Source organism: Thermoactinomyces sp. FSL K6-2592 (assembly GCF_038006465.1).
GTDB classification, from domain to species: Bacteria; Bacillota; Bacilli; order Thermoactinomycetales; family Thermoactinomycetaceae; genus Thermoactinomyces; species Thermoactinomyces vulgaris.
This window is the reverse complement of the sequence record NZ_JBBOVH010000002.1, coordinates 114,278-170,706: the sequence shown is the minus strand read 5'-3', so window position 1 is coordinate 170,706 and position 56,429 is coordinate 114,278. Positions and strand designations below refer to the sequence as shown.

The window sequence follows — 56,429 nt, the reverse complement described above, 5'->3', positions numbered from 1 at the left end:
CTCCTTCCCAATCATAACAAATCACATCCCCCAATAAAAGCTCCCCGGCCGACCCGACCATTCGGCATCTGCCCGTGGAACCCCCTTTTTTCAAAAACAGATACAAACTGTGGGCAACCGACCAGCTGAAACTCCATTGGTGGTTCCTGCTGTCTCTCCGGTACCACCATCCCTCTTTCCTGCTCCCGAAAACCATGGGCATTCCGCCTGCATACAGGCATTGGGAAACAAAATTGGTACAGTCATCTTCAAAAAGCAGATATCCGGGATGGTGGCTGTTCCAGTATCGATTGGCAAAAGCGACCGCCCGTTGCCGGTTGTAAACCATGCTCGTCATCCACAACGCTCCTTTTTCGGTTTTTACAAACATCCTATGAATCCGGCAACGGGATCATTCTCTATTTAAAGCGGCCCACCCAAACCTCCCCCACTTTGACACTGTAAATGGTCTCTTTCTTTCCTTCGCACAAGTGAAGCTCGGTCTGCTGATAAACTTTGCCCAAAATTTGCTTGATCTCTTGGGAAGCGAGGGAGCTTTTTTTCAAATCGCTTTTTGTAAACACATCACTTTCGATATGAAGATTCCAATCCAGTTGATCCAACCGCGCCTTCAACCGGGGAAACCAATTGCCGGGAAAAGGTTTCGGATCCGGATCGGGGTCAAACATCCCCCACGGCGGACGGGATTCACCTGTCGAGACAACAATTTGCGATTCCGTCATGTGCGGAAGAAAAAGCCACAGCTGCAGTTCACAATCTTTCCGGGCTTGCTGCAGTTTTTGCTGCCAGTATTCACTGACATCCAGCAATGCTTCCAATAACAATTGCTGATACCACAAAGGGGGCTTCCTTCTCTTTAAAACATGCAACGGGGGAACACGCTCGTATTCTTCCAATTCCCGAAGAGGTAACGCCATCGCCGCCTGTTTCCAGTGCTCGATTTTCCGGACTTGTCTTTTCCAACCCCGGATCTTTTTCTTTTTTTTCCTGTGATGTAAAATCATATGAATTCCCCCATTCAAAAAGAAAAACGGATGTTTCCATCCGCAGGATCCGTGTTTTGCTTTGTTTATGGTTTTAACCAACCTTCCAGTGTCAGCAGGTATTCTTTAATATGGAGGCCGCCTCCGTATCCGACCAGCGAACCGTTTGAACCGATGACCCGGTGACAAGGGATGACGATGGACAACGGATTTTTATTGTTGGCCCCGCCCACTGCCCGCACTGCTTTCGGCGACCCGATGGCGGACGCGATCTCTTTATACGTCCGGACTTCGCCGTAAGGAATGGTGGAAAGCTGCCGCCAAACCCTTTTTTGAAACGGGGTTCCGTACAGGTCAAACGGAATCTCAAATGTCTTCCGTGTTCCCTGAAAATACTCATCAATTTCGTCCATATACGGGAGCAATGCCTGCTCGTTCTTTTCCAGTGTGTAATGGCGAAACCAATGATTCAACCAGATCCCGGCTCCCAAAACGGGATCGTTTTGTTTGCAAAAGTCCAAGTAAATAAGCCCCCGCTGATTCGCCAACAGGGTGATCAAACCGACCGGACTTTCCATGTGACTCCAAACCATACGTTGCGTCCCTGAGGCCATGAAATAAACCTCCCATTCGGGATTTCGTCACTTGACAAAAAACATCTTCAGATTATAGACGAATCGATTTGCAATATGTTGCAAGAAATTCATATTCAAGGGGTGCTGCCGTCCTGATAAAGGAATACCAACCATCGCATCTTCCGGATGATTGAAACCGAAGATCCTTAAAAGTCTGTTTCACATGCATTATTCTCTAGTGTTTAGAATGAATTCTCTTTATCTGTAAAAACTCCTCTTGATCAACTTGGTTTCAATCGGATGAATCTTTCAGGAGACAACCGGGTCCCCGGCAAAGAATTCCAGGCCTTTGTCAATTTCCCGCAAGACGTCCGGATCGGTTTCTTTTTCTTTGGCTTCAAGCAATGCTTCTTTCGCTTCATCTCCTCCGATTTTGCCCAACGCCCATGCCGCCGTTCCCCGGATGACCGGGCGCGGGTCGTCCCGAAGCAGCCGGACAAGACCGGAAACGGCGGAGCGATCCCGGAAGTGGGCCAAAGCCAAAATCGCATTTCGTTGGATCGGTTTTTTCCCCCGCCATGAACCGGCCATCGATCCGTACGTTTCCTTAAACTCCCGGTTGCTGATGGAAAGCAGCGGCTTCAAAAGCGGCTTCACTTTTTCCGCATCCGGGCGAAATTCCGGTTGATGGTCAAAATCGATCTTCCGGTTTTTCGGGCAAACGATTTGGCAGGTATCGCACCCGTAAAGACGATTTCCGATTTTCCCCCTGTATTCATCCGGCAAAAAACCTTTCGTCTGGGTGAGATAAGCAATGCAGGATTGGGCATTCAATTGCCCCGGTTGCACCAGCGCCCCGGTCGGACAGGCATCGAGGCAAAGCGTGCAATCGCCGCATCCGTCCGTCACCGGTTCATCCGGAGGGAGATACACATCGGTGATCATTTCCCCCAAGTAAACCCAGGAACCAAATTCCTCCGTGATGATCGCCGTGTTTTTTCCGCTCCAGCCGATGCCTGCTCTTTCTGCCACGGCCCGATCCGACAATGCGCCGGTATCCACCATGATCATGGTCCGCGCTTCGGGCACCCACTCTTTTAATGCCGCTTCCAATTGGCGGAGCCGTTCTTTTAACACATCATGGTAGTCCTGCCCCCAAGAAGCCCGGCAAAAATACCCCCGATAAGCCCCTTCTTCCGAGCGCGGGGCATTTTTTAACCGGGAGGGATAACTCAGGGCAATGGCGATGATTGTTTTCGCTTGAGGAAGAGACAGACTGGGATCCACCCGTTTTTCGATGTCCGGCTCTTCAAAACCGGATGCATATCCTTTTTCCCGGCTCTCCTTCAGTCTCTCCTTGAGCTCAGTAAACGGATCCGCGCTGGCAAAACCGATTTTGTCGATTCCGATTTCCTTTGCTTTTTCCTTCAACCGTTGCTTCAATTCCTCTGCATTCACCTTTCTCACCCCCTTTTTAACCTGTTATTATATCACTGTTATCTATCCATTTGATCCATCAGTTTATTCCATCACTTAGGTACAGCCGCACGGGCCAGCTCATCGCAGCGATTGTTCCACGTCACATTGCTGTGTCCTTTGACTTTGACAAACTCCACGTCATGCTTTTCCATCAACGCAAGCAATTTTTTCCACAAATCTTGATTTTCCACCGGCTTTTTCCCGGAGGTCATCCAACCGTTTTTTGCCCATTTCTCATACCATTTTTGCTGCATGCAGTTGACAATGTATGCACTGTCTGAATGCACCTTGACACGGCAAGGTTCTTTCAGCCGGGATAACGCCTCGATGACTGCGGTCAGTTCCATCCGGTTATTGGTGGTCACTTCCTCGCCCCCGGAAATTTCCTTATGGTGTTCTTTATACATCAATACGGCCGCCCATCCCCCCGGGCCGGGATTGTGGGAACAGGCCCCATCGGTATAGACAATCACTTCTTTCAACGCCCATTCTCTCCTTTGACCGCCAGCGTCCGCATCCGGTTGACAGCCGCTGCGATTTCGTATTTGCGGGGAAGTGCCAAATCCCCGGGATGCCCGCGAAACGGGGAAATCCAGTCCAATCCTTTTTCCTTGATTTCCGATTCGATTTCCTCCAGCAATTGCCGCAATGATTTCCTGCCATCTGCGCGCTCTCCGAGCAAACGCAAAATTTGGGCGATGGCACGGGTTTGGCTGGGATCGACCAACTGTTCCAAGTAGGTCAGATCAATCGTGCCGGAACCCAAAAGGATGCTTTTCAATCCTTTGGCTTCCGCCTTTTCTTTCCGGCCCTTTCTCGCATCAAAACTTTTGGCAACCGGGTTGCGGCGGGAAACCTCTCCGAAGGACTCTCCGCCTTCCGGTGCTCTGCCCGATTGATGGACACCGGCAATTTCTTTGGCCTGACGGGTCACATCATAAGGCAGGTAATGGTCCATCATGATCACATGATCCGCCACATCGAAGTAATCCCCGGATCCGCCCAGGACCAAAATGGTGGACACCCGGTTTTCTTCATAAAGCTGGCGCACTTTGTCAATAAACGGGGTGATCGGTTCTTTTCCTTTGGCCACCAAAGACTGCATCCGTGCATCCCGGATCATAAAGTTGGTGGCACTGGTATCTTCATCCACCAAAAGGCAGGTGCTTCCCATTTCGAGGCTTTCCATGATGTTGGCCGCTTGGGAAGTGCTTCCGCTGGCATCTTCGGTGGAGAATTGATCCGTATCTTTGCCCAGAGGCAACCGGCTGATAAACGGGGAAATGTTCACCTTTTCCACCCGGCGTCCGTCTTCGGCCCGAATCTTGACGGCATCTTCCACGGTAATCACATATTCCCTGCCGTCTCCGGCAACATGGTTGTACACCCCGCGCTCAATGGCCTTGAGCAAGGTGCTTTTTCCGTGATAGCCCCCTCCCACGATGAGGGTGATGCCTTCGGGAATCGCCATGCCGGAAATCGGTTCGCCATGCGGCACCGGAATCACCGCTTGCAATGACTCCGGCGAGCGGAATGGAACCACTTTTCCGCTTTTTAAGGGGCGGTTGCTGATCCCGCTTTCACGCGGCAAAACCGCTCCGTCCGCCACAAACGCAACCCATCCGTTTTCTTTCAGCGCTTTGCGGATCGCCTGCTGGTTGTCTGTCAGTTTCATCCGGTCTTCAATCTTTTTTATGTCCTTCTCCGACAGCTTCATTTCTCTGACAATCCGGGGCAGGAAATCAAGCAGCATTTGTTCCGCCTGCCTGCCCAAAACCGTCCGTCCCCGGGCCGGCAATCCGATATGTATCCGGGCTTCCATATATTCCGGTTCCACCACCACGGCCGTTCTCTCCAAAATTTCCTGTCCCGGCCGGTCCATGGTCATCAATCCGCTTTTTCCCGTGCCGGAAGCTTTAAAGGAATACTTCTCCAACCGGTGCGACCATTTCCGGGCCAACCAGTCTTCCAATGCCACTTTTCTCTCCCGGGTTTGAATCCAGGACAGATCGACGGGAACCTCTTTCCGCTCCAATCGCACCCGCACTCTGGACGGAGTGGCAAAAGGATCTCCCTGAACATAATCGATGAATAATTGAAAATCCGGAAATTGATAGGTCCCCTGCAAGTCTTTGTAGGCTTTGTACCCTTTTCCGTCAATGCGTTTTAAAATTTGGCTTAACTGTTTCATTGCGGTTCACCATCCTCATGCTTGTCCTGTTTGGAAGCATTATTTAAAAGTTTTTTGTATACATCCCGGATCTGCTTGAAATCTTCCCAAGACTCCCTTTTGGCGCTTGGGTTCCGGAGCAGATAGGCCGGATGATAGGTTGGCATGAAAAGCACCCCTTTGCGCCGGATCCATTTTCCCCTGACGCGGGTGATCCGGGCAGACGGATCGATTAAAGCCCGGGTGGGTGCTGCACCTAACGTAACAATTATTTTGGGACGAATCAATACAAATTGCTGCCGTAAAATGGAAATACATGTATTCATTTCTTCATCCTTGGGCGTCCGGTTTCCCGGCGGACGACATTTGACAATATTCGTAATAAATATTTCTTGACGGGGAATTTCGGCAGCTTCTAAAATTTTATTCAACAGTTGTCCCGCTTTGCCGACGAAAGGGCGGCCTTGGCGATCCTCATCGGCACCCGGTCCTTCACCGACAATCATCAAAGGAGAACGGGGATTTCCTTCTCCCATCACCACTTGGGTTCTTCTTTGGTGTAACGGACACATGGTGCACTGCTCGTATCTTTTCGCCAATGTCTCAAGGTCCATTCTCTTCTCTCCCTTTTCTTCCGGTTTCTCCTCTGTCAAGAAATATGTTATACTCTTAGGAATTCCATTTCAAAAGCTTTAACAAAAACTCAACCTCCTGTTGATCTTTCTGCTTTATTCCGGAAATAGCAAAGGAGTTGAAAATCATTGGAACTGTTACCTTATCCTTTCTTTGTCTCAGATATTGACGGCACCCTGCTTGACGATAAAAGACAAATTTCCGAAGCCAATAAAAATGCCATCGCATCCTTCCGGAAATCAGGAGGCGTTTTCACCCTCGCCACCGGAAGAACGTATATGGAAGCCAAACGGTTTATTGGAGAATTGGAGATTCAGGTTCCTGTCATTTTGTGCAACGGCGCCGCCATGTACGATCCGGTTTCCAACAAACAAATTCCGGTCAAAACCTTTGAGCGCCAAATGATTCTCCAACTGGTGAAGGAATGGAAGAAAACCATTCCTCCCCAAGTGGACATTTTTGTCTACGGGTTGGACCGGGTTTACGGAACCAATATCGGGTATGTGACCCAAGCCAGCATCGACGAAGGATTTGAACCCGAAATCATCTCTTCTTTTGATAAATTGCCGGACATTCCTTATTTGAAGGTGGTGGCAATCGCCGAAAAGGAAGAGATGAAGGCCATGCTCGATTGGTCCAAGCAACGGTCGGACGCATTTCCGTTAGATTGCATCTTGTCTTCGGATGAATACTTTGAAATCCTGCCTTCCGGAATCTCAAAAGGAAATGCCGTGTTGCAACTGTTGGAAAGCATTCATCTTCAGGCCGGCCAAGCCGCGGCCATCGGAGACCACTTGAATGACTTGTCCATGCTGGAAATCGTCGGCTTGCCGGCCGCAGTGGCCAACGCCCATCCGCTCGTGTTGCAACAAGCCGCGGTGCATGTGCCGCCACATCACCAAGACGGGGTTAAACATTTCATCCAACACCATTTGCTTCCCCACAAAGCCAAAGCATCGTTATAGAAAAAAGGACGACAGGGACGGATCGGACTTCCTGTCGTCTTTCTTTTGAACATGATTTTTAACACGGAAACGGTTCGTTCCCAAACGGGACAATGCGGTATTCATCCAGAAAAGCCTGCATTTTGTCAACCTCTTGAGGGGTACCGGCCACAGCGATATAGCCGTCCGGCCTCACCAGAAAAACCGAGTTTTTCTGAATTCCTGATTTGCCCATGTCCGGCGTCCATTTCACTTCATGCAAAACCATCGCGTTTTTATCTGCAAACTTTCGCAGGGACGGGGTGGTTTCGCCATAAAGATGAAGTTGCCAATCCACCGATTGCAATGGTTTATAGTTTTCCCCGCCACCGGTTTGCACCCACGGCAAACGGTCGCCCCCTTGGATCGCTCCGGTTTTTCCGGCGCTGAGCAAACTGCCCCGATAATTGACTTGTGTTTGTGAGACAGTTTTAAAGAACTTTTCTTTTGCTCCCGGAAGTTTGACCAGTTTGGGAAGGAGACGAGGAATAAACACTTCTTTATAAAAGGAGGAAGACAGTCCTTTTCCTTCCATCACCCGAATCACTCCTTTAAAGAACCGGTCCGTGGTGGCGACCAATGTTTTGGCAAAGCTCAACCGCTCCTGTTCATATGAATCCAATATTCGTTCATCCGCTTTCTTTTGCAAAACCGCGGCAATCTTCCAACCCAGATTCATCGCATCCCCGATGCCGGTATTCATGCCTTGTCCCCCTGCCGGACTGTGAATATGCCCCGCATCGCCGGCTAAAAAAACCCGGCCGACGCGAAACTTTTCACTGACTCGGTGATGGACTTTGTACGAAGAGTACCAGTTGACTTCTTCAATTTTCACCGGAAAGATTTTTTCAATCAAGGGAATCAGCGGCGTCAAGTCCTCCGGAATGCCCCGGCTTAAAACTTCTTTCGGAATCAGCCCGATAAACCGGGCATGCTCCTTGTCGCGGAGATTGACAGCCAGGCAAAATTCTCTTTCTGAAAATCCGGCTCCCATCCCTTGCAAAGGATTTTTGGTTTTGACATCCGCCACAAAAAAGACTTGCTCATAGGTTCCGCCCGGAAAGCCGAGCCCCAACGCTTTTCGAACCGTGCTGTGCGCTCCGTCACACCCGCACACATAATCATAAGATGGTTCCTCTTTCATTCCCTGCCTTTGAATTATGACATGAACCCTGCCATCCGTTTCCTTTAAATCCAACAGTCCGGTTTCCCACTCGACCCCAACACCTTTGGCATTTAAATATTCGATTAATATGGCTTCATGCTCATCTTGGGCCAGACTTAACAGATAAGGATAAGGGCTGATGTTTTCCGCCATTTTTTCGCCCAATTCCACTTTGGATACCGATTCCGCATCTTTAAAAATTTGTAATTCGGCCACTTTGATGCCGGCCTCGATCAACCGGTCCGCCAAACCGAACTGGCTGTATAGCTCCAAGGTTCTGGCATGAACCGCCATGGCTCTGGAAAGTGTGCCGGGCCCCTGATTTTGATCAATGATCCGAAAAGGAATCCCTTGTTTTTGAAGCGAAATGGCCAGCGCCAAGCCGGTGGGGCCGGCACCGACAATGAGTACTTGGGGTTTCATTCCTTTCCCTTCTTTCCGCTTTAAAGTGAACCATACCATTTTTCACGCCGATTTTTACTTCCTGTATAATAAACAACAGGTTGTTCATTTTCATTATAATTTTTGGATTTCATCCGCAACAATGATCAAAACGGCGGAATCTGTCGGTTATGGAACACTTCCGGATGCAGTGTCGTCCAAAAAGGGAAGGAGGAGCCCGATGCGAAAAAATCAAACGGATCTGCGTGTCCTTCGAACGCGGAAAACGATTAAAGAAGCATTCGTGGAATTGATGGAGGAAAAAGGCTTTGACGCGATCACCGTAAAAGACATCACCACGAGAGCCGGGATCAACCGGGGAACCTTTTATGCGCACTATCAGGACAAGTTTGATCTCATGGACAAATATCAGGAAGAGATCCTGACGGAGATGGCAGAAATCGTCAAACGGAATCTGCCGAATGCCCTTTCTGAAATCAATGACTCGTCCCCCACTTTAAAACCGGTGAGCACGATTGTTTCCATATTGGGATATATCAATCAAAATCACCGGTTTATGAAAACATTGTTGGGCCCCAAAGGAGACTTGACTTTTCAAAACCGATTGAAAGAATTCATGTGGAATGCACTCATCAAAAACAATCCAAACTCCATATTGAAAGAAGAAAATTTGCTGGTTCCGGGACATTACCTGATTTCTTATATTGCTTCCGCCCATATCGGAGTGGTTCAGCAGTGGTTAAACAGCGGAAGAAAAGAATCCCCCGAGGAAATGGCGCGTATCCTATCCACCATCACTGTGAACGGACCATTCTTTGCCGCCGGTTTGAAAAAAGCTTGACCTTCCCTTTGCAAATAAATAAAAAGCGCAGGCCTTTTCTCAAGACCTGCGCACATACCATGAATCCGTCCAGATATCGTTGGTCGGGACGACAGGATTCGAACCTGCGACCCCCTGGTCCCAAACCAGGTGCTCTACCAAGCTGAGCCACGTCCCGCTAACTGGTCGGGATGACAGGATTCGAACCTGCGACCCCCTGGTCCCAAACCAGGTGCTCTGCCAAGCTGAGCCACATCCCGACAATTCGGTTATTTCAGGGCCTCAATTTTCAAACGACGAGTCTCATTTTAACATGCCATCCTTTCCAATGTCAATCATCAATTCTTTCTGCCTTGAAGCCGGAAAGGCTGTCTTCAAAATGCAAAAAGACGTTCACGGAAGCATCCGTGTGAACGTCTCAAAAAATCCTTTCCATTATGATTTGGAATCATCTTTGTACCATTTGCTTTCCGTGGTGGGATCATTAATAATCCCGAGCGCTACCAGAATGGCGATAATCAGATCCACAATCGCATTTCCCTCAGTGATCCCCAGGTCAAAACCGGCATACCGAAGACCTCCGGCAACAAATGCCAACAATGATAACCAGAAACCATAGTTGCGAAACCGAGTCATCCAATTCATCCCGATTCGCCCCCATTCCCTGAATGTAAGCCGGCTGAAAAGCCAGCTCCAGCATCATCATATGCAGGGAAAAGAAAAACATTTTCTGATCAATACCCATTCGGTAAAAAAAGACGTCCGTCCAAGATCCGCCGAAATTCCTCCGGGCCCATCCAATCTCCTTTCATCCCGGAGCATCAAACAATAAAAAAACGGTTTCCTTCATCAGGAAACCGTTTCGCTTTGGTGCCGAAGGTGGGAGTCGAACCCACACTCCATAAAGGAACACGATTTTGAGTCGTGCGCGTCTGCCAATTCCGCCACTTCGGCATGACAGGCGGTTAAAAAATTTCAATCTCGCTTGGAACGATTTTTATTATATACGCTTTATTCTCGAATGTCAAATAAAATTTTTAGAGATTGCCGGACATCAACCGAAGATCCTATACCCCCGAAAACCCCGGATAAAAAGCGGATTTCGGCCCACCCTTCCGATCCATTTCCAACCCGCACTCTTTATTTACGCAATATTAAAAATATATTTTTTGGCAAGATTGACCCATTACGTTCCATCCACCGGGTCAGACGCTTTATTCAACCTTTCCGCAAGGCGGTGCAAAGTTTCATAATCGCCGTATTGGACCGGATATGCTTGGCGATCGTTATTGTGGTAAGTGGCAACTTTTGACTGATCGTGATATGGATACCGTTCCCACAACCAGCCCATGTTTTCGACGATATCGCGTTTATGCCCTGCGCACCAAACACCGGCATGATACAAGCCGACCTTTTGCTCATAAAATTGTTCCCGATTCAGTTCTCCGCTTATCCTCTTTACGTAAAAATCAACAGCCCGCGGAGGAAACCCCAGCGCAAGACCCAACAGGCGATGAAACTCTGTGCTGTCGCGGGAAAGGTTTTCGACTGCTTTGGCAAACCCGTCACGCTCCGGCTCATCCCGAAAGAAAATGTCATAGCCGGGATAAACGGAAAAACGCGGGAACTTTTCGAGTTTTTTCAAAGCATCTGGTGGCAATTGGGCCAAGCATTCATAGCTAGACGGCTTGATTCCCGCAAGAAAACTTTCAGTCGGCATCCATTCCATGAGCGATCCCTCCGGTTAGTTTGATTTCTCTCGACTATCTCATCTTTGCGCAGCATTTGATAGTCGCAACATTTAAAATGCAGTGCGTGTTTTAGTTATATTTTTTATGTATGAATTCATGAAAGAAAATTACTCACGTGATCATACACTTCTTTGGCTGTTTCCAGCAATCCTCGCACGGCTTGTACCCGTTCGGCTGCATCGCGTATCCCCAATACATTAATATTTTGTATTGAAACATTTTTATACCCATTAATGGAACCGTATCCTGTAACAGACCCGATACCTAATATCCTCGTCTTACGCACTTCGCTTGGCATCAAGCACAACCATTCGTGTTACGCCGGCAAAAAATCCTTATCCATTTTTGCCTCACATGAGCAGGCACCTGAAAGGCCTGCTCATGTTTTTCCGATCCGGATTAACAATCAATGACCAACAGGGTATGCGGATGTTGAGACCGGTATTCCTCTTTCCACCCGAGCTTGATTTTCTTCCATGTCTTTCCGGCATCAGCAGACCGGAAAAGCCCCAGATTGTTCAACGCGTAAAAAACCCCGGATTCCGACGGGTCGTTTGCCAATGCAGAAATCAGCATTCCTTCCGGCCCCGGCAAGCCGTCAACCGATTCCATCCATCGATCCCCTTCTTTTCGATAAATGGTGGATGAAGCCTGTTCCATTCTGGCGTGGTGAGCGTTATTCGGATGAATGGAGGCAGAGACAAGCACCCAATCCGGGTTTTTGACATCGACCGCCAACCCGTATAAATAAGGATGTTTCAGACCCTGGCCCAAAGGAATCCAAGATTGGCCCCCGTCACGGCTTTCCATGTAGCCGCAACCTTCACGGAACAATCCGTCGCCGCATGCCGCATACAAACGATCCGGTTGACTGGGATGCACCAACAGGGTATGAGCGTCCAGGGGACCTTGAAATTTTTTGTCTTCCCAGGTTTTTCCCCCGTCCAGACTACGCAGCACAGCGCCAAACTCGATCGAAACATAAATCCGTTCCGATTGCTCCGGATCCGGCGTAATCCACCGGACATGATGCGTGTGCGGCCGGGGAGGGAAACTCCAGGTCCGATGCGAAGGCACGAATTTCATCTCTTTATGTTCCCGCCAGGTTTGGCCTCCGTCTTCCGATGAAAAAAGCGCACTCGGTTCCGTTCCGACATATACCACCCCGTAACCATTCCCTTTTTGATGCGGGCTCACCGCCACGGCAGTGATTTTTTCATAAAGAATTCCTTTTTCTTTTAACGGCTCAAAATAATCACATCCATCCCCGACAGGGTACCATGAATCGCCAAAATCGTCCGAACACCACAAGCCACGGCCGAAGATCCCGCAGTACAACCGTTCCGGCCGGAACGGATCTTGAGCAATGCAAGTGGGTTGCATGCCTTTGAGACGGGAAGTTGTCCCGGCACTTTCCCCATCATCCAGGTCAGCCACCAATAATTCCCGTTCCATCCCCAGCAAAAGTCGCTTCATTCAATGATCCCTCCACACACTTGTTTTATGGATCAAACCCGATGGATCCATTTTTTCTTTTCCCGGTCATTAAAAAAAATAAAAGCTTGCCAACCCGTCAAACATGTCGGCAAGCTTTTCAAGGTACCACCTTCTGATTCAAAGATTTTTCACAGCGTCTATAGAATAAACGTAAGCCCCCTTAATTATTTATTCGCAAACCAGACGACATTTCAGTTCACCTTTTTCCAAATTTATTTCATTCGCTCAATATGCGCCTGAAGCTTTTCTTTCGGCCAGATCACTTGAACGAACTCGGCCTCTCCCACCAGCGCCTGGTCATGTTCGGCAATCACATCACACACCACTTTTTGCGGAGTCCATTCCTTGACCGTGGCCACAAACGTGACGGTTTTCCCGACCGGGGCCGGCGAGCGGTGGCGGACATTGATGGAAGCACCGATTCCTTCTTCCCCTTCTTCCAAAAACGGCTCGATGACTTTCCTTCCGACCCATTCCATATAATAGACCATGGACACGGTGGACAAGACCGGATGAATCATCTTGCCGTCAAACGAAGCAACCATCTCCCCGGTGACCGTCACGGACATTTTTTCCTGGTATCCTTGATGAAGACCCGGTTTCATGAAACAACCCCCTTCAGAATGGAACCCGATTTCTGCCAAAATCCATCCCTTTTTTCTCGCTTCTTTCCTGAATGAAAATATTTCCTTCTTCCCCAGTCCCGTTTGGGTACCACTCCCGTCATCTTTTCCGGCAGATCCATTCCGTCAAGACATCGGCCCCGGCATTTCCCCTTGTTTCCGGTTTGCCAATCCGTCCAGAAACAAATCCATAAACCGGTCGGCGATCTCCTCCGGCGGCAACTCTCCTTCGGGACGGTACCACTGATAAAGCCAATTTCCCACGGATAAGAGGAGTAACCGGACAAATTTTTCATCCACCTGCCGGAATTCCCCCTCCCGGATCCCTTGGGACACAAGCCGGGCCCACATTTTCTCATACCGGTCCCGTTTTTCCTGGATTTCACAAAACCTTTCCTTGGACAATCCCTTCCACTCATGAAAATAAACGGTTGCCGCTTCCAGGTTGGCTTCCACCACCTTGATATGGGCGATGACCGCTTGTCTTAACTTATCCACTGCCGGTGCATCGTTCTCGACAATGGGGCGAAGGGAATTTAAAAAAGCTTCAGCGCCTCTGTTTGTAATCTCATATAACAAATCTTCTTTTGTGCGGATATGCGCATATAAACTGCCGGATAAAATCCCGCATGCTTCCGAAATATCCCGAATCGTTGTCCCGTGATATCCTTTTTGGCTGAAAAGCCGGCAAGCCGTGCTCAAAATTTGTTCCTTGCGTTCCTGCCTTGTCATGTTTCATCTCTCCTGCGAAACAAGCGCTTGTTCGCTTCCATGATAATAGAAATTTCAGACATTTGTCAAGAATCCATTTATTTCAGAGAGTGTTATTCTTGTTTGGGCTCTGGCAAGTGAACCAGTCATACACCGGCTGCCCCGTCAACCAAAAATGGCCCTTTCCTGAAAAAGGATTTTGTCCATTTTTATCTAAGTTTTAGATAAAAAAGATATCCCAAATTTTTGAAGCGGGGGAAGAAGGGGGCTCATTCGTGTTATTTAAAAAGAGATCTCATCCTGCAAGCGAAGATGCCTTTATGTCCTTTCATTTCTGGTTAACCTTGGAGGAGATCGAGCAGTTGGAAGCCATCGCACGCGATCACCAAACCGATCCGGCGGCCGTGGTGCAAAAAATTGTCAAAAAAACATTGGAACACTGGCGCCAGTTGGAAACTGAGGAAGAAGAAAAAGAAACCGTGGAAAAATAGAGCAAAAAACGGAAGAAAGGAACCCCTTTCCTCCGTCTTGCTTTCAACCGGGTTCAGTAAATGAGGTCAATGAAATCATCTTTGGAAACGGCTCCGAAATAGTGCTTGATATCCAGGCCGTCCAAGGATTTTTCAATTTCATCCCGTTCATACCGGATTCCCGTCAAGCGGTCTTCAATGTCTTTCACATCGCCGATTCCAAAGAAATCGCCGTAGATCTTGCAGGACCGGATGATTCCTTTTTGCACATTCAACCGCACGTCGATGCTTCCGACCGGAAAACGGCGGCTGTGTTTGACATTAAATGCCGGCGACTCGCCGAAATTCCATTCCCATTTTTGATAGCGCGATTCGGAGATTTCCCGGATTTTTTCCCAGTCTTTCTCGGACAATACATACTCGGGAATCGGTTTTTGCCCCTGAAAGATATGTTCCAACAACAATTGGCGAAACTCCAAAATGGTCATAGGCTCTTTCAAAAAGTCAACGATATTGCCCACCCGGCTGCGGATCGATTTGATGCCTTTGGACTCGATCTTTTCCTTTTTCACTTGCAATGCCTTGGTGACGTGATCAACATTGACGTCAAACATCAGCGTTCCGTGGCTGAACATCCGCCCGTTGGTTGAAAACTGGGCGTTTCCCGATATTTTCTTCCCGTTTGCCAAAATATCATTCCGTCCGCTTAATTCCGCATCAATCCCCAGCGATCTCAGCGCCTCGATCACCGGCTCCGTAAACTTCCGGAAATTGGCGAAGCTTTTTCCGTCATCTTTCGTGATAAAGCTGAAATTGAGATTGCCCAAATCGTGGTATACGGCGCCTCCCCCGGATAAGCGGCGGACCACATGGATTCCGTTTTCCCTGACATAATCCACATGGATTTCCTCCACTGTGTTTTGGTGCTTTCCGATAATGATGGAGGGTTCATTGATATAAAAAAGCAAATAGGTCTCATCAATATCCAAATGTTTCAGCGCATATTCCTCAATCGCCAGGTTCATGCGCGGATCGGTCATATTTTGGTTATCTATGAATAACATGATAGATTCCTCCCGTCTTTGCCCGGACATTCCGTGATGGATCCGGGCTCCTCTGTTTCCATTGACCATTGTACCCGTTTCCCGGGACAAAATCACGTTTGGGCGAATTTGAGCAAATCCCGGTTTTATTATACCTTTATTAAAGAGAACAGAGAGAAGAGCGAGCAGGGGGATCCGTCATGTCGATGGAACAAGCGGAATTGTTGTTGCAAAAATACTTTGGTTACTCTTCATTTCGAAGCGGACAAAAGAAAATCATCGAAAGCATCTTATCCGGCCACCATACCATGGGGATCATGCCGACCGGAGGCGGAAAATCCATTTGTTATCAGATCCCGGCTCTTATGTTTCCCGGGATCACGTTGGTGATCTCTCCGTTGATCTCATTGATGAAAGATCAAGTGGACCGTTTGCGCCAGCACAACATTTCGGCCACCTACATCAACAGTTCGCTTCCGCATGCCGAAATCAAGCGGCGCATGAAAAAGCTGAGAGAAGGGGTTTACAAACTGCTCTACATCGCTCCGGAACGCTTGGAATCCCTGGCCTTTCAAGAAATTTTCTCCACCCTTCCGGTTTATCTGGTCACCATTGATGAAGCCCACTGCATTTCCCAGTGGGGACACGATTTCCGGCCCAGCTACCGGTCCATGGCCAAACAACTTTTATCCCTGCCCCGCCGGCCGCTCATTGCCGCTTTAACCGCCACCGCGACGCCGGATGTGAAAGAAGATATTTCCCGGCTTTTGCAAATCGATCCGTCGCGGATCTATTCCACCCGGTTGGAACGGCCGAATTTGTCCTTTCAAGTCATACACGAAGAAAACAGGCTGGATTACATCAAGCAATATTTAAAAGACCATCCCCGCCAAAACGGGATCATTTATTGTGCCACCCGCAAAGATACCGATCATGTCTATGAAGCACTGGTGCAATCCGGCTTTTCCGCAGCCAAGTACCATGCCGGGCTGACCGATGAAGAAAGAGAAAAAGCACAGGAGCAATTTTCATATGACCGGGTGCAAACCATTGTCGCCACGAATGCCTTTGGCATGGGCATCGATAAATCCAATGTCCGGTTTGTCATTCATTATCAATTGCCCCGCAATCTGGAATGTTATTACCAGGAGGCGGGACGAGCCGGCCGGGACGGGGAAAAAAGCGAATGCATTTTATTGTTTTCGCCGCAAGACATCCCGATGCAACGTTACCTGATCCGGCATTCCGATCTTTCCCCGGAAAGAAAAACGTTGGAATTCAGCAAGTTGCAAAAGCTGGTCAATTATTGCCACACCCAACGGTGTTTTCAAGAGGAAATCGTCCGGTACTTCGGGGCCGACATCATGCAACCATGCGGAACATGCGGAAACTGTCGCAAAAAAATGGGGGATTTGGTCAATTATACAATTGAAGCACAAAAAATCTTCTCCTGCATCAAACGGTTGAACGAACAGTACGGACTCACCATCATCGCAAAAGTCCTCAGGGGTTCCAAAAACAAGCGGCTGAAGGAATGGAAGCTGGACCGGATTTCTACATACGGGACCATGAGGGAGTACACGGAGAAAGAAATCCAGCGGTTGTGCCAACTTTTGGCCTCTGATGGTTATCTCTCCCTGGTCTACGAAGGGCGCCCTTATCCGCTGGTCCGCCTGACCCCGAAAGCAGTCGCGGTGCTGAAAGGAAAAGAACCGGTTTATCTGCACAAAGAGACCGAAAAATGGCTCAAAACCCCCGAAACCAAAACCCACCGCCTCTTGGATGAGCTGGTATCCTTGCGCAAACAGTTGTCCGAAACCGAAAAACTTCCGCCGTACATGATCTTTCCGGACAGCACTTTAAAAGAGATGTGCCGCCGCTTGCCCGTCACGGAAGAGGAGATGCAAGCGATCTCCGGGGTCGGGGAAATGAAATTTCAAAAATACGGGGCTCATTTTTTAAAAATAATCCGGGAATATGTCCAAAATCACGGGGAAAAACCGGTCCGGGAAAAAAGCACGGGAAAACCGTCCAGCCATTTCATCACTTATCAGATGTTCCTTCAAGGCAAAACCATTCCCGAAATCGCCAAAGAGCGCAACCTGACGCGCGGCACCATCGAGGATCACTTATTGCGCGCCGGCTTGGAAGGCTTGGAACTCGACTGGGATGCTTTTATTCCCAAAGAATATGAAGCATTGATCATGGAGAAAGTGGAAGAACTGGGCGCCCAAAAATTGCGCCCCATCAAAGAAGCTTTGCCGGAATCCGTGGATTATATGGCCATTAAAGCGGTCATTGCCAAAAGAGAAAGATTGCAAGCTTTGAAAAAATAGCTTCATTCCATGAATCTGCGGTGGAATGAAGCTGTTTTTTCCCTGTCTTCCCTCCTTCAGGGAAACCGCCCGTCCGATATCATGACCTTTTTCCTCCAAACGTCCGTATTTTTATACCAGTCACTCCGCATCCAAAGCCACCACGATTGCATCCGGAGCCAAGCATCATATATGATACCCACAGGAAAACCAGAAAGAGTATAAAAAGAAAGAGTGAGAGCAATGATTAAACTATTTATCAGCGACTTGGACAACACCCTGTTCGACCATGAAAAACAAATCCATCCGGAAGACCAAAACGCCTTGCACAGACTGATGGATGCAGGCCTTGAAATCGGGTTGGCTTCCGGAAGAATGGACTTTGAACTCGTTCAGGTGATGAACCGGATTCAAGCCCGTTTTCACCGGATCAGCCAAAACGGGGCTTTCATCTATACCAAAGAAGGAAAATGTTTGCAAAGGGTCACCTTTCCCGGAAACATTTCCAAACAAATCTATGAAGCGGCCCGTCCTTTCGGGCTTGTTTGCTTTGTCAGCGAGGAAAACGAAATGTTTGTCGCCGAAAAGACGGAAAAAGCCCGGGCCATTGAAGAAAGGATGAAGATGCCTGTTCATTCCCGCCCCCAATTGCATGAAGAAATCGGAAAATCACTGTTTCCCAGCAAGGTTTGCTTCTTTGGGGAACTGAACGATTTAAAACGTTTGGATCAACATATTCACCAACGGTTCCCCTCCCAAGTCGACTCCTTTATTTCGGACACCGATTGCCTCGATTTCATGCCGACCGGCATTTCCAAGGGGAATGCGCTGGAAAAACTGGCGGATGAACTCGGCCTGAAACCGGAGGAAATCGCAACCGTCGGGGATTCGTTTAACGATGTTTCCATGCTGGAATGGACTCCCCACAGCTTTGCCATGCGCCATGCCCCGGAAGAAGTAAAACAAAAAGCCGGCCGGGTCGTTTCTTCCGTCCGCGAAGCCTGCGAATGGGTTCTTCAATATAACCAGTCTTCATAAGAAAGGAATGGGTTGCACGATGCAATGTTATTTTTTGGGTACCGGTGCCGGGGTTCCCTCCCGGAACCGCAACGTGTCCTCCCTGGCATTGATCATGCCCGAGTATAACGGGCAGATTTGGCTTTTTGACTGCGGCGAAGCCACACAGCATCAAATCTGGGACTCGCCGGTGAAACTCGCCAAAATCAACCGGATTTTCATCACTCATTTGCACGGCGACCATCTCTTCGGTCTGCCGGGGATTTTGGGAAGCCGTTCGTTCCAAGGCGCCACCTCCCCCCTCACCTTGTACGGTCCGAAAGGGATTCAAGCGTTTGTCGAAATCTCTTTAAAGACAAGCCGCACCTTTCTCCGGTATCCGCTGGAAATCGTCGAAATGGAAGGGGATTGCCAATTTGAAGCGCCCCCTTTTTCCATCCGGGCCAAAAAGCTGGATCACGGCATCCCTTCGTACGGATATCGTCTGGAAGAACCGGATCAACCCGGCAGATTGAATGTGGAAAAGTTGCAAAAAGCCGGGATTCCGACCGGTCCTCATTACCGGTTGTTGAAGGAAGGGAAAACCGTCACCCTTCCCGACGGACGGGTATTAAAAGGGGAAGATTATGTCAGCCCCCCGAAAAAAGGAAGAACCTTGGCGATTCTTGGAGACACCCGGTACACTCCCGAAGCCTGCATCCTGGCAAACCGGTGCGATTTGCTGATTCATGAGGCAACTTACCGCCGGGATCAAGAAGATCTGGCCCGCAAATATTTTCACTCCACTTGCACGCAAGCCGCCGCCGTCGCCAAAGAAGCCGGGGTGAACCATTTGATCTTGAATCATATCAGCACCCGGTTTCAAGAAGAAGAATGCGAGGCTTTGCTTCAAGAAGCCAGAGACGTCTTCCCGTCGACCGATCTCGCCCGGGACCGGTGGAGCTACACCCTTCCCCCGCACGGCACCTCCTGACCGGAAACACTTTTCCTTTGTTTCCGGTGTCTTTCTCCTGTCAAAATGGATTAAAATAAAATTAACCGATCAAAGAGGAGGAATGTGGGCCGTGTACAAAAAAACCGGCATCCATCTGTTGCTGGTCACCGCGCTGATTCTACCGTCCCTCGCTCCGGCAACCGCTTGGGGAAACGAATTTCATGGAAAGACTTCCGTGCAGCTTCATGCCTCCGACCGCCTCCCGGACAACAACCCGGTCTGGGGAGATTCACGCCCGACCCGTCCGGTTCTCCAACCGGGGTCTCCCGAATCTTGCGGCATGGTAAATAAACCGCTCCTTCACATGGACACCATTCTCCGTCAGGCCATCCGGGAAAACATGACTCCGGGCGCCGTACTCCTCGTTGCACGCAAAGGAACCATTGTGAAACACCAAGCCTATGGATATGCCGTCCGTTATGCCGATGACCGACAGACTCCCGTTCATCCCCCGGTCCCCGCACGGAAAGACACCATCTACGACCTCGCATCCGTCAGCAAGATTTTCACATCCGTGGCCGTGATGAAATTGTATGAAAAAGGACGGTTTGAGCTGGATGATCCCGTAGCCAGATACATCCCCGAATTCGCCCAAAACGGAAAGCAATCGGTCACCATCCGCCAGCTTCTGACGCACACTTCCGGCTTTCGTTCCGGCATTCCGCTTTATCAAATGGGAAACAACCGGGAAGAACGGTTGCAAATCGCTTTGGCTTACCCGCTGGACCATCCGCCCGGAACCACTTACACCTACAGCGATCTCAACATGATTACACTGGGGGTTCTTGTCGAACGCCTTTCCGGTCTGCGGTTGGATCAATTTGTCCAAAAAGAAATCACGGGCCCGCTTCACATGCATGACACGTTTTACAACCCTCCGCAAAAGTTGAAACGCCGGATTGCCGCAACGGAATATCAGCCGTGGACCGGCCGGGGGTTGGTGTGGGGAACCGTGCATGATGAAAATGCGGCGGCACTGGATGGAGTGGCGGGACATGCCGGGGTTTTTTCCACTGCCCGCGATTTGGCCGTCTTCGCCCATATGATGTTGATGGACGGGAAATACGGATCCACGCGGATTTTAAAAAAAGAGACCGTCCGTCTGATGGAAAACAACTATAACACCGACTTTCCCGGCGATGATCACGGTCTCGGCTGGGAATTAAACCAAGGTTGGTACATGGACGCACTCAGCGGTCCGGATGCGATGGGCCACACCGGATTCACCGGAACTTCGCTGGTGATCAACCGCAGCCAGGGAACAATCGCCATCCTTTTGACCAATCGCGTCCACCCGACCCGGGAAACCGAATCCATCAATCCGCTGCGAAGAGAAGTGGCACGCATGGCGGCGGACGCCATTCCCGTGAAAATCCCGGGCAAGGTTCCGGCTTGGTTTTCCGGTTACGGCGACCAACTGTCCCGTTCGCTGGTGGCATCCCTGCCGCTTTCGACTCACGATCGCACCCTTGTATTTACGACTTGGCACCGGATTGAACCGGTTCATGATCAAGCCACGGTGGAATTTTCCGCCGACGGCCGGCATTGGTCCGCGGCGGAGCAATTCAGCGGAAACCGAAAAGATTGGAAGACTTACGCCATTCCGGTTCCCGAAGAAGCCCGTTTCATCCGCTTCCATTATCAGACCAATGAAAGTGTCAACGGACGCGGCTGGTACATCATGGATCCGGTCCTTGAAACCCGCGGAAAAACCATTCCGCTTCAATGGCAGGGGGAAGGATGGGAACGCCGGACCTATTAATTCAGCCGGCGGACCAGCTCACACCGCTTGTTTTTCTTTGGATTTGAACGAATTCATCCGGTTGCCCATCTTCTCCAATAAAATCATCAAAACATAACCGGCCAGCATGCATCCGATGGTGATGAACAACATTTCCCCGCCTGCTTTTTCAATGGAAAAACCGCCCAAAGAAGGGCCGAGAATGCTGCCCACACTGAAATGAACCGAAGCGATGGCATTGGCGGCAGGCAAAAAGCGGGCCGGCAGCAAGTCCGTGGCACAAGCCAATCCCATGGAGTAAAGGGAGCCGACCAATCCGCCAATCAATATGAAAGAAACAAAAAGATAAATCTCGTTGGACAAAAAATGCGGGATGACAAACATGCCGGCCGATCCGGCCGAACAAACCAAAATCAGCAGATTTTTACGGCCGATCCGGTCCCCCAACACCCCGAGCGGCACCTGAAAGAGCAAACTGCCCCAGACAAATGCGGAAATCAAAAGGGAAATAAAGCCTTGGCCCATGCCTTCCCGTATGCCGATCACCGGGAAATTCCCCGTCAAAGCGGTTTCCAAAAACCCGTAAATGAACGGGGAGCAAAAAGCAATGAAGCCAAGCCGGTAAACCGTTCGCAATGATCCCTGCCGGTTCGCATCCTTTTCTTTCCATTCGTTGTCCAAAGATTCGGCGATCGTTAAACGGCCGGTTAAATAAATGGAAAAAAAGAGGATACACAAAACAAAGAGAAACGGAACCGTTTCTCCAAAATGAACCAGATTCAGCCCCAGCGGACCGATCCCAAATCCCAATCCATAAGCAAACCCGTATTGGGAAATCCGGCGTCCCCTTTCTTTCACGGGAGCATGGATGGTGATCCACAATTGGGTGGCATAGTGCAACAAACTGTCGCCGATGCCGACCAGAAAGCGAAGCCCGGTCCATACCCAGAAACTTTGAAAAAACGGAAAAAAACAAACTGCAACAGTGACAATGTACAACCCGGCAAGAATCGATTTCTTCACGCCGATTCGCCGGACCATGGCCGGTCCGAGGGGAGCCGCGAGCAAGATGCCGAGATAAAGCGCAGAGGCACTCAGGCCGTTAAAATCGGCTTGCACTCCTCTTTCTTCCAGAAACATCGTCAACAGCGGAATCAATAACCCCTGGGTCATCCCGGCCACACAAATCATCCAGACCATTCCTTTGAACGTCCGGAGAGACCAGGCCATGTTTTCGCCCCCCTTTTCAAAATCTTTTCAAACCATTATATTGGTTTTAATCATGATTGCTCAACATCCAAAGAGGGGGACACGCAAGTGATAAACATGATATTGAAACTCGATTGGGGATCGATTCTTGCATCCGTCATCGCAATCGGGATCATCATTTTGCTTTCAATCATCAGCATCATCATCGCCAGAAAGTTGATCATCCGCCTGACCACTCACAGCCGTCTCAGCAAAGGGACGCAGCTGAGGTTAAAAACCATTCAAAGCATTTTGATCAATGTCACCACCTATGTGATCATCTTCATCGCATTGGTCTCCATCCTGGCCGAATTTCACATCAACATTTCTGCCATTTTAGCCAGTGCCGGCGTCCTGGGGCTTGCCATCGGTTTTGGCGCAAAAGATCTGGTTTCCGACATCGTCTCAGGATTTTTCATTTTGTTGGAAGACCAGGTGCAAGTCGGGGAAGATGTCACCGTCAACGGATTTTCCGGCACCGTGGAGCATGTGGGCCTCCGCGTCCTGAAAATCCGCGATCCGGAAGGGGATTTGCACTTTATTTTAAACCGGGATATCAAATCCCTCACCAATCATTCCCGCGGACACATGCTTGCCAAAGTAGACCTTCCGCTTTCAACCAAAACCGATCTGGATCAGGCCCTCGCTTACCTGGAAGAACAATGCCGGCACCTCCGGGAATCGTTGCCGGACGTGATCGACGGTCCTAACGTGCTGGGCGTGGTGGATGTGACCCCGCAGTCGTCCATTGTCCGGATCCAGGCCCGGGCAGAAAACGGGAAACAAGGTGAAGTGGAACGCCGGTTGCGCAAAGAATTGGTCCAAGCCACCGACAAAGCCGGTTATTTATTGACCGAAACCACATAACCATTAAAAATGATATAATAAAGTTATACTTTTAAATTTTCATTCGAGGTGATCCGGATCCGTGTATCACATGACGGTATATGATATGGATGGCCAACTGCTTTATGATGGTCCCATCAATGCCACGAGTGACGACGAAGCCAAAAAGCTCGGCTATGCCTGGATTTCCGAAAACGGCCATCAAGATAAACCTCACCGCATTTTCCATGTGACAGGACGTCTTGTTTCCTTCAAACCGCATCCCTACCGGGGAAATGCTTCATCCAACAAAGCCTGAAAGAGATTATCTTTCAGGCTTTTCCTTCATCTTAAAAAATACGGGTCTGAAGATTCCCATCTGCCATTCATTGAGCGGGATAAAAGCGGAAATCCTTTGTTTTTTACTTTGAATCGGCTTTTGTCTCACCCGACCCCTGATTGTAACAATTATTCCATTTATTTATAATATTCCCGTAACTGTACATACCGCCGAAGGAGGATATCAATGCGACATGCCAATGGTTTGCGAATGACTGTTTCTTTCCTGTCAACCCTTTTGCTGATGGTTCCCGCCTCTTGGTCCTTTGCAAAAGCCGATGCAGTGTTTGCCGAAGCTTCCCCCCACTCTCCCGTGGCCAGCGACGGCAAAATCATCAAACAATCCACGCAGTCGGGGGACATTGTCCAAACCTCCGGGGGCGCCTACAGCAAAGGGCATCAAGGAAACATGCTGAAAGCACGTGAAAAAAACCTTTCCCAAAATGGTGCATCCGCCGAATCTGTCATCGGGCCGGATAACCGGACGCGTGTAAAAGACACTTCCAAATACCCCTACAGCGCTGTCGTCCAGATCCAAAGCGATCTCGGAAACTGCACCGGTTGGCTGATCGGACCGGACACCGTTGCAACGGCCGGCCACTGCGTCTTTGACCCGGATGAGAAAAAATGGGCCTCTTGGGCAAAGGTTTATCCCGGACGGGACGGCGACCGTTTGCCATTTGGTTATGCGAAAGCCACCCGTTTTTACTCGGTTGTCGGATGGACCCGGTATGGAAACACCAATTATGATTACGGAGCCGTCAAATTGAACAAAAACGTGGGAAACCAAACCGGCTGGTTCGGATACCGCTGGCAGAGCGGATCATTGGACGGCACCCGGGTGAACATCAGCGGTTATCCCGGTGACAAACCGCAAGGCACCCAATGGGAACACAGAGACCAAATCCGCGAAACCACCCCATACAAGTTGCTGTATGACAACGACACTTATTCCGGACAAAGCGGATCACCCGTCTATCAGGAACAATATCAGAATTGCGGGGTTTGCAGCATTGCCATCCACACCAACGGAGTTTACGGAAATAAAAAGAGCAACCGCGGAACCCGCATCACCAAAGAAGTTTTCGATAACCTGAACACTTGGAAAGACCAATAGATTCCAACCGGTTGGAACTTTTTCCCCTGAAGGAAAGTCATATAAAGTAGCCGTACCATTCTGAGAGGATCTTTCCTCTCTCTTTTTATTCAAGGGGGGATTTTGCTTGATGAAATGGAAATGCGGATTCACCATCCTTCTGTTCACCCTTTGTTTCCCGCTCTTTTTCGGCTGTGAAAAAACACCGGATGCCGGACCCGTGTCCAAAGTGAAAGTCACCGGAACCGTCACGGATGAAAACCATTCGCCTGTCTCCGGCGCTTTGGTCGTCCCGAAACCGAAAGAAGACGTCAGCGGACCCGTCCCGGAAATCGCCAGATATACCGATGAAAATGGCCGTTTTACATGGTATGTGCCCGCCGGATCGTACGAATTTGTCATCGAAAAAGAAGGTTACAAACCGCGCCGCCTTCCGGTTCAATCCAAAGATGCCGGAAAACCCGTCCACTTGAACGTCATACTGGAAAAAGAATAAAAAAACAAGCTCCAAAAATCTCTTTTTGGAGCTTGTCATGATGCTTTTTACTGCAATTGTTTTTTCAGCTCTTCCAAATCGGTCACCGGCGATTGGCAGGCATAATTTTCACAGATGTACACTTTGGGGCCAAGCGTTTGGGACGCCTCTTCTTCAGACCGGGGAACAAACCATTTGATGGTGGTGGCATCACTTCCGCGCGGATCCAGGGAAATGACCGCTTCCGGCAAGTAAGCCCTTTGGATCAACCGGATCATTTCTTTGGTTTTCACATCATTGGGCGAACCGGAAATGAAAATTTCTTTGCTTTTCCCCAGCACCAACATCACCGCCATCAGGAAAAAGGAATGGGAAATCGGTGAAGCTTCCACCGCTTTGGCAAAAGCCCGGATTTGTTCCCGCGCCTCCTGAAGCAAAGATTCATCCGATGTCAGCTTGGCCAACCGGATCAAATTATAGACCGCCACCGAGTTGCCGGACGGAGTCGCACCGTCATAAATCTCTTTGGGCCGGACAAACAAGGACTCTGCATCTTTTCCGTAAAAATAAAATCCTCCTTGTTTTTCGTCTTTGAACAGCGCCAGCATTTGCCGTGTCAACACCAAAGCTTGCTCGATAAACCGGGGCTCAAAAGTGGCTTCGTACAACTCCGTCAAACCCCAGGTGAAAAAGGCGTAATCATCCAGATAGCCGGGATAGGCCACTTCCCCGTCACAATAGCGGGCAAACAGACGGCCTTTCTCATCGATTAACCGTTCTGAAAGAAAGCGGGCCGCTTTGACCGCGGCATCGGTGTATTCCGTTTCTCCGAGAACCCGGCCGCCCCGGGCCAATGCCGCAATCATCAATCCGTTCCAGGACGTGAGGATTTTGGTGTCTTTTCCTGGGCGTACGCGTTGCTCTCTGGCTTCAAATAATTTCCGGCACCCTCTTGCCAGCATTTCCTCCAATTCATTCAGCGGCAGCTGATACCTCTCGGCAATCTCCCCGAGGCGAACGCCAATTTGGTTTAAGACGCTTTTTCCGTCTTCAAAATTTCCTTCTTCTGTCACGCCGTAAGCCGCACAAAAGATTTCAGCCTCTTTTTCTCCCAACACCTCCGCGATTTCCTGCGGGGTCCAAACATAAAACTTTCCTTCTTCCCCTTCGGAATCAGCATCCTCTGCCGAATAAAAACCGCCTTCCGGCGCCTGCATGTCTCTTGTCACATAACGGAAAATGCCCCGTGCCACTTCGGCGTAACGTTCCTCAAGGGTCACCTGGTACGCTTCCAGATAAGCCAAAGCCAGCAAAGCATTGTCATAAAGCATTTTTTCAAAGTGGGGAATCAGCCACTCCCTGTCCACGGCGTACCGGGCAAAGCCATGGCCCAAGTGGTCATAAATCCCCCCTCTGTGCATGGCTGTGAGCGTGCGGGTCACCATCTGGAGGGCTTCCTCTTCTCCCGTCAGCCTGTGGTACCGGAGCAAAAACAGCAAATCATGCGGGCGGGGAAACTTCGGCTCATCGCCGAAACCTCCAAAATCCGGATCAAACTGGCTGGCGAACTGTTCATACGCATGATCGATGACCCCCAAGTCCACCTCCCCGGCTTCCGCCGCATTTAAATAAGACTTGACCGCGTGGACAATTTTGTCCCCGACTTCATCGGCCCGGTTCCGCTCCTCTTTCCACAGCATCGAAACCCGTTTCAACAAATCAATCAGGCCCATGCGTCCGTACATGGTTTGCTTGGGCAGATAAGTGCCTGCAAAAAAAGGTTTTTGCTCCGGCGTCATGATGATGGTGAGCGGCCATCCTCCCTGGCCGGTCATCGCCTGACAAACGGTCATGTATACTTGATCCACATCCGGCCTTTCTTCCCGGTCCACTTTGACCGGGACAAAATCCCGGTTCAAAATGGCAGCCACTTCCTCATCCTCAAACGATTCACGTGCCATGACATGGCACCAATGGCAGGTGCTGTAACCAATACTTAAAAAGACCGGTTTATCCTCTTTCTTGGCCTTTTGGAAAGCTTCTTCCCCCCATGGGAACCAATTCACGGGTTGATGCGCATGTTGGAGAAGATAAGGCGATTTTTCCCGGATCAACCGGTTGGACTTTCGCTGATTGGATTGATGAACACTCATAAATCAGTCCTCCAAAATATTCATGTATGTCACCCGTCGGGATTTCCATAAAATTCTTGTCTCTCCCAGTAGTTTAGCACAAAAAAAACGGAGGCATGCAACCCGCCTCCGCAATCCGGTTGATCCAAATCAGTTCATCCTTGGCAAAACCAACATCCACCCGTCCGCCAAACAGCTGATGGCGGAAATCCCGGATTGAATTACTCAATGATTTTTAATGCTTCGAGAACATCTTTGGCACTGCTGACCAAAGAAGCGAGTGTAGCAGTCAGGGTGATCAAGCCGCCGTATTCTTTCACGAATTCATTGCACTGTTTTTTCAGCTTCCGGATCGTTTCTTTCTTGATCTTTTGCTGCTTCATTTCATTGAGGGCTTGTTCCGTGCTTTCTTTCAGTTTCAGTGCGCTCTGGAGATAGATCACATTGTCTTCCTGATAATATTTTCTGGCCCGGGGAATCGCCCGGCCGTATTTGAATCCGTCGCCCTGATCGGTTTTGGCTTTTTTTCGGGCCGGACGGGGCTTGATCTTCTCATTTTGATCCATGCTGGTTAAAAGAGCTTCCAATCGCGTACGGAGCAATTGATTCTGCTCCGGTGTCAAATCCATCGAAGATGCCATTTGATCGACTCCTTTATCTGCCGGATTCCACATGATGATCTCCCGATCGAAAAGAAAGTTTTTTCAGCCTCCATTCAAACCTGCTGATCCATTTCACTTTCATAAAAGCATTTATCACCCGCTGTGCCGATAGCCGCCCGTTACCTGTTGAGGATTTCAGAATCCGGCTTTTTCTGTTTCTCCTTGGATAGCATGAATGTATCCCCGTGCTTGCGGAAAACAATCCGCCCCGCTTCTTGCCCGGCGGCTTGCATCAACCGTTCTAACGGCTCATCCAAAGGTTCGGCCGACAATACAAAGGTGTCCCAATGAATGGGAGCCAACCATTTCGCACCCGTATCGCGAAACATGGCCCAAGCCTCTTCCGGCGTGCAATGTGCCCATCGCAAATGATCGGGGGAATAGGCTCCGATCGGCATAAAAGCAAGATCCACCGGCCCCGTATCAGACAACTTGCGAAATTGATCCGTAAAAGCCGTATCCCCCGGAAAAAAGATCCGGGTTCCTTTTTTCTCTATCAAATAACCGTTATAGCCGTACCGGCGATTCCAAGGGTAACGGTTCCCCCAATGTTTGACGGGGACGCCCAGAATCTTGATTCCCAGTTCTTCAATCTCCAGTTGTTCATCCCATCCCAGCTCAAAAACTTTTTTAAACGGCAAGTGTTTGATCAGACGGGCCGTGTTTTTGGGAGTCACCACATAACACCCTTCATGGGCCAATTGCGACAAGCTGGGAACGTCAAAGTGGTCAAAATGGGCATGGGACAAAAGGATCAACTGCACCCTCTCCAAATCTGAAAGAGAGACAGCCGGCTCGGTATGGCGTTTCATCCCGATCTGCCGGTTCAACCATTTGATGGACTCTCCCACGCGTTTCCCCAAGACGGGATCGGTGAGAATGCGTGTATCATAAAGTTGCATCAAAACCGTGGAATGCCCGACCCAGCCAACCGTCACCTCTTCCCGGCTCCATTCCTGCGGTTTCAGCATCTTTTCAGGCTTTTTCAATGGCAGCCGGGGCAAACGGTTGAACCGGAACCACATTCCCAAACCAATGATTCCAACCATCACCACAAGCAGAATGAACAGTATTTTCATCCCCAAACATCCTTTAAACTCTTGTTGTCGAATTTCTTTTTGTTTTAAAAATGCAAACGGCTTCGGAATTTTTCGTATACAGCTTTTTTATTTTACATTAGCGGTCTTTGGCTCATCAACCGATCCCGCCGCCACCATGCCGTTATTCCCCCGCATCAAAAAGAGCCTGCCCGCCTCCAAAGGAAAAACCGGACGGTCCAAAGGGAGTTCCTTTTTTTCCGTCCGGCTTCCGTCTTGCCAAAATGTCCTGGCTTTCCATATAATTCTTTTTCCGGTTCAGTGAATCGTAAAGAAAGTTCCCCGATTTCCGATCAAGGCTGGCCGTGATGAGCGACAGCGGGGAAGTATCCGGAATGTTGCCCGGAAAACTGATCACCGGCAGGTTGTAAAACAGATGCTCCGGATCCTCCTGATGGATATTCCACCGCCCTTGTAGATGAATTTTAAAAACTTCGCCCACATACCGCAACAGGCCGTCCAACGTCATTTTTTCTTCATCTTTCAATATCTCATCCGGCGAGGAGTAATTTTCCAACACCCATGCTTCCACTCTCAGCAGGGACTCCGGAGTGTAATCCAGATCCAAATGCCCCAGCTTCTTTTGCAATTTTTCCAGTTCATCCGGATGGATCATCAGCCATTCTTCGAACCAGTCTCGTTGATTTTCCTGTACCACTGCCTTTTTCCCTCCTTTACGGTTAATTACCGGAATTCCACCTTAATTCCTGCCGCTTTTAATTCATTGATCAACGGCTGGCTGGCATCGGCATTTTCAAACACCCAGGTGATATCCCAATTTTCCACTTGCACCAGATATTTGTCCTTTTCCAGTTCATCCCGGATGTGCACATCTCTTGAAAAATACCCTCTGCTTCCATCGGTTTTGGTCGTGGTCTTATGTTCAACCGCTTTTAATGTTTTGGGATCGGCAATGTCGATAATCCGCACACCAAGTGGGGTGTCCACACTGTGTTGCATGGTGGAGTTTTCCCAGTTGAGGGTTTTCCGGTAATTTTCCACCAATTGGTGCGACCGGTTTGCTTTTTCCATGTTGGCATCATACGTTTTGCTCCATTGTTCATAACTCCATTTTCCGCCGTTTGCCTTGTAAATCTCCCACCGGTTTTGTTTATGTTCCGGGGTTCACGGAACCAATGAGATGTCTTTTTCCACTTTGGGCGTTTTCGGATCCGGTGTGCGGTTTCCGCAAGGCAACTCGATCATTGCCGTGTAACGTTCGGTGGACCGGGCTTTTAAACACCTTTGAAAGCTGTCAAACAGTTCATCCGTTTCTGATTTGACCGCCGGTATGCCGAGATCGAGCTGTTTCACTTTGTTAAACACGGGCACGGCAAAAGCGGTGACCCCGACCAACGCCGCACCACCGACACCGGCGATGATCGCATTCTTCCAGTTGATGCCGCGTCCGTGAAGCAGATCATCGGCAACGCTGGTTCCGGATCCTTCCACCGCACCCACGACACCAGCTCTGGAGAAAATGGAACGAAGCGGCCCCGGCAATTTCGTAACCCCATTCCGAATCCCGGAAGCCAGCGGCCCCAACAACCTCGAACCGGTGATGGATGCAATCAGCCGGCTTCCCAATGAACCGGCCAATGCCCGGGCCGCTCCCCCGGCAATCCCCAATCCGATCGCCCCCAATACACCGCCGAGGGCTGCTTCCAAAAAGGTGTCCTGCGTGATTTCGCCATTCATCAACCAGCTCATTCCAAAAGAAAGGCCCATCCCGATTAACACCGAAGCTCCCAGCGGTGGAGCGACAAAACATAATACCACTCCGACCACCAACACCACTCCGGCCGCGATATATCCAATATTCTCCTTAACCCATTTCCAGGCAGCGGACAGTTTGTCCACCACCACTTCCTTCATCTTGGCACAAACTCCGGTGAATCAGTCCCATAAGTCCCCCAAAAATTCCTTTGTTCCTTCCCAAACTCCCTTTACTTTTCCCTTAAACCAATTCCACGCTTTACCAATCGGATTACCCGATTTTTCGGAAGAAGGGCTCTCTTTCTTCACTTCCTGTGAGACCGGTTGCTCATCCGCCGGGCCCGGACCCGGTTTCACTTCCTCAAAATGGTCATCCACCTTCGGGACCTCAAAACCTCCGCTTTCGGCAAACGAAATGGGAAAGCCGGCCGCCATCATAAAAAAAAAGGGCTGCCAACCCCGGAAGGATCAATTTTCGCATGTTCCCCGTTACGGAAAAAATTGTGTCTGCGCCCGTTTTTTCTGTTCTGTCGGTAAAATCGATCCGTACGCCGATAATTGATTAATCATCCCGTAGCCTGCACACCTCCTTTTTTAACTCTATTCAGCTATTTCACAAGAGACTGATTTATTCTATTTTACAAAAAGATAAGCCGTTTTTGTTAAAAATCATGAAGTTCGCTTTTTTTACGGACTTCTTTGGCTTCCCGGAATGTTCACGGGATGCTTTACACAAATAAAAAACCCCGTCCCCCAGAATGACAGACGGGGTTGGGTTTGCACTTGCCATTTCCGTTTGGCTCACCATGAAAATTGCCGGCCACTGCCAATGGTGCGGCGTTTTTCCATCGATTCTTCCTCCGGATTTCGCTTTTGATCCGGTCATGAGTTCGAAAAAATTTCAGAAAAAAGGGCAATTGTCAACAGAACCAGAATAACGTAAATGATCATATGAACCTCTTTTTGCATTTTCCAACTCCCTCTCGGTGAGTAAATGGATCCGTATGAACGGAAAAAGAATCGAATTGCAACCCTGTGACATTGGAAACACGGGTCGTTTACACCAACGGTTTGCCTTTTTTCTGAGTAATCATTGCAACTGGATTCATTCAATACACAAATCGATGTTTTATTTTGATTAAATAGAATATTTTTAATTTTATTTTAAATAAAATGATGGGCTTCATCAAGATCGCTTCCAAAAAAACCGGAGCAGACAAAGCTCCGGTTTTTTCTTTAAAGCGCAAAATGGGAATATTCCCCGACAATCCGTTTCATGAGGTCGCTTTCGGGCGGGATTTGTGTGATCTCATAAATGGTGTTCTCCAATCCCTTTTGCCGGATGCTTTCCTGAATTTGAACGGCCTCGGGATCTTCCTGGTAATCATACCGCAGGGCAGCGGCAATACCTTTGGCCAGTGAAACCGGCTGCTCCTTCAGATACGTGATATATTGGGCAGCCGGACTGACCAGACGGTCTTGGGGTCCCAGTTTCCGTATGGGGGAACGGCCCACCCGGGTCACGTCATCAGAAATATGCGGGTTGACAAAACGCCGGATGATGGTGTCGATGTATTTTTGATGTTCCTCTGGGTTGAACCCGTGCTTTTCAACCAACAGTTTTCCGGTTTCCTGCAAAGTGTTTTTCACCAGGCTTTGGATCTTTGGATCCGCCATGGCTTCATCAATGGTTTGGTAACCGGCTTGGTAGCCGAAGTATGCGGCCACGGCATGGCCGGTGTTGACGGTGTACAGCTTTCGTTCAATATACGGCATTAAATCATCCACCAAGGTCATGCCGGCCACTCGAAGTTCTCCCACCACTTGTGAACGGTCCACCGCCCACTCATAAAAGGGTTCCACCACCACTTTTAACGGATCCGCATGGGACTGGTTGGGAACAATCCGGTCCACCGCCGCATTGGGGAAACCGACCATTTCATCAGCCTTTTCTCTTTCTTCTTCATCCAGTTTGGAATAAACTTCTTTTTTTAGCAGGGCGCTGCCGCCAATCATGTTTTCACAAGCAATGACATTCAAGGGCTTGGTTCCGGTTGCCATCCGCTGTTTCAACCCTTCGGCAATCAGTCCGGCAATCAGCGGCAAGACATTGGGACCGACCGCCGTGGTGACCAGATCCGCACCGGCAATGGCCGACATCACTTGCTCCGGATGGTCTCCGCTGTGAATGGCGTAAACATTTTTGACGATGATTTCTTCATTGGAATCATCGGCCAACCCGATGGAATAGCTTTTCCGTTCGTTGATCAAATCCACTATCTCCCTGTTCACATCCACAAAACAAACCTCATATCCCGATTGGTGAAGCAGGCTGCCGATAAATCCGCGTCCGATATTTCCAGCTCCAAAATGTACTGCCAGCATGTGTGTCCACCTCTTAAAAGAATTTCATGATTTCTTCGGCTGTTTCCGCTTGAACAATTTGATGCACGTTTTCCTCCTCGGCAACCACCAAGGCGATCTTGGATAAAATATCCAAGTGCTCATCGCCTTTTGCGGCAATTCCGATTAAAAGTTTGACGATGTTGCCGTCGCCAAAGTCCACGCCGTCAGGAACCTGTACGATCACAATGCCGGATTCGATAACATTTTCCTTGCCTTCTTCCGTTCCATGGGGAATCGCAACATAATTGCCCATATACGTCGAAGTCAATTTTTCCCTCTCCAGCATGGTATCCACATAAGCCGGTTTGACGTAACCTCTTTCCACCAACAATTGGCCCGTTAAGCGGATCGCTTCCTCTTTGCTGTCCACGCTTGCATTGAAACGGATGTTTTCCGGAGATAAGATCGATGATGCCATGTCAAACACTCCTTGTTTCTTTTAATTTCTCTTCAAAGAATCGTTCAAACCGTTTAGCGAGGTAAGCGGAAATTGCCTGGCGGTCTCCCGACTGAAACAAGGCAATCCCCTCATCATTTTCAATAAACAGGGAACTGATGAAACTCAAGACTTCCAACACCGGACCGGAAACCTTCTCCGGCGCCAACAACAACAGCAACGTATCGGCACGGATGTCCGATTGATCCATGCCCTTCATCACAAACGGCTGCTTCAGAAAACAAACCGTAAAGGAGGGGCGAACCACCTGTTTGCTCCGTGTGTGGAAAAGTGCGAGCCGTGTCCCGGGAATTCCCAATCCCCCTTTTTCCTCCCGCTTTAATAAAGCTTCCACCACCGGCGCCACCCTTTGGATCACCCCTTCATCCCGCAATCGCAAACAGGCTGCTTCCAAGGCTTCCGGGACAGATCCGGCCTCTTCCGCAACAAAACATTGGAACCCTTGGAGGATGGTGGCGATCCCCCCCGAATACTGATGGATCTTTTGCATGTTGGAGACGGTTTGTTCCAGCTTTTGGGAAGGGGCCGGATCCGGACGCCCGGAAGAAGGTTTGAAGCCCTGTCTCTTTTTGCGCCTTTTTTCCCGGATACAGGCCCGGATCTTTTCCACTTCATCGCGGGTCAAAATGGGACTGACCACCAGATAATTCTCTTGGAAATAAGGCAGTTGGATGGTGGAAATGATGAGGTCAAACGCCTCCGGGTCCTCCTGATCGATTTCAAAAACCGACCGGTTGGTCAAATTTTTGATCTCAGGAATCTCCTGCCGGATCCGGGTTTCCAGCATTTTGGATGTGCCAATCCCGCTGGAACAAATAATGAGCGCATGCAAATCCTGATCTTGTTTGTTGAGCAATGCCGAACCGAAATGCATCACGAGGTATCCGATTTCTTCATCCGGAACGGAAACATCAGGGAAGACGGCCGCCATCCCTTTTTTGACGACCGCAAACAAATCCCTGTAATCTTCCATGATTTTGGGCAACATGGGGTTGGTGATTTTCATATTTCGCCGGATGCGGGTGAGGGCCGGCTTCAAATGAGAAATCAGCCCCTGAACCAGTGATGTTTGATCCGACAAGCGGCAATTCAGCTCTTCTTCCACAAACCGGATCAGCTTTTTGGTCCAAAGCAGAACGGGATAATCCTCTTCCTCGATCCGGTATTCCTGATCGTGTCTAAGCCGGGCCCCTTGCAGATGCATGGTGATATAGCCGACTTCCGCTTCGGGGATCGACAGGCGGAACACCGTTTGCAACCGGGCGATCAATTGCCGGGCGAACGCATACTCCGGCGTGTTTTTCAACCGGTTCAGATGAACGGGATCCATTTCAATGTTTTCCCCCTGCATAATGCGTTCGATCGCCAGCGCCAAGTGGACAACCAAACCGATGTAGGCACTGTCCGCAAGAGAATAAGGCAATTGTTTGCTGATTTCTTCAACCACTTTTTCCACCAGGATGAGCTTTCGCTTTTCAACCAACCCCAGCAATCTTCCGGAAAGGGATTCAGACGTTTTTTTTGTCTTGTTTTGAATGTTTTCGCGGATCAGGGATAAGAACTGGACTTCATCAATATTTTCGGCAATCAGGTTGCTCATGGCCCGCCGCTTGGCCGACTCGCTTCCGACAATTTCAACCCCGTATCCGCGTTTTCGAATCAACGACAAATCAAACTTTTCAAGCCCGCTTTCCAGCTTGGTCAGGTCATGGCTGACGGTTGCCATGGTGACGTCCAGTTCACTTGCCAGCGAAATCAGTTTCACGGGTTCTTTTGCTTCCAAAAGCGTGCATAAAATCAGGATTCTCCGTTCTTCCGGCGTATACTCCCGGCGGGATTGCCGGAACAGATCCTGTTTCAATGCCTCCATTTGGCCGGCTGCACCGGACAGCTGAATGCCGACTCCCGGCTTTTTGACCAGTTCCAGGTCATACTTTTGAAGCAATTGTTCAATCCCTTTCAAATCCCGGTGGATGGTGCGGACACTGACATCCAGTTCTTCCGCCAGTTGCTTCGTGGTCAAATTATCCACCCGGGTGGATAACAAACGTTTTAAAATCAACCTTTCCCTTGCAGTGATATACATCTTGTCCACTCCATTAAAACGACATCGCCCGGAAAGCTTCGGACAAGCCGTGCTTTCCCGTTATTCTTTGGCCTTTTTCAATTCTTCCACGAGTTCATCGTATTTCGGACTGCTCAAAAAGTTGTCCACGGAAATATGATGAGCATGGGGGACCTTGGCTTTGGCCCGGTCCGTCAGGTCTTTGTGTGTCACCACAATGTCGGCATCATCCGGCAGGTTGTTGATCGATGTGTTGGTCACAGACAGATCCAAGCCTGCTTTTTGCACTTTGTTTCTCAAAATGGATGCCCCCATGGCGCTGGAGCCCATTCCTGCATCACAGGCAAAAATAATTTTTTTCACTTTGCCGTACTCAACCGTCTCGGCTTTCGGCTCTTCGTCTGCCGGTTTTTCTTCTTTTTTCAGCAGCTCGGCCGCTCTGCCTTCTTTCCCTTTTAATTCACTGGTTTTTTCAACAGCTTTGTCCAAGTCTTCACCGCTTTGTTTGGATGTTTTCAAAATCAACGATGCGATAAGGAAAGAAACAAGCGTCGCCGCGATGACTCCCGCCAAAACACCGACATAGTTCCCTTTCGGCGTCATGGCCACCAAGGTGAAAATGCTTCCCGGTGACGGCACTGCGATCAATCCGGCGCCGGTCATCAAGAAGGTGAAGACGCCGGTGGCTCCGCCGGCAATGGCCGCAACCAAAAGGAAGGGTTTCATCAAAATATAAGGGAAATAAATTTCATGAATTCCCCCGAAGAAATGAATGATTGCCGCACCCGGCGCGGATTGTCTGGCCGTTCCTTTGCCAAACAACATATAAGCAAGCAAAATTCCAAGTCCGGGACCCGGGTTGGTTTCCAACAAGAACAAGATCGATTTTCCGGACTCAGTAACTTGTTCAATCCCGATCGGACTTAAAATTCCATGGTTAATGGCATTATTCAAAAACAGGACTTTTGCCGGCTCCACAAACAAACTGGCAAGCGGCAACAAATGCGCATCGATGATGGCTTGAACCCCCGCCGCCAGTGTGCTGTTCAACAACAATACCACCGGGCCGATGGCTTTATAGCCGAGGATGGTTAAAATTCCTGCGATGATCCCGGCGGAAAAGTTGTTCACAAGCATTTCAAACCCTTGTTTCACTTTTCCTTCGACCAATTGATCCCATTTTTTGATGCAATAACCGCCAAGCGGTCCCATCACCATCGCTCCCAAAAACATGGGAATACCGGATCCGACGATGACGCCCATGGTGGCCGTGGCTCCCACCACACCTCCTCTGACATCGTAGATCATTTTTCCGGCGGTGTATCCGATTAAAACCGGAAGCAGATATTGGATCATGGGGTCGACCAGTTTGGCCAAATCCTCATTCGGGAACCATCCGGAAGGAATAAATAAAGCCGTGATCAATCCCCAGGCAATGAAGGCGCCGATATTAGGCATAATCATTCCGCTTAAAAAACTCCCGAAACGTTGTACCTTCATTTTGACTCCGGGATTTGCCTGACCCGATTCCGCCATGTTCCTCTCTCCTTTCTCTTTTGGGAATATATATTTATATTTTGTGAACATCTCGTTACTTTTATCATAAGACGGCGATCCAAGCTGGTTCAATTTATAGAAAATCCTATTTTGTCCTCCTAATTGTTGACATTATTAAAATAAACAAAACCCCTTTCCATAAAAAATAGAAAGGGGTTGACGGGTGAAGGGATTCGATTTAACAGTTATAGCTGGCTTTTTCTCAAGGCCTGATCCAGATCGGCAATAATATCATCCACCGACTCAATTCCAACGGACAAACGGACCAGATCCGGAGTCACTCCTGCGCTTCTTTGCGCTTCTTCCGTCAATTGTTGGTGCGTGGTGCTGGCCGGGTGGATCACCAGGGACTTGGAATCGCCGACATTGGCCAGATGTGAAAAGAGTTCCAGGCTTTCAATGAACTTCTTGCCGGCTTCCAATCCGCCTTTGATGCCGAAAGTAAAAATCGCCCCTTGGCCTTTGGGGAGATATTTTTGAGCCAGTTCATAAGACCGGTGGTTCGGAAGCCCCGGGTGATTGACCCATTCAACCGACTCATGTTTTTCCAGATATTTTGCAACTTCCAGTGAATTCTCACTGTGCCGTTCCATCCGCAGATGCAATGTTTCCAACCCTTGCAACAACAAAAAGGCGTTAAACGGGGAAATCGCCGCTCCGGTGTCACGCAAAAGCTGCACCCGCGCTTTGGTGATGTATGCAAGCGGTCCGAGCGCTTCGCTGTACACCACTCCGTGATAACTCGGATCGGGCTCCGTGAAATCCGGGAACTTGCCGTTGGTCCAGTCAAATTTTCCGGAATCCACAATAACTCCGCCGATGCTGTTTCCATGTCCCCCGATGAATTTGGTGGCCGAGTGAACGACAATGTCGGCCCCGTGCTCAAAAGGACGGCACAAATACGGGGAAGCAAAAGTATTGTCCACAATAAGCGGAATTCCGTGGTCGTGAGCCACTTTCGAAACCGCTTCAAAATCCAGCACATCCAATTGGGGATTTCCGATGGTTTCGGCAAAAATGGCTTTGGTCCGGTCGGTGATCGCTTTCCGGAAGTTTTCCGGATCCGATTGATCCACAAATTTCACGCGAATCCCTATTTTGGGAAGAGTATGGTAAAAGAGATTATAAGTTCCTCCATATAACGCACTGGAAGCGACGATTTCATCTCCGGCTTTGGCAATGTTCAAAATGGCATAAGTGATGGCTGCCTGCCCGGAGCTGGTTGCCAACGCTCCGACTCCGCCTTCCAGTTCCGCCACCCGTTTTTCAAAAACATCCTGGGTGGGATTCATGATGCGGGTATAAATATTTCCCGTTTCTTTCAACGCGAACAAATTGGCAGCATGTTCCGTATTGTCAAACACATAAGAGGTCGTTTGGTAAATCGGCACGGCTCTCGATTTCGTGACCGGGTCCGGCACCTGTCCTCCGTGTACGGCAATGGTTTCGCTTCGATAGTTCGTGGATTCACTCATTGGCCTTTTTCCCCCTTTTGTTGTAAAAAAGCCTCTTCTCTGATCCAGAGAAGAGGCTTGATCACTCATCGAAGTCTCTCCTATCTTCTAGAAATCCCAAAGGATTTCTACAGGAATTGGCACCTTCCGGATCTTTATCCGGGGTTGCCGGGCGTCATTGGGCCAGTCCCTCAGCCTCTCTGGATAAGAGCAAAATCTGATAAGAATAGTATTATTTTATTGAATTGACTCTATTATAATGACTGGAAAGGACCATCGTCAATGATTTTTCTCAAAAAACCCATTAAAAAACCAGGGCAATTGCCCTGGCCAGATATAAACCCGGTTCGAATGGGGATTCGAAGAGATTTAATCGGGAGTCCATCTGATGATTTATTCGGACGGTCTTCCTAAATTATGGTCTTTTTGTACGAAAAAAGTTTTTTTGTCACGGATTATTCAATTTTTAAGACAAAAAAACAACCTCTTTTCCAAAACGCCTCTTTTTGCATTTAAGCTTTGATTCCTTGGGTACTGGCCCTTTCGTCCGGATCCTTCATACATATGTTATAGCGATTTGAAAAACGCGGAGGTGATTTTATGTCAGCGCTTGAGCGCTTATGCCGTCAATTCGCACGAATTGTCAACGGCCAGCCAAGCACCATAAACGGGGTTTGTTTTATTCAAAAATTCCGGAACATCCCCGTCACCATTTTGGGGAAACGGTCCCGTTCTCCGCTGGTTCTTCCCACCTTCTTCAGTTTTGAAAGCCTTGACCGCCAAGGCCGCGCGCTCAATTTGGGAGAAACGGTGATTTTACAAAGAGAGATTAATCCGTTCATCTCCGAATTGCGTAAACGGGGAATTATTGTAACCGCTCTTCACAACCACTGGTTGTTTGAAAACCCCCGTTTATTTTACATTCATTTTGAATCCGTCGAAAATCCGATCACTTTTGCCAGAAAAGTTGCCGCCGCCTTGAGGGTATTGAAAAGATGATGATTTCTTTAAAAACCACCCGGAAGCCGGGTGGTTTTTAAAAACTCCCGGTATAATAAACTTAATCTGAAGCAAGGGAGAACGTTGCATGGAAGAAATGTGGAGAAACATTTTGCTGGAACTCGGCATTTGGGCCATTCCAGTCAGCCTTTTGATCAATACGCTCGTCAACCTGACCGGCTTTCTCCCCTCGATCTTTATGACGGCAACAAACGTCTGGCTTTGGGGAGCTTGGTGGGGCGGGGTCCTGTCCTGGACCGCGGAAGTTTTGGGAGCTATGCTTGCCTTTGTGCTTTATCAGCGGGGCGTGCGCATGCTTCCCCGAAAATACCGAAACCGCTGGCATTGGCTGGAGTCCATCCATGCACAGCCGCAATGGCGGCAATGGACCCTGCTTGTTACTGCCCGGCTGGTGCCCTGGATTCCGACAGGGGCCGTAAACCTTTTTGCCGTATGGGCAGAAACCCGCTTTTTCATCTTCTCAAGTTCCACCGCCTTGGGCAAAATTCCATCCATCGCCTTGGAAACCGGAGCCGGGTATGGGTTCATCCAATGGATTCAACTTTTTTAAGGGAAAGAAAAATTTTTACATACAGATCCTTTTGGGTTAAAATAAATAATGTACGAGAAAATAGTAAGTAACTTGTAATAACAAGATGGAGGGATTTTTTATGGCAAAAGTGTTGATTTTGACCGGTGATGCCGTGGAAGCCCTGGAGATTTTCTATCCCTATTACCGGTTGCTGGAAGAAGGACACGAGGTCACCATCGCGTCCCCGAATAAAAAGAAATTGCAAACGGTTTGCCATGATTTTGTGGACATGGAAACATTCACGGAAAAACTGGCATACGGCATTGACTCCCATGCATCATTTTCCGAAATCAATCCGGCTGATTATGACGGCTTGATCATTCCCGGGGGACGGGCTCCGGAATACATCCGCATGGAAAAAGAAATCCCTGCACTGGTCAGCCATTTCTTCGAAAACAACAAACCGGTGGGGGCCATTTGCCATGCCGCACTGGTGTTCAGCGTGATTCCGGAATCCGTCAAAAACCGTTCGATGACGGCATTCACCACTTGCAAACCGGAAGTGGAAAGCGCAGGAGCAGAGTACGTCAACAAAGAGCTTCATGTGGACAACAACTTGGTATCGGCTCATGCTTGGCCGGATCTCCCCGGATTTATGCGGGAGTTTTTAAAGAAATTAAAATAATTTTGATCAAAAAAGGAGCCGGTTTTTCCCCGGCTCCTTTTTTAAAACAAAGCCAACTGGTTGCTTTCCGGAAGCCCCTTCAAACAACCCAGCCGCTCCAGCACTTCGATCACCGTGCTGGACAAACGGGCCCGCTTTTGCAAATCCTCAATCGACAAAAACTCTCCTTGCTCCCGGGCTTGGACGATGTTTTGCGCCGCACTCTCCCCGACTCCGGAAATCGAAGCAAAGGGAGGGATGAGGCGTTTTTGGTCATCCAGCCAAAACTTGACGGCATCCGACTGGTACAAGTCCACGGGCGCAAATTCAATTCCCCGTGCATACATTTCCATCACCAATTCCAAGGTGGCCGCCATGGCTTTGTCTTTCGCCGATGCCTGGAAGCCCATCTCGTTGATCTCGTTCAGTTTCCGTTTGACCGCATCATATCCTTTTAAAACCAGCTCAATGTCAAATTCATTGACGCGGGTGCTGAACAATGCCGCATAAAAAGCTTCCGGATGATACACTTTAAACCACCCGATGCGGACCGCCGCCGTCACATAGGCCGCGGCATGCGCACGCGGGAACATGTATTTGATCTTCCGGCAGCATTCAATGTACCAATCCGGCACGCCATGCTCTTTCATCAAGGCTTCCTCTTCTTCAGTAACCCCTTTTCCTTTTCTCACTTTTTCCATGATCTTAAACGCCGCTTTGGACGGCAATCCCATGCGGATCAGATACAACATGATATCATCACGGCAACAGATGGCCTCCGAAATCGTACAAACGCCGTCATTGATCAAATCCTGCACATTGCCCTGCCAGACGTCCGTCCCGTGCGACAGCCCGGACACACGAACCAATTCACTGAAACAACTGGGTTTGGCATCTTGCAAAATCCCACGCGCAAAATAGGTTCCAAATTCCGGAATCCCCAACGTGCCATGTTCAATTCCGTTAATGTCTTCGGGCCGGACACCGATGCTTTTGGTGCTGCGGAACAGTTCAATCACCTTGGGATCCCCGAGCGGAACCTTGGTGGGATCCACACCGGTCAGTTTATGCAACAGACGCTGGATGGTGGGTCCCGTATGCCCGAGCAAATCCAGCTTCAAAATCTTCCCGGAGATGGCTTTGTAATCAAAGTGGGTCGTGATCACCCCGGATTTGGTGTCATCCGCCGGGTGCTGAATGGGCGTGAAATCATAGACTTCCCGTTCCTGCGGCACCACCATCAACCCTCCGGGATGTTGCCCGGTGGACCTTTTCACCCCGACGCAACCTTGCGCCAGGCGCTCAATTTCGGCACGCCGCAAATTCAAATTATGTTGTTCCGCATACTTTTTCACATAACCAAACGCGGTCTTTTCTTTCACCGTGTTGATGCTTCCCGCACGATAAATGTACTCTTTCCCAAAAAGTTCCTCGGTGTACTGGTGCGAGCGCAATTGATATTCTCCGTCAAAGTTCAAATCGATATCGGGCGCTTTGTCCCCTTCAAAGCCAAGAAACGTCTCAAACGGGATGTCATGCCCGTCTTTCCACAGATCTTCCCCGCACCGGGGACATTTTTTGTCAGGCAGGTCAAATCCGCTTTCATAAGAACCGTCGGTAATAAACTCGCTGTACTTGCACTTTTTGCAACGATAATGGGGAGGCAACGGATTCACTTCGGAAATATAGCTCAAACAAGCAACGACCGAAGAACCGACCGATCCCCGGGAACCGACCAAGTATCCGTCTTCCAGCGATTTGCTGACGATTTTTTGTGAAATCATGTACAGCACACTGAATCCGTGTTTGATAATGGAGTTCAATTCCCGTTCCAACCGGTTCTTCACGATTTCCGGCAACTCTTCCCCGTACCATTCGTGAGCCGTTTGGTAACAAATCCTTTTTAACTCTTCTTCGGCTCCTTCCAAATGGGGCGTGTACGTTTCATCCGGGAACGGCTTGACCACTTCAATCTGCTCCGCAATCGCCCGGGGATGATCCACCACCACTTCTTTGCATTTTTTCTCGCCCAAATATTGAAATTCCCGCAACATCTCGTCCGTCGTCCGAAAATGCGCTTTCGGCAAAGGCCCTTGCGGTTTCGCGCCGGTTTGGTTTGCGGCGATGATTTCGCGGAAGATGGCATCCTGTTCATCCAAATAATGGGCGTTAGAAGTGGCAACCACCGGTTTGCCCAGCTTCTCACCGATCTCGACAATCAATTGATTCGCTTGCCGCAACCGCTCTTCATTTTCCACCAAGCCTTTTTCCACCAGATGCATGTTGTACTCCACCGGTTGGATTTCCAAGTAATCATAAAAACGCGCGATTTCTTCCACTTCGGAAGGCGACTTGTTTAACGCCGCTTCATATAATTCTCCGCGTTCACAGCCCGATCCGACCAAAAGGCCGTTCCGGTGCTTGACGAGTTCGCTGCGGGGAATGCGCGGCACCCGGTAAAAATATTTTAAATGGGACATCGAGATAAGCTTGTACAGGTTTTTCATCCCTTCCTGGTTTTGCACAAGCAAAATGGCATGGAAAGGGCGAACCCTTTTTAAATCCCGTTCCCCCCGGTTTTCATTCAACATGTGCAAATGGGTGATCTTCTTTTTCTCAACCGCGATTTGCAACATTTTCCACATCACATGGCCGGTGGCTTCCGCATCATAGATCGCCCGGTGGTGCTGTTCCAGTTTGATACCGAGCTTATCCGACAGTGTGTTCAAGCGGTGGTTCCGCATCTCGGGGAATAACATCCGTGCCAGTTCCAGGGTGTCCAGCACCGGATTTTTCACCGGCTCCTTGCCAATCCGTTTCACCGCTTCCTGCAAAAATCCCATGTCAAATCGCGCATTGTGCGCCACCAGTACGGTTCCTTCGATAAACTCAAGAAAATCCGCCACCACATCATCCACTTCCGGTGCGTCTTTCAACATGTCGTCGGTGATATGCGTCAGCTCGACAATATGTTTGGACAACGGGCGGTGAGGGTTGGCAAAGGAGGAAAATTTATCGATGATTTTTCCGTCTTTCATCTTGACTGCTGCCAGTTCGATAATGACATCGTGAACGGCGGACAACCCGGTGGTCTCCACGTCGAAGACGACATATGTACCCTCGAGCAAATCCATCTCAGCTTCATTCATCACAATGGGAATGCCATCGTCAACGATATTGGCTTCCACTCCGTAAATCACTTTGATGCCATGTTCGCCGGCCGCTTTGTATGCTTCCGGATAGGCTTGCGCAACGGCATGGTCGGTAATCGCCACGGCGGGATGACCCCATTCCGCCGCTCTTTGAATCATTTTCCCCGCACTGGCAATCCCGTCCATCGCCGACATGGAAGTGTGCAAATGAAGCTCAACCCGTTTTTCTGCCGCCGTATCCCGGCGCGCAAACGAATCGGGTTCGGTTTCTTCCAAGCTGTTCACCATCACGACCAGTTCGCGGGAAAACGTGTCATATTGAACACTTCCGCGCACTTTTAACCAATCACCGTCCCGGATCATGGCCAAAACGGCGGCTTGCTCCTTGTCACGGGCAAACACTTTGCACGAAATGGAATCGGTAAAGTCGGTCAAATTGAAGGTTAACAACTTCCGACCGCTTTTTAACTCTTTCAACTCGCTTTTAAACACTTTGCCTTTGATGACCACATTCCGCTCTTCTTCGACAATGTCTTTGATTTTCACCGGTTCTCCCTTGATGCTGTAGCCCAATTTTTTGCTTACAACCGGTTCCTCCGGATGCCCGCTCTTTTCTTTCTGTTTCTTGGCCCGCTCTTTTTGTTCGGCCAACGCTTTTTGCATCAAGGTCTTTTCCTCTTGGATTTTCTGCTCGCGGAATTGTTCGGCGGCCTGCTCCGGTTCGGTTTCTTTTGCTGATAAAATGACGGGGAGTTTGGTTCCGGTGATGCGTTCGTAATACTTCATGATGTAGCGGTCTGTTTCCCGTTGTTTGGCCATTTTCAAAACAGCCGGGTTGGGGAAGATGACAACGATCCGGTCCCCTTCCACCTGCCATTCAGCCTGTCCGAACCAAGTGGCGGCGGCGGGTGTGACCTGTTCTTGCAAACATTTTTGGATAAAATATTTATATTTTTGCAAAACGATTTCATGTTGCAAGCGGTCGTAGGTAAAGTACATATTCACCCGGACCCACGGCTGAAAATGTTTTTTCACGCGCATCTGAAAATCCTGCCATAACTCCGCATTCATCGGCTCCACCAAATGAAGGTGAATATTCCATGTTCTGTCTTGGAGACGGACTTGCACCTCTTTAATCACACCATCCCGAAAGGCATGATTCAGCCATTCTTCCGGCAATTCGGCTTCATGGAACAGGTTAACCAGTGCTTGCCTCCCCTTCATTGCTAAAGACCTCCAAATACTTGGTTTCTCTTCCCATACCACATCGGAATGATTCGAGTCATTTACTTATTGTATCGAACATATACAAAGAGAGAAAGAGGCGATTTTTGTAAGGCCGTTTTAAAAGGATAAAACCCTGCGGTCAGGCAGGAATCAAATTATCTTTCAAGAAATTTATATATGGAACATTTATATTTTTCGAAAAAATAAGGAGGATGAGGCCATGAGCGTCAAACTTTCCGGTTACAAAGCCCCCAACACGGAAGGCAGCCTGCTTCACTTTAAACCCCGTTATGAAAACTTTATCGGCGGCGAGTGGGTTCCTCCGGTAAACGGCGAGTATTTTGACAATCCGTCACCGGTCGACGGCAAGGTGTTTACCAAAGTTCCGCGTTCACAAAAAGAAGATATCGAACTGGCTTTGGACAAAGCGCACCAAGCCAAGGAAAAATGGGCCAACACCCCGCCTGCCAAGCGAAGTAAAATCCTCCTTGAAATTGCCGACCGGATTGAAGCCAACAAAGAAAAACTGGCACTTTCGGAAACATGGGACAACGGAAAACCCATCCGCGAAGCACTGGCGGCAGACATCCCGCTTGCCGTTGACCATTTCCGGTATTTCGCCGGTGTCATCCGCGGAGAAGAAGGCAGCGTTTCCGAAATTGACGCCAAAACGCTTTCGGTTCACATCAAGGAACCGATCGGTGTGGTCGGACAAATCATCCCCTGGAACTTCCCCTTGTTGATGGCCGCATGGAAACTGGCACCGGCACTGGCGGCAGGAAACTGTGTCGTACTGAAACCTGCTGAACAAACGCCTGTCACCGTCCTGTTATTTGCCGAGATCATTCAAGATTTGCTTCCACCCGGTGTCCTCAATATTGTAAACGGTTTCGGCCCCGAGGCCGGCCAGGCGCTCGCCACCTCTCCGCGTATCGGAAAAATCGCTTTCACCGGTGAAACCACCACGGGCCGGTTGATTATGCAATATGCTTCTGAAAACATCATTCCGGTCACGCTGGAGTTAGGCGGAAAATCTCCCAATATTTTTACGGAAAGCGTCATGCGGCAAGATGATAGCTTCCTGGAAAAAGCCATCGAAGGATTTACCATGTTCGCGTTAAACCAGGGGGAAGTCTGTACCTGTCCGTCCCGTGCACTGATTCAGGAATCGATCTATGAAGAATTCATGGAACGGGCCCTCGAACGGGTGAGCAAAATCAAACTGGGGGATCCCCTGCATCCGGAAACGATGATGGGGGCGCAAGCTTCTTCGGATCAATTCCAAAAAATCCTAAGCTATCTCGAATTGGGGCGTGAAGAGGGAGCGCAATGCCTGACCGGCGGAAAACCGTATGACAATCCGAAATATCCGGACGGCTTTTATATTGAGCCGACCGTCTTTGTCGGAAACAACAAAATGCGCATTTTCCAAGAAGAGATTTTCGGACCGGTTGTCTCCGTCACAACATTTAAAGATGAACAGGAACTGTTGGAAATCGCCAATGACACGCTCTATGGCTTGGGAGCCGGATTGTGGACCCGAGACGTTCATCAAGCTTACCAGATCGCCCGGAAAATTGAAGCCGGCCGCGTGTGGGTGAACTGTTACCATGTCTACCCTGCACATGCTGCCTTTGGCGGATACAAACAATCCGGGATCGGGCGGGAAACCCACAAAATGATGCTGGAACACTACCAGCAAACCAAAAACATGCTGATTTCCTACGATCAAAACCCCACCGGATTGTTTTAAGGTGAACACGGATGAAAAAAGTGGAGCGGGTGTCTGTGACCGAAGAAGCAGCCAAAGTGATTGAGGCTTTGCGAAAAGAACATGGCGATTTAATGTTTCACCAAAGCGGTGGTTGTTGTGACGGATCTTCTCCAATGTGTTTCAAAGCGGGAACATTCCGGGTCGGAGCCAACGATATTTACCTCGGGGATGTGGCCGGTTGCCCTTTTTATATGTCACGGGCCCAATATGAATACTGGAAACACACCCACCTGACCATCGATGTCACCAAAGGCCGCGGAGCGTCTTTCTCCTTGGAAATCCCGCTCGGGATCCGGTTTATCATTCGTTCCCGTTTGTTTACCGAAGAAGAGCAAAAACAATTGGGATTCCTTTAAACGAAAACCCCCTGCCCATGCAGGGGGTTCACTTCGCCTCTTTATTTTTGAATAAACAATTGTGTCCAATAAGTGCCGTAATCTCCACCTTGAACATAACCGATTCCAATATGGGTAAAATCAGGATTCAAGATATTGGCCCGGTGTCCTTCACTGTTCATCCAGCCGTCCATCACTTCTTCCGCCGTTTTTTGTCCCGCCGCAATATTTTCTCCGGCCGCTTTAAAATCAATGCCTTGTTGTTTCATCATTTCAAAAGGAGAACCATAAGTCGGGGATTGATGGTCAAAATAGTGATGATCCCTCATGTCCTTGGATTTCATGTCCGCTGCTCTGGAAACCGCGGCATCCAGTTGCAACGGGTTCAAGCCGTGCTTCTCCCGTTCCTGATTCACCAAGGCCAAAACCTCTTTTTCAATGGGAAGGATCTCTGCATCTTGATCATCGGTTGCCGCCGCAGAAGACGGTTGCGTTTCACTTACTGCCTCCTGTTGTTGCGGTGTCACCTTTGGATCGGCTTGATTTTGGATTTCCAAAAACCCCAAACCGGAAACAGTGGACAACAGTGCCGTCAATCCGGCAAGAATCAATTGAAAACTCATGCTACATCCCCTTTCCCTTCAACTTGCTTCACAGTCTAACATAAATCCGAAGCAATAAAATTGTAGAATATTGGAAAGGAGTTTCATTTCCGTTTCATCAATGCATCAAACCGGTGCGAACTCAATTCTTGTTCAGGAGTGATCAGCATGTTCAGGCTGATGGGGTATTCCCGGTCCTGATGTTCCACTTGCACGGCAATGTGGGCATCTTGCACTTTCCACAATGCCATCCGGATGCTGACATACTGGTCACGCGGAAATTGCGGATCCCAAAATTCCCCATAAAAAAAAGGAGCTCCCCAATTGGTTGACAAAAAGCGCACAACAACGTCCAAACTCCTCAACATTTCCATGGTTAATTCGTTCATCCGGTCTTCACTTTGATCCTTCAGGATCTCATCCATTTCCCGGTATGTATCAATATCCAGCCATACAGATTGAATGCGCCCTTCCTTTTTTTCCAAAAGAATACGGGGATATCCGTCCAAATGATTGCAAAAACACACGCCTTCTTCCTTTTCCCACATCATGCGATAATCCAAGAGTTCGGCAAGTACTGAAAATGAATGAACCATTTGCTCCTTATCCCAATCAAATTGAATACTTGGCAAATAGGAAGCAATCATTTGTAACTGGCGATGATGTTGTTCATTTAACATGATCCGGCTTCACCCTGTTTTCTAGTGTTCAAAAATCAAGAACCTATATATTTTAATTCAAAAACAATCATACAAAGATTATAATTATTTTTATATTAATTGATCAAGTATGGATCTACTACCTTTCTTTTCTTCAAACAAAGGTGATTTCAACCGGATCCATACCAGCCCGCCTGACGGGGAAAAACGCAATCATCCCGGGCGCCGGGACACACAAGGGAGGGATGGGAAAGAAACGGGAAACCAACAGGAGCGGATAAAAACCACAAGCAAATGCGAAACATTCAAATATTGAGATATTAAAAAGAAAAAATGGCAGATAAAATATCGGAGATTTGTTCTTCCTGATCATTTGAAACCTGTTTTTTCCGTTTCCGGCTTCAGTCGCCAGGCACCCCCGGTCAAAATTTTCGAATGTTTGCGGATACGATGGAGCGGCAGGATTTTCCGGCCGTACGACGTATAAAAAAGCAGGTCTTTGATTTGTCACCCGTGGAGGTGGTACAACATGTCACGTCAATTTACCATCAAAGGATGGTTATATGAACATATCACTTTGACGTGGAAAGAAGGAGAATTATTCAGCGACTGCCCCGAAGTCTTGGAAGTGATTCAAAAAAGAATTGAGGAACTGGAAGAGTTAAAAGCGTTTATCTTCTGTCCCGACACAAAACGTTTTTTTACCGAAAACTATCTGGAAAAGCCTTACTCCGCCTATTTGGTGTTAAAACATGTATTGGAGGAAGTTTATGAACTTCCGGACAAAGAAGAGGTCCTGCGGTTGGAAGACCAATCTTCTTCATCCACTCCTCTTCTCAGTTCATAACATGAAAGATGCCCCGCTATTCACGGGGCATCTTTCATTACCGGTCAAACCACGCAAAAAGCTCCGCTTGTTCAAGCGGAGCTTTTTTAACGGGCCGATTCACACTTTGGTGCTGAGGGTCGGACTCGAACCGACACGGTGGTACACCCACCGCAGGATTTTAAGTCCTGTGCGTCTGCCAATTCCGCCACCCCAGCATGCTTGGTGCCGAAGGTGGGAGTCGAACCCACACTCCATAAAGGAACACGATTTTGAGTCGTGCGCGTCTGCCAATTCCGCCACTTCGGCTTGAGATGAAAATTCATTATCGAATCGACAAAAAATATCATATCAGCAACAAGAATAAATGTCAACGATTTTTTTAAACAGGTAAAAACAAAGAACCGGTTAAAAACCAGTCATCATCAGCTTTTATGGGAGCTTTTCATCTTGAAAAAAACTTTTTCCAATTTTTTGCGTGCCAGAGCAAGTTCATGAAGGACGGCTTCTTCCGTCATCCACTCAGATAATGTCCCGGACCATCCGCAGGACGGACACACCATTTTCTCTTCGAGCGGCTCCGAATGTAATGTTTTAAACTGTTCCCGGCACTCCCGGCATTGCAAACGATGGCTGACTGGCAACGGATCCGGTAAATAGTCCCTCATAAAAAAACTCCTTAATGAAACGTTTTTTGGAGACAATAAGTGAAGTGCGTTTTTCATTTTTCATATTAATCCTTCGAAAAACACTCAGGCTTTTCCTGCAACAATTTGCCAAGAATCATTTAAAAATCGTCTCTTAATGAGATATAATAAAATAGTTTCACAAAGGATTCGGAAACAACGCATGGATAAAATAGAACCGACACCGAACGGAAAGGATGACCAGGCATTGATACCGGCTGAACTTATGGCCAATTTTCCTCTTTGGGCATCTCTCGCTGCCATTATCTTGGCACAACTGTTAAAAGTCCCTTGGAATTTTTTTATCACGCATCATTGGGATTGGAACTGGATGGTCAGCTCCGGGGGCATGCCCAGCTCACACACTTCCGCTGTGACCGCGCTGGCAACCTCCCTGGGAATCACGGAAGGATGGGATTCTTCCGCCTTTGCCATTGCAACTGTCATTGGAATCATTGTGATGTACGATGCCACCGGTGTCCGCCGACAGGCCGGCATGCATGCCCAGGCTCTCAACCAGTTGGCTGACGACTTCGCATTACTGTTGAAGGAACTCAGGAACATCAAAGAAAAGCCGACCTCGGAAACGCGGATCCGCTTGAAAGAAATCCTGGGCCACCAACCCATCGAAGTCTTTACCGGTGCCTGGTTAGGCATATTGGTTTCTGTTGCGATGTACTTTCTCTGGTATTAAGTGAAGCGGGACATTCAAGCAATGCCCGCTTCATCATTCTGAAGAAGCGCATTGCACTCAAAGGAGGGGATCAGGATGCGACTGGTTTCCATTTGTCCCAGCAATACGGAAATGCTTTATTTTCTGGGAGCGCACTCATGGCTTGTCGGAATTGATGATTACTCGGACTGGCCCCCGACATGCCAACACCTTCCGCGCGTCGGTCCGGATCTAAATGTTGATATCGAAAAAATCAAAGCATTGAATCCGGATCTGGTGATCGCTTCCCTCAGTGTCCCGGGAATGGAGAAAAATATCGAAAGATTAAAACAAGAAAATCTCCCCTTGATGATTCTGAACCCCAAAACCCTCCGGGATATTGCACAAGATTTGATCCGGCTCGGAGATGCTCTCGGCCTCCAAACCAAAGCGGAACAGACCGCCCGCCGGTTTACAGACCAAATCGACCGGCTCAAAGCCCGGATTCCCGGCAAGGAAACACCGCCGCGCCTGTATTGGGAGTGGTGGCCAAAACCGGTTTTCACCCCGGGCAGACGAAACTGGCTCACCGAGGTGAGTGAATTGGTCGGGGCAGTCAACATCTTCTCCGACATTGACAAAGAAAGTGTACAGACGGATTGGGAAACCGTACGGGATAAAAAGCCCGATTATGTTTTGACTGTCTGGACCGGGGTTCCGCTGAAGCGGATAAAAAAAGAGATGATCCAATCCCGTCCGGCCTGGCAAGGAACGCCACTTTCAAAGGAGCAAAATATTTTCCTGTTGGACGAGGGATGGTATTGCCGCCCCTCCCCCCGGATTTTGACCGGCCTTTGCCATTTGGCACACTTGTTATATCCGGAAACGTTTTCACCGCCGGATCCGGATCACCCTTTTCCCTTACAGGAGGAGTAAAGAACGGGGGTGCACTTCAATCCGGATTGGAGTCGTCCCCTTAACTTCCCCGTCAATATGGTAAGGAAACGATTCCGGTCCCAGGATTTCAATTTGTTGTGCCCGCTCAAACCGTATGGACGGGTGCCGGGCATGCCACCCGAAATAAGTTAATGGAAAAGCGCGAATAAACTGACCTTTCCTCAGATTTTGCACACAACAGACATCCAAATATCCGTCTTGAGTATCCGCCTGCGGACAAATCCGGATTCCTCCGCCGTATTGGCGGATATTGGCAACGGACACCATCCAACATTTCTCCAGCCGATACTCATTTCCGTCCATCCTCAGTGTCATGGACCGGGCCCTGTAGGAAAACAAACATTTCACCGCTTCCATCCCGTATGAAAACGATCCGAACCACTTTTTTAAGCCGGACCGGTTCACCCGCTCCACCACACTGACATCAAATCCCACCCCCGTGGATCCAAACATGGGTTTTCCGTTCACGGTCGCCGTATCCACCGGTTCCGGGTGAAAATTCAAGATACGCGCCAGCGCTTTTTCCGGCCGGGAAGGGATGGCGTGGGCAAAAGCAAAATCATTTCCGGTTCCGGACGGAATAATCCCGAATGGAACCGGAACGCCAATCAAGCCGCTCCCCACCTCGTTCACCGTTCCGTCGCCACCGATGGCAACCACCGCTTGCCACTTTTTCTGTTTGGCTCCGTCACGAATCCGGGAAGTCAATTTTTCGTTTTGCTTCGTATGCCAGACTTCATAAGCAACGGACCGGGCCTTGAGATATTTTTCTGCCTTTTCCCAAAAAACTTTTCCTTTTCCTTTTCCCGATTCCGGATTCACCACAAATAAAATCATGTTCTCACCTTCTGCCCGAATGCATTCTTGCTAAAAAAAACCCAGGGTGCATCCCTGGTTTCTAGAACATCCGATATCCTTTTAAGCGCAACGTACGAATGGTAAAAATCCCGCCCAGGACTCCCAAAAAACCCGAAAAGAACAAAACGGCATTGACAATGGTAAAAATTTGCGTCACATCCCGCCCCACATACAAAACAACCCCGAAAAAAAGGGCGAGCGGCAACCAAGTGGTTTTTAAAATCATATTCAGAATAAAGCCCAATCCAAAAAATAAAACAAATAACAACGGAATGGAAATGATCAATTGGGCGAGCGTCACTTGAGTCATCGCCTCCACATCTCAAAGTTCCCACTCATTTTACTGAATATCTTTCAGAAGGTCAACGATATAAAAAAACCCGCCAAAAGCGGGTTCACTTCATTTTTTATCTTCTTTTCCGGTTCCGTGACAGGCATAACACGCTTCCGTACCGCCCAGCAAAAGCTCCAAATACCCTTTTCCGCTGCAATAATGGCAAGTATTTTCTGATAGTTCTGACATGGCTTTTTTCATGGAATCGCCCCCTGTGGTCCCGTTTCAGAAATGATATAATATTCTAATCTAAATGAAAAATTCCATTCAGGAGCAAGAACCGCGTTCACAATCCATGTAAGCGATAACATCAGAATCATGCCTTTTCTTTCGGAAAATTGCTGTATTCCATAACAAAAAACCCTTCTTAAACCAAGAAGGGTTTTTGTAAAAATCATAAATGATTACAGTTTTCCTTTGCGAAGAACCAAAGAAACGCCACCCAACAAGAAGAGCCAGCGAAGATCAATGATTTTTTTCATGAACGCAGCTGTTCCGCCGGTCATCTTTTTATTTCCGACCACACCGATGGCCTCTTTTCTTCCCAGAGAAGCCACGGTTCCTTTCGGTTCATATTTAAACGGTTGGTCAAATTGACCCCCGCGAACCACTTTGGCCAATTGTTTGCCGAGATATTGGCCTTGCTGTGTGGAGATTTGGGCTGTCGGCGGGTAAGGACGCTCATTTTCGCTTTCTCCCGGGAACACGAGAGAGCTGTCACCCACGATAAACACATTGTCATGGCCGGGAGCACGTAGATATTCATCCACTTTCACACGTCCGCGCATCGTTTCAATGCCGGATTCTTCAACCAGTTTATTTCCGCGCACGCCACCGGTCCAGACCACGGTAGACGATTTGATTTCACGTCCGCCTTTCAGGATGACACCGTCTTTGGTGCACTCTTCGATCGGCGTATTGACAATGAATTCAACACCTTTATTTTCCAGGTATTTCACTGCATAGTCCACCAGTTCTTTGTCAAATCCCGGCAAGACGGTCGGTGCCGCTTCCACATTCACAATACGGACTTTTTCAAGCGGAATGTCATAATCCCGGCACAGCTCGGGCATGCGATCCACCAATTCGCCCACGTACTCAATTCCGGTGAATCCGGCTCCCCCGACCACGATCGTGATCAATTCTTCTTTTTTCTCAATGGCATAACGCGAGAACATGTATTCCATGTGCTCGCGAATCATGCGCACGCTGTTGATATTGCGAATAAAGAACGCATTTTCCAATAAACCTTTAATACCAAACGTTTCCGGTGCGCTTCCCAATCCAACCACCAAATAGTCATATTGGATCGGGTCATTGTTTTCCAACAGAACCGTTTTTTCGTCCAACTCCATTCCGGTCACCCGGTCTTGGATAAAACGGATCCGGTTGGTGTCAATGACCGACGGGATCGAAACACGTGCGTGATCATGATGGGAAGTTCCTGCAGCCGGCTCATGCAATTTCGTCGTGATATAGTGGTAACTGTTTTGGTTGACCAGGGTAATTTCTGCTTCGTTCGCATTCAGATTTTTGGCCAATCCTTTGGCTGTCATCAGTCCGCCATACCCTGCTCCAAGGATCACGATTTTAGGTATACTCATCACAAATCACATCCATCTAAAGTATTATTTAGTATGATTGATTTCTCACAATCTGAAAAGGTTCGAACGCTTCGTGATCATTGAATCATGCCATTGATTATGATATTATTTTCACGAACTTTTAGCAAGAGCTTTTGTTCACATTTTCTCCACTTCATTTCAGTCTATCCGGCAAAAACGAATTGGTAAATTTTTTAAAGCTATGGATTCGATCATCACATCATGTTATATGATTATTATATAATTTTCTCCATTTTCGCAATAATATTTTGGAGGTGCGCTTGTGACAACACAACAAGTTGAACAAAACATAACCGATATCATTGTGATCGGCGGAGGGCCAACCGGGCTCTTTGCTGCTTTTTACGCCGGAATGCGCCAAGCTTCCGTCAAAGTCATTGAAAGCCTGCCGCAATTGGGAGGCCAATTGTCTGCACTCTATCCGGAAAAATATATTTATGACATTGCCGGTTTTCCCAAAGTGACCGCCCAAAACCTGGTGGATAATCTGATTGAGCAAGCCAACCTTTTTCATCCCACCTATTGTTTGGATGAAAAGGTCTTACAAGTTCATAAAAAAGAAGAACGATTATTTGAGGTTGTCACCCAAAAACAAGTGCATTTGGGCCGTTCTGTGATTATCACCGCTGGTTGCGGAGCTTTTGAACCACGCAAATTGAAACTGCCGGAAGCTGAGAAATTTGAAAACACCCATATTCATTACTTTGTCAAAGACAAGCGGCAGTTTGAAGGAAAAGATGTTTTAATCGCCGGCGGGGGAGATTCCGCGGTGGATTGGGCTTTGATGCTGGAACCGGTCGCCAAAAGTGTCACTTTGATCCATCGCCGGGACAAATTCCGCGCTCATGAGCACAGTGTCGAAAAAATGATGAATTCCGGCATCAGGGTGTTAACCCCGCGGGAAATTACCGCGATCGAAGGAGCCACACACATCGAAAAAGTGACGATTTCTGATAAAAAAAGCGGTGTATCCGAGGAATTGAAAGTGGATGAAGTGATTGTCAGCTTTGGGTTTGTCTCTTCGTTGGGGCCGATTCAAGAGTGGGGACTTCACATCGAAAAAGGATCCATCCTTGTCAACTCCAAAATGGAAACCAACATCCCCGGCATTTACGCCGCCGGCGATATTGCCACCTATGAAGGAAAAGTCAAACTGATCACTGTTGGTTTCGGGGAAGCCCCCATTGCCGTCAACCATGCCAAACAATACATTGATCCGGATGCCCGTGTTCAGCCTCAACACAGCTCCAATTTAAAATTGGACCGGTAATTTGTTGCATGATCCCTCCTTTGATTTGAAACGATAAATATAAAATCAAAGGAGGGATTTTTTTTGGGTACTCATTATGCTTGTCCCGTTTGCAACGGGTTTTCCGCCCTCGAAACTCATCGTTGCCCCGGGTGCGGTCATGTTTTGGAAGACAACGGACGGTTGACTGACCTGTTCAGTGATTACAGTCCTTACCGGGAGATTGATGATCTGAAAATGACCGACGGGCTGACCGATCTGAAAACCCGTCAATGTCCTCACACCCTCATCTGTCCCGCTTGCGGGCATTCCAAAGTGATGCTGGTGGATGAAATCCCGATATCGTAAAAAAACCCATCTCACATGGAGACGGGTTTTTTTTAACAATCCTCGTCGG

59 protein-coding genes, 5 tRNA genes and 1 riboswitch (2 of these 65 running past the window's edge) are annotated in these 56,429 nt (G+C 48.8%); of the genes, 21 read left to right on the top strand and 43 right to left on the bottom strand.

What is annotated here, in order from left to right; translation table 11 throughout:
- The 7 genes from NYE37_RS12595 to NYE37_RS12565 all read right to left on the bottom strand — a co-directional run.
- Positions 1 to 337, bottom strand: partial view of an amidase domain-containing protein gene (locus NYE37_RS12595; RefSeq protein WP_175413209.1) — the 5' portion only. 161 nt of this gene lie to the left of the window's left edge; the window shows 337 of its 498 coding nt (coding positions 1-337); the start codon lies at positions 335 to 337; its stop codon lies beyond the left edge, outside the window.
- A 61-nt stretch (positions 338 to 398) separates the two neighbouring features.
- The gene (locus tag NYE37_RS12590) at positions 399 to 1,004 is read right to left on the bottom strand and encodes a hypothetical protein (RefSeq protein WP_131470852.1); all 606 of its coding nucleotides are present in this window, start codon (positions 1,002 to 1,004) and stop codon (positions 399 to 401) included.
- 65 nt (positions 1,005 to 1,069) lie between these two features.
- Positions 1,070 to 1,597, bottom strand: a complete 528-nt coding sequence (locus tag NYE37_RS12585; RefSeq protein WP_037994238.1) for a methylated-DNA--[protein]-cysteine S-methyltransferase — start codon at positions 1,595 to 1,597, stop codon at positions 1,070 to 1,072.
- Positions 1,598 to 1,867: 270 nt separating this feature from the next.
- Positions 1,868 to 3,016, bottom strand: a complete 1,149-nt coding sequence (gene queG, locus NYE37_RS12580) for a tRNA epoxyqueuosine(34) reductase QueG (RefSeq protein WP_049719699.1) — start codon at positions 3,014 to 3,016, stop codon at positions 1,868 to 1,870.
- A gap of 71 nt (positions 3,017 to 3,087) precedes the next feature.
- Entirely contained in the window at positions 3,088 to 3,519 is a 432-nt protein-coding gene (gene rnhA / locus NYE37_RS12575; RefSeq protein ID WP_037994234.1) for a ribonuclease HI, read from the bottom strand.
- Positions 3,516 to 5,228, bottom strand: a complete 1,713-nt coding sequence (locus tag NYE37_RS12570; protein ID WP_037994232.1) for an ABC-ATPase domain-containing protein — start codon at positions 5,226 to 5,228, stop codon at positions 3,516 to 3,518. The genes rnhA and NYE37_RS12570 overlap by 4 nt, the downstream gene beginning before the upstream one ends.
- A complete protein-coding gene (locus tag NYE37_RS12565; RefSeq protein ID WP_049719697.1) occupies positions 5,225 to 5,821 on the bottom strand; it encodes a uracil-DNA glycosylase in 597 nt (198 codons plus the stop codon). The genes NYE37_RS12570 and NYE37_RS12565 overlap by 4 nt, the downstream gene beginning before the upstream one ends.
- Positions 5,822 to 5,968: 147 nt before the next feature.
- On the opposite strand from NYE37_RS12565, the gene NYE37_RS12560 reads away from it, so the two are divergent.
- The gene (locus NYE37_RS12560; protein ID WP_037994230.1) at positions 5,969 to 6,805 is read left to right on the top strand and encodes an HAD family hydrolase; all 837 of its coding nucleotides are present in this window, start codon (positions 5,969 to 5,971) and stop codon (positions 6,803 to 6,805) included.
- Between the two features lie 58 nt (positions 6,806 to 6,863).
- On the opposite strand, the gene NYE37_RS12555 is transcribed toward NYE37_RS12560, so the two are convergent.
- On the bottom strand, positions 6,864 to 8,411 hold the full coding sequence (locus NYE37_RS12555) for an FAD-dependent monooxygenase (RefSeq protein WP_049719723.1): 1,548 nt from the start codon (positions 8,409 to 8,411) through the stop codon (positions 6,864 to 6,866).
- Positions 8,412 to 8,610: 199 nt separating this feature from the next.
- Between NYE37_RS12555 and NYE37_RS12550 the strand changes: the two genes are divergently transcribed.
- Positions 8,611 to 9,231 carry a TetR/AcrR family transcriptional regulator gene (locus NYE37_RS12550; RefSeq protein ID WP_037994228.1) on the top strand — a complete coding sequence of 207 codons (621 nt, stop codon included), beginning with the start codon at positions 8,611 to 8,613 and terminating at the stop codon, positions 9,229 to 9,231.
- A gap of 80 nt (positions 9,232 to 9,311) precedes the next feature.
- On the opposite strand, the gene NYE37_RS12545 is transcribed toward NYE37_RS12550, so the two are convergent.
- The 9 genes from NYE37_RS12545 to NYE37_RS12505 all read right to left on the bottom strand — a co-directional run bounded on the left by NYE37_RS12545 (position 9,312) and on the right by NYE37_RS12505 (position 13,813).
- Positions 9,312 to 9,388, bottom strand: a tRNA-Pro gene (locus tag NYE37_RS12545).
- Positions 9,389 to 9,393: 5 nt separating this feature from the next.
- Positions 9,394 to 9,470 (bottom strand) — tRNA-Pro (locus tag NYE37_RS12540).
- Between the two features lie 175 nt (positions 9,471 to 9,645).
- Positions 9,646 to 9,855, bottom strand: coding sequence for a phage holin (locus tag NYE37_RS12535; protein ID WP_037994225.1), 210 nt, complete (start codon positions 9,853 to 9,855; stop codon positions 9,646 to 9,648).
- 223 nt (positions 9,856 to 10,078) lie between these two features.
- Positions 10,079 to 10,164, bottom strand: a tRNA-Leu gene (locus NYE37_RS12530).
- Between the two features lie 232 nt (positions 10,165 to 10,396).
- The gene (locus NYE37_RS12525) at positions 10,397 to 10,939 is read right to left on the bottom strand and encodes a hypothetical protein (protein ID WP_037994224.1); all 543 of its coding nucleotides are present in this window, start codon (positions 10,937 to 10,939) and stop codon (positions 10,397 to 10,399) included.
- A 116-nt stretch (positions 10,940 to 11,055) separates the two neighbouring features.
- Complete coding sequence (locus tag NYE37_RS12520) at positions 11,056 to 11,259, bottom strand: hypothetical protein (RefSeq protein ID WP_138615126.1); 204 nt, start codon at positions 11,257 to 11,259, stop codon at positions 11,056 to 11,058.
- Between the two features lie 101 nt (positions 11,260 to 11,360).
- A complete protein-coding gene (locus NYE37_RS12515; protein ID WP_037994222.1) occupies positions 11,361 to 12,437 on the bottom strand; it encodes a WD40/YVTN/BNR-like repeat-containing protein in 1,077 nt (358 codons plus the stop codon).
- A 233-nt stretch (positions 12,438 to 12,670) separates the two neighbouring features.
- Entirely contained in the window at positions 12,671 to 13,063 is a 393-nt protein-coding gene (locus NYE37_RS12510; RefSeq protein ID WP_037994221.1) for a thioesterase family protein, read from the bottom strand.
- A 144-nt stretch (positions 13,064 to 13,207) separates the two neighbouring features.
- On the bottom strand, positions 13,208 to 13,813 hold the full coding sequence (locus NYE37_RS12505) for a TetR/AcrR family transcriptional regulator (protein WP_037994219.1): 606 nt from the start codon (positions 13,811 to 13,813) through the stop codon (positions 13,208 to 13,210).
- 254 nt (positions 13,814 to 14,067) lie between these two features.
- Between NYE37_RS12505 and NYE37_RS12500 the strand changes: the two genes are divergently transcribed.
- Positions 14,068 to 14,283, top strand: coding sequence for a hypothetical protein (locus tag NYE37_RS12500; RefSeq protein WP_037994218.1), 216 nt, complete (start codon positions 14,068 to 14,070; stop codon positions 14,281 to 14,283).
- A 53-nt stretch (positions 14,284 to 14,336) separates the two neighbouring features.
- Here NYE37_RS12500 and NYE37_RS12495 read toward each other — a convergent pair whose 3' ends face one another.
- Complete coding sequence (locus NYE37_RS12495; RefSeq protein WP_049719722.1) at positions 14,337 to 15,326, bottom strand: lipoate--protein ligase; 990 nt, start codon at positions 15,324 to 15,326, stop codon at positions 14,337 to 14,339.
- Between the two features lie 179 nt (positions 15,327 to 15,505).
- Here NYE37_RS12495 and recQ point away from each other — a divergent pair, with 179 nt between their 5' ends.
- The 4 genes from recQ (at position 15,506) to NYE37_RS12475 (ending at position 21,393) form a co-directional block, all read left to right on the top strand.
- The gene (gene recQ / locus NYE37_RS12490; RefSeq protein WP_049719691.1) at positions 15,506 to 17,641 is read left to right on the top strand and encodes a DNA helicase RecQ; all 2,136 of its coding nucleotides are present in this window, start codon (positions 15,506 to 15,508) and stop codon (positions 17,639 to 17,641) included.
- Positions 17,642 to 17,863: 222 nt separating this feature from the next.
- On the top strand, positions 17,864 to 18,658 hold the full coding sequence (locus tag NYE37_RS12485; RefSeq protein WP_037994216.1) for an HAD family hydrolase: 795 nt from the start codon (positions 17,864 to 17,866) through the stop codon (positions 18,656 to 18,658).
- Between the two features lie 19 nt (positions 18,659 to 18,677).
- Entirely contained in the window at positions 18,678 to 19,610 is a 933-nt protein-coding gene (gene rnz, locus NYE37_RS12480) for a ribonuclease Z (RefSeq protein ID WP_037994214.1), read from the top strand.
- Between the two features lie 82 nt (positions 19,611 to 19,692).
- Positions 19,693 to 21,393 (top strand): serine hydrolase, encoded by a 1,701-nt coding sequence (locus tag NYE37_RS12475; RefSeq protein WP_037994212.1) that lies wholly within the window; start codon positions 19,693 to 19,695, stop codon positions 21,391 to 21,393.
- An 18-nt stretch (positions 21,394 to 21,411) separates the two neighbouring features.
- On the opposite strand, the gene NYE37_RS12470 is transcribed toward NYE37_RS12475, so the two are convergent.
- Positions 21,412 to 22,602, bottom strand: a complete 1,191-nt coding sequence (locus NYE37_RS12470; protein ID WP_037994210.1) for an MFS transporter — start codon at positions 22,600 to 22,602, stop codon at positions 21,412 to 21,414.
- Positions 22,603 to 22,698: 96 nt separating this feature from the next.
- Here NYE37_RS12470 and NYE37_RS12465 point away from each other — a divergent pair, with 96 nt between their 5' ends.
- The 4 genes from NYE37_RS12465 (at position 22,699) to NYE37_RS12450 (ending at position 25,376) form a co-directional block, all read left to right on the top strand.
- On the top strand, positions 22,699 to 23,487 hold the full coding sequence (locus NYE37_RS12465; protein ID WP_037994298.1) for a mechanosensitive ion channel family protein: 789 nt from the start codon (positions 22,699 to 22,701) through the stop codon (positions 23,485 to 23,487).
- Between the two features lie 70 nt (positions 23,488 to 23,557).
- On the top strand, positions 23,558 to 23,764 hold the full coding sequence (locus tag NYE37_RS12460) for a YhzD family protein (RefSeq protein WP_069201535.1): 207 nt from the start codon (positions 23,558 to 23,560) through the stop codon (positions 23,762 to 23,764).
- A 207-nt stretch (positions 23,765 to 23,971) separates the two neighbouring features.
- Complete coding sequence (locus tag NYE37_RS12455) at positions 23,972 to 24,901, top strand: trypsin-like serine peptidase (protein WP_049719689.1); 930 nt, start codon at positions 23,972 to 23,974, stop codon at positions 24,899 to 24,901.
- 109 nt (positions 24,902 to 25,010) lie between these two features.
- The gene (locus NYE37_RS12450; protein ID WP_231564590.1) at positions 25,011 to 25,376 is read left to right on the top strand and encodes a carboxypeptidase-like regulatory domain-containing protein; all 366 of its coding nucleotides are present in this window, start codon (positions 25,011 to 25,013) and stop codon (positions 25,374 to 25,376) included.
- A gap of 47 nt (positions 25,377 to 25,423) precedes the next feature.
- Here the strand turns inward: NYE37_RS12450 and NYE37_RS12445 are convergent, their stop codons facing one another.
- The 13 genes from NYE37_RS12445 to NYE37_RS12385 all read right to left on the bottom strand — a co-directional run bounded on the left by NYE37_RS12445 (position 25,424) and on the right by NYE37_RS12385 (position 38,922).
- Entirely contained in the window at positions 25,424 to 27,508 is a 2,085-nt protein-coding gene (locus NYE37_RS12445) for a thioredoxin domain-containing protein (RefSeq protein WP_049719688.1), read from the bottom strand.
- Between the two features lie 73 nt (positions 27,509 to 27,581).
- A complete protein-coding gene (locus NYE37_RS12440; RefSeq protein ID WP_255347190.1) occupies positions 27,582 to 27,716 on the bottom strand; it encodes a hypothetical protein in 135 nt (44 codons plus the stop codon).
- Positions 27,709 to 28,128, bottom strand: coding sequence for a hypothetical protein (locus NYE37_RS12435; RefSeq protein WP_131470853.1), 420 nt, complete (start codon positions 28,126 to 28,128; stop codon positions 27,709 to 27,711). The genes NYE37_RS12440 and NYE37_RS12435 overlap by 8 nt, the downstream gene beginning before the upstream one ends.
- Before the next feature lie 140 nt (positions 28,129 to 28,268).
- Entirely contained in the window at positions 28,269 to 29,228 is a 960-nt protein-coding gene (locus tag NYE37_RS12430) for an MBL fold metallo-hydrolase (RefSeq protein WP_037995213.1), read from the bottom strand.
- A gap of 142 nt (positions 29,229 to 29,370) precedes the next feature.
- Complete coding sequence (locus NYE37_RS12425; protein ID WP_037995212.1) at positions 29,371 to 29,904, bottom strand: hypothetical protein; 534 nt, start codon at positions 29,902 to 29,904, stop codon at positions 29,371 to 29,373.
- A 26-nt stretch (positions 29,905 to 29,930) separates the two neighbouring features.
- Positions 29,931 to 30,278, bottom strand: a complete 348-nt coding sequence (locus NYE37_RS12420; protein WP_037995209.1) for a hypothetical protein — start codon at positions 30,276 to 30,278, stop codon at positions 29,931 to 29,933.
- Between the two features lie 93 nt (positions 30,279 to 30,371).
- Complete coding sequence (locus NYE37_RS12415) at positions 30,372 to 31,121, bottom strand: hypothetical protein (RefSeq protein ID WP_037995208.1); 750 nt, start codon at positions 31,119 to 31,121, stop codon at positions 30,372 to 30,374.
- A 21-nt stretch (positions 31,122 to 31,142) separates the two neighbouring features.
- The gene (locus NYE37_RS12410; RefSeq protein WP_131470854.1) at positions 31,143 to 31,340 is read right to left on the bottom strand and encodes a hypothetical protein; all 198 of its coding nucleotides are present in this window, start codon (positions 31,338 to 31,340) and stop codon (positions 31,143 to 31,145) included.
- Between the two features lie 858 nt (positions 31,341 to 32,198).
- Entirely contained in the window at positions 32,199 to 33,347 is a 1,149-nt protein-coding gene (locus NYE37_RS12405) for a mannitol-1-phosphate 5-dehydrogenase (protein WP_049719686.1), read from the bottom strand.
- A 13-nt stretch (positions 33,348 to 33,360) separates the two neighbouring features.
- Positions 33,361 to 33,786 (bottom strand): PTS sugar transporter subunit IIA, encoded by a 426-nt coding sequence (locus NYE37_RS12400; protein WP_049719685.1) that lies wholly within the window; start codon positions 33,784 to 33,786, stop codon positions 33,361 to 33,363.
- A 1-nt stretch (position 33,787) separates the two neighbouring features.
- Positions 33,788 to 35,911 (bottom strand): BglG family transcription antiterminator, encoded by a 2,124-nt coding sequence (locus tag NYE37_RS12395; protein WP_037995196.1) that lies wholly within the window; start codon positions 35,909 to 35,911, stop codon positions 33,788 to 33,790.
- A gap of 60 nt (positions 35,912 to 35,971) precedes the next feature.
- A complete protein-coding gene (locus NYE37_RS12390) occupies positions 35,972 to 37,426 on the bottom strand; it encodes a PTS mannitol transporter subunit IICB (RefSeq protein ID WP_037995194.1) in 1,455 nt (484 codons plus the stop codon).
- 206 nt (positions 37,427 to 37,632) lie between these two features.
- The gene (locus tag NYE37_RS12385) at positions 37,633 to 38,922 is read right to left on the bottom strand and encodes a homocysteine synthase (protein ID WP_037995193.1); all 1,290 of its coding nucleotides are present in this window, start codon (positions 38,920 to 38,922) and stop codon (positions 37,633 to 37,635) included.
- Positions 38,923 to 38,999: 77 nt separating this feature from the next.
- Positions 39,000 to 39,112, bottom strand: a riboswitch (SAM riboswitch).
- A gap of 389 nt (positions 39,113 to 39,501) precedes the next feature.
- Here NYE37_RS12385 and NYE37_RS12380 point away from each other — a divergent pair.
- The 3 genes from NYE37_RS12380 to NYE37_RS12370 all read left to right on the top strand — a co-directional run bounded on the left by NYE37_RS12380 (position 39,502) and on the right by NYE37_RS12370 (position 41,117).
- On the top strand, positions 39,502 to 39,900 hold the full coding sequence (locus NYE37_RS12380; RefSeq protein ID WP_037997593.1) for a DUF1259 domain-containing protein: 399 nt from the start codon (positions 39,502 to 39,504) through the stop codon (positions 39,898 to 39,900).
- 88 nt (positions 39,901 to 39,988) lie between these two features.
- The gene (locus NYE37_RS12375) at positions 39,989 to 40,471 is read left to right on the top strand and encodes a TVP38/TMEM64 family protein (RefSeq protein ID WP_037997591.1); all 483 of its coding nucleotides are present in this window, start codon (positions 39,989 to 39,991) and stop codon (positions 40,469 to 40,471) included.
- 100 nt (positions 40,472 to 40,571) lie between these two features.
- Positions 40,572 to 41,117: a DJ-1/PfpI family protein gene (locus NYE37_RS12370; RefSeq protein WP_037997588.1), complete on the top strand. Its 546-nt coding sequence runs from the start codon at positions 40,572 to 40,574 to the stop codon at positions 41,115 to 41,117.
- 41 nt (positions 41,118 to 41,158) lie between these two features.
- On the opposite strand, the gene NYE37_RS12365 is transcribed toward NYE37_RS12370, so the two are convergent.
- Positions 41,159 to 45,472 (bottom strand): PolC-type DNA polymerase III, encoded by a 4,314-nt coding sequence (locus NYE37_RS12365; RefSeq protein ID WP_062842828.1) that lies wholly within the window; start codon positions 45,470 to 45,472, stop codon positions 41,159 to 41,161.
- A gap of 223 nt (positions 45,473 to 45,695) precedes the next feature.
- Here NYE37_RS12365 and exaC point away from each other — a divergent pair, with 223 nt between their 5' ends.
- Both exaC and NYE37_RS12355 read left to right on the top strand, forming a co-directional pair.
- The gene (gene exaC, locus NYE37_RS12360) at positions 45,696 to 47,228 is read left to right on the top strand and encodes an acetaldehyde dehydrogenase ExaC (RefSeq protein WP_121874364.1); all 1,533 of its coding nucleotides are present in this window, start codon (positions 45,696 to 45,698) and stop codon (positions 47,226 to 47,228) included.
- Positions 47,229 to 47,239: 11 nt separating this feature from the next.
- Positions 47,240 to 47,605: a DUF779 domain-containing protein gene (locus NYE37_RS12355; RefSeq protein WP_037997583.1), complete on the top strand. Its 366-nt coding sequence runs from the start codon at positions 47,240 to 47,242 to the stop codon at positions 47,603 to 47,605.
- A 41-nt stretch (positions 47,606 to 47,646) separates the two neighbouring features.
- Here the strand turns inward: NYE37_RS12355 and NYE37_RS12350 are convergent, their stop codons facing one another.
- Together NYE37_RS12350 and NYE37_RS12345 are read right to left on the bottom strand one after the other, a co-directional pair.
- Positions 47,647 to 48,207 (bottom strand): CAP domain-containing protein, encoded by a 561-nt coding sequence (locus tag NYE37_RS12350; RefSeq protein WP_049719682.1) that lies wholly within the window; start codon positions 48,205 to 48,207, stop codon positions 47,647 to 47,649.
- Between the two features lie 83 nt (positions 48,208 to 48,290).
- Complete coding sequence (locus NYE37_RS12345; protein WP_198051046.1) at positions 48,291 to 48,866, bottom strand: hypothetical protein; 576 nt, start codon at positions 48,864 to 48,866, stop codon at positions 48,291 to 48,293.
- A gap of 508 nt (positions 48,867 to 49,374) precedes the next feature.
- On the opposite strand from NYE37_RS12345, the gene NYE37_RS12340 reads away from it, so the two are divergent.
- The gene (locus tag NYE37_RS12340; RefSeq protein ID WP_037998441.1) at positions 49,375 to 49,692 is read left to right on the top strand and encodes a hypothetical protein; all 318 of its coding nucleotides are present in this window, start codon (positions 49,375 to 49,377) and stop codon (positions 49,690 to 49,692) included.
- A gap of 107 nt (positions 49,693 to 49,799) precedes the next feature.
- On the opposite strand, the gene NYE37_RS12335 is transcribed toward NYE37_RS12340, so the two are convergent.
- The 3 genes from NYE37_RS12335 to NYE37_RS12325 all read right to left on the bottom strand — a co-directional run bounded on the left by NYE37_RS12335 (position 49,800) and on the right by NYE37_RS12325 (position 50,339).
- Positions 49,800 to 49,889, bottom strand: a tRNA-Leu gene (locus NYE37_RS12335).
- A gap of 5 nt (positions 49,890 to 49,894) precedes the next feature.
- Positions 49,895 to 49,980, bottom strand: a tRNA-Leu gene (locus tag NYE37_RS12330).
- Between the two features lie 116 nt (positions 49,981 to 50,096).
- Positions 50,097 to 50,339: a hypothetical protein gene (locus tag NYE37_RS12325; RefSeq protein WP_037997417.1), complete on the bottom strand. Its 243-nt coding sequence runs from the start codon at positions 50,337 to 50,339 to the stop codon at positions 50,097 to 50,099.
- Positions 50,340 to 50,520: 181 nt separating this feature from the next.
- On the opposite strand from NYE37_RS12325, the gene NYE37_RS12320 reads away from it, so the two are divergent.
- Complete coding sequence (locus NYE37_RS12320) at positions 50,521 to 51,051, top strand: divergent PAP2 family protein (protein ID WP_049719679.1); 531 nt, start codon at positions 50,521 to 50,523, stop codon at positions 51,049 to 51,051.
- Positions 51,052 to 51,126: 75 nt separating this feature from the next.
- On the top strand, positions 51,127 to 51,945 hold the full coding sequence (locus tag NYE37_RS12315; protein ID WP_037997414.1) for a cobalamin-binding protein: 819 nt from the start codon (positions 51,127 to 51,129) through the stop codon (positions 51,943 to 51,945).
- Here NYE37_RS12315 and NYE37_RS12310 read toward each other — a convergent pair.
- From NYE37_RS12310 to NYE37_RS12295, 4 genes are all read right to left on the bottom strand, one after another.
- Complete coding sequence (locus tag NYE37_RS12310; RefSeq protein WP_049719678.1) at positions 51,931 to 52,803, bottom strand: diacylglycerol/lipid kinase family protein; 873 nt, start codon at positions 52,801 to 52,803, stop codon at positions 51,931 to 51,933. The two genes, NYE37_RS12315 and NYE37_RS12310, sit on opposite strands and share 15 nt — an antisense overlap.
- 61 nt (positions 52,804 to 52,864) lie before the next feature.
- Positions 52,865 to 53,134 carry a YuiB family protein gene (locus tag NYE37_RS12305; protein ID WP_082240761.1) on the bottom strand — a complete coding sequence of 90 codons (270 nt, stop codon included), beginning with the start codon at positions 53,132 to 53,134 and terminating at the stop codon, positions 52,865 to 52,867.
- A gap of 90 nt (positions 53,135 to 53,224) precedes the next feature.
- Positions 53,225 to 53,359, bottom strand: coding sequence for a YuiA family protein (locus tag NYE37_RS12300; RefSeq protein WP_049719677.1), 135 nt, complete (start codon positions 53,357 to 53,359; stop codon positions 53,225 to 53,227).
- A 203-nt stretch (positions 53,360 to 53,562) separates the two neighbouring features.
- On the bottom strand, positions 53,563 to 54,762 hold the full coding sequence (locus NYE37_RS12295) for an NAD(P)/FAD-dependent oxidoreductase (RefSeq protein ID WP_049719676.1): 1,200 nt from the start codon (positions 54,760 to 54,762) through the stop codon (positions 53,563 to 53,565).
- A gap of 283 nt (positions 54,763 to 55,045) precedes the next feature.
- Between NYE37_RS12295 and NYE37_RS12290 the strand changes: the two genes are divergently transcribed.
- Complete coding sequence (locus NYE37_RS12290; RefSeq protein WP_037997403.1) at positions 55,046 to 56,053, top strand: NAD(P)/FAD-dependent oxidoreductase; 1,008 nt, start codon at positions 55,046 to 55,048, stop codon at positions 56,051 to 56,053.
- 63 nt (positions 56,054 to 56,116) lie between these two features.
- A complete protein-coding gene (locus NYE37_RS12285; protein ID WP_037997401.1) occupies positions 56,117 to 56,380 on the top strand; it encodes a hypothetical protein in 264 nt (87 codons plus the stop codon).
- Positions 56,381 to 56,412: 32 nt separating this feature from the next.
- Here the strand turns inward: NYE37_RS12285 and NYE37_RS12280 are convergent, their stop codons facing one another.
- Positions 56,413 to 56,429, bottom strand: partial view of a HesB/IscA family protein gene (locus NYE37_RS12280; RefSeq protein ID WP_037997398.1) — the end only. 343 nt of this gene lie beyond the right edge of the window; 17 of the gene's 360 nt are visible here — the last part of the coding sequence; its start codon lies beyond the right edge, outside the window — the gene reads right to left on this strand; it ends in the stop codon at positions 56,413 to 56,415.

Coding starts and splice junctions, on each gene's coding strand:
- NYE37_RS12555 (WP_049719723.1), bottom strand. CDS start 8,411: ATGAAACCCCAAGTACTCATTGTCGGTGCCGGCCCCACCGGCTTGGCG.
- NYE37_RS12525 (WP_037994224.1), bottom strand. CDS start 10,939: ATGGAATGGATGCCGACTGAAAGTTTTCTTGCGGGAATCAAGCCGTCT.
- NYE37_RS12320 (WP_049719679.1), top strand. CDS start 50,521: ATGGATAAAATAGAACCGACACCGAACGGAAAGGATGACCAGGCATTG.
- NYE37_RS12395 (WP_037995196.1), bottom strand. CDS start 35,911: ATGTATATCACTGCAAGGGAAAGGTTGATTTTAAAACGTTTGTTATCC.
- NYE37_RS12325 (WP_037997417.1), bottom strand. CDS start 50,339: ATGAGGGACTATTTACCGGATCCGTTGCCAGTCAGCCATCGTTTGCAA.
- NYE37_RS12295 (WP_049719676.1), bottom strand. CDS start 54,762: ATGAGTATACCTAAAATCGTGATCCTTGGAGCAGGGTATGGCGGACTG.
- NYE37_RS12375 (WP_037997591.1), top strand. CDS start 39,989: ATGGAAGAAATGTGGAGAAACATTTTGCTGGAACTCGGCATTTGGGCC.
- NYE37_RS12565 (WP_049719697.1), bottom strand. CDS start 5,821: ATGGACCTTGAGACATTGGCGAAAAGATACGAGCAGTGCACCATGTGT.
- NYE37_RS12350 (WP_049719682.1), bottom strand. CDS start 48,207: ATGAGTTTTCAATTGATTCTTGCCGGATTGACGGCACTGTTGTCCACT.
- recQ (WP_049719691.1), top strand. CDS start 15,506: ATGTCGATGGAACAAGCGGAATTGTTGTTGCAAAAATACTTTGGTTAC.
- NYE37_RS12370 (WP_037997588.1), top strand. CDS start 40,572: ATGGCAAAAGTGTTGATTTTGACCGGTGATGCCGTGGAAGCCCTGGAG.
- NYE37_RS12475 (WP_037994212.1), top strand. CDS start 19,693: ATGTGGGCCGTGTACAAAAAAACCGGCATCCATCTGTTGCTGGTCACC.
- NYE37_RS12515 (WP_037994222.1), bottom strand. CDS start 12,437: ATGAAGCGACTTTTGCTGGGGATGGAACGGGAATTATTGGTGGCTGAC.
- NYE37_RS12570 (WP_037994232.1), bottom strand. CDS start 5,228: ATGAAACAGTTAAGCCAAATTTTAAAACGCATTGACGGAAAAGGGTAC.
- rnz (WP_037994214.1), top strand. CDS start 18,678: ATGCAATGTTATTTTTTGGGTACCGGTGCCGGGGTTCCCTCCCGGAAC.
- NYE37_RS12460 (WP_069201535.1), top strand. CDS start 23,558: ATGACGGTATATGATATGGATGGCCAACTGCTTTATGATGGTCCCATC.
- NYE37_RS12380 (WP_037997593.1), top strand. CDS start 39,502: ATGTCAGCGCTTGAGCGCTTATGCCGTCAATTCGCACGAATTGTCAAC.
- NYE37_RS12430 (WP_037995213.1), bottom strand. CDS start 29,228: ATGAAAATACTGTTCATTCTGCTTGTGGTGATGGTTGGAATCATTGGT.
- NYE37_RS12310 (WP_049719678.1), bottom strand. CDS start 52,803: ATGATTTTATTTGTGGTGAATCCGGAATCGGGAAAAGGAAAAGGAAAA.
- exaC (WP_121874364.1), top strand. CDS start 45,696: ATGAGCGTCAAACTTTCCGGTTACAAAGCCCCCAACACGGAAGGCAGC.
- NYE37_RS12550 (WP_037994228.1), top strand. CDS start 8,611: ATGCGAAAAAATCAAACGGATCTGCGTGTCCTTCGAACGCGGAAAACG.
- NYE37_RS12405 (WP_049719686.1), bottom strand. CDS start 33,347: ATGCTGGCAGTACATTTTGGAGCTGGAAATATCGGACGCGGATTTATC.
- NYE37_RS12345 (WP_198051046.1), bottom strand. CDS start 48,866: ATGTTAAATGAACAACATCATCGCCAGTTACAAATGATTGCTTCCTAT.
- NYE37_RS12505 (WP_037994219.1), bottom strand. CDS start 13,813: ATGACAAGGCAGGAACGCAAGGAACAAATTTTGAGCACGGCTTGCCGG.
- NYE37_RS12315 (WP_037997414.1), top strand. CDS start 51,127: ATGCGACTGGTTTCCATTTGTCCCAGCAATACGGAAATGCTTTATTTT.
- NYE37_RS12390 (WP_037995194.1), bottom strand. CDS start 37,426: ATGGCGGAATCGGGTCAGGCAAATCCCGGAGTCAAAATGAAGGTACAA.
- NYE37_RS12455 (WP_049719689.1), top strand. CDS start 23,972: ATGCGACATGCCAATGGTTTGCGAATGACTGTTTCTTTCCTGTCAACC.
- NYE37_RS12355 (WP_037997583.1), top strand. CDS start 47,240: ATGAAAAAAGTGGAGCGGGTGTCTGTGACCGAAGAAGCAGCCAAAGTG.
- NYE37_RS12450 (WP_231564590.1), top strand. CDS start 25,011: ATGAAATGGAAATGCGGATTCACCATCCTTCTGTTCACCCTTTGTTTC.
- NYE37_RS12420 (WP_037995209.1), bottom strand. CDS start 30,278: ATGGAAAAAGCAAACCGGTCGCACCAATTGGTGGAAAATTACCGGAAA.
- NYE37_RS12385 (WP_037995193.1), bottom strand. CDS start 38,922: ATGAGTGAATCCACGAACTATCGAAGCGAAACCATTGCCGTACACGGA.
- NYE37_RS12400 (WP_049719685.1), bottom strand. CDS start 33,786: ATGGCATCATCGATCTTATCTCCGGAAAACATCCGTTTCAATGCAAGC.
- NYE37_RS12445 (WP_049719688.1), bottom strand. CDS start 27,508: ATGAGTGTTCATCAATCCAATCAGCGAAAGTCCAACCGGTTGATCCGG.
- NYE37_RS12300 (WP_049719677.1), bottom strand. CDS start 53,359: ATGAAAAAAGCCATGTCAGAACTATCAGAAAATACTTGCCATTATTGC.
- NYE37_RS12365 (WP_062842828.1), bottom strand. CDS start 45,472: ATGAAGGGGAGGCAAGCACTGGTTAACCTGTTCCATGAAGCCGAATTG.
- NYE37_RS12470 (WP_037994210.1), bottom strand. CDS start 22,602: ATGGCCTGGTCTCTCCGGACGTTCAAAGGAATGGTCTGGATGATTTGT.
- NYE37_RS12465 (WP_037994298.1), top strand. CDS start 22,699: ATGATATTGAAACTCGATTGGGGATCGATTCTTGCATCCGTCATCGCA.
- NYE37_RS12435 (WP_131470853.1), bottom strand. CDS start 28,128: ATGGCATCTTCGATGGATTTGACACCGGAGCAGAATCAATTGCTCCGT.
- NYE37_RS12590 (WP_131470852.1), bottom strand. CDS start 1,004: ATGATTTTACATCACAGGAAAAAAAAGAAAAAGATCCGGGGTTGGAAA.
- NYE37_RS12340 (WP_037998441.1), top strand. CDS start 49,375: ATGTCACGTCAATTTACCATCAAAGGATGGTTATATGAACATATCACT.
- NYE37_RS12510 (WP_037994221.1), bottom strand. CDS start 13,063: ATGAAACCGGGTCTTCATCAAGGATACCAGGAAAAAATGTCCGTGACG.
- NYE37_RS12485 (WP_037994216.1), top strand. CDS start 17,864: ATGATTAAACTATTTATCAGCGACTTGGACAACACCCTGTTCGACCAT.
- NYE37_RS12415 (WP_037995208.1), bottom strand. CDS start 31,121: ATGAAGGAAGTGGTGGTGGACAAACTGTCCGCTGCCTGGAAATGGGTT.
- NYE37_RS12535 (WP_037994225.1), bottom strand. CDS start 9,855: ATGAATTGGATGACTCGGTTTCGCAACTATGGTTTCTGGTTATCATTG.
- NYE37_RS12305 (WP_082240761.1), bottom strand. CDS start 53,134: ATGACTCAAGTGACGCTCGCCCAATTGATCATTTCCATTCCGTTGTTA.
- NYE37_RS12495 (WP_049719722.1), bottom strand. CDS start 15,326: ATGTTATTCATAGATAACCAAAATATGACCGATCCGCGCATGAACCTG.
- NYE37_RS12585 (WP_037994238.1), bottom strand. CDS start 1,597: ATGGCCTCAGGGACGCAACGTATGGTTTGGAGTCACATGGAAAGTCCG.
- NYE37_RS12520 (WP_138615126.1), bottom strand. CDS start 11,259: ATGCCAAGCGAAGTGCGTAAGACGAGGATATTAGGTATCGGGTCTGTT.